Raw genomic sequence first — 57,671 nt, forward strand, 5'->3', positions numbered from 1 at the left:
GTTCCCACTGCGTGGCCTAACCTCCCCGGGTTTTGACGAGATGACATTATGGGAACAGGTTAAGGACTACTTCTGGCATATCTCCCTGCCGGTATTTGCATCAGTGATCGGCAGCTTTGCCACACTCACCATGCTGACCAAAAACAGCTTCCTGGACGAGATCAACAAGCAATACGTCCTCACCGCCCGCTCCAAAGGCTTGACCGAGAACCGCGTGCTTTACGGGCACGTATTCCGCAACGCAATGCTGCTGATTATCGCGGGTATGCCTGCGGCCCTGATTGGTATCTTCTTTACCGGATCGATGCTGATCGAGGTGATCTTCTCCCTCGACGGTCTGGGCCTGCTGGGTTACGAATCAGTAATCAACCGTGACTACCCGGTGATCTTCGGCACCCTCTATATCTTTACGCTGCTGGGCCTGATCCTGAAACTGATCAGCGACATCACCTATGTGGTGGTCGATCCACGTATCGATTTTGAAAGTCGGGAGCACTGACCATGAGCCCGATTAATCAACGTCGCCTTGAGAACTTCCGCGCCAACAAGCGGGGTTACTGGTCCCTCTGGATCTTCCTGGCGCTGTTTATCGGTAGCCTGTTTGCAGAGCTGATCGCCAACGACCAGCCGTTGCTCGTCAAATACAACGGCGAGCTTTACTATCCGATCGTGACCCAGTACCCGGAAACCGTCTACGGTGGCGAATTTGAAAGCCCCACCGATTACAAAGACCCCTACGTACAGGAACTGATAGAGCAGGACGGAGCTGGCTGGATTCTCTGGGCTCCCATCCGCTATAGCTACGACACCATCAACTACGAACTGCCGCAACCGGCGCCCTCGCCGCCCACAGCCGAAAACCTGCTGGGCACCGATGACCAGGCCCGTGACGTGCTGGCCCGTGTGATTTACGGTTTCCGTATCTCGGTAGTCTTTGCTGTGGTACTGACGCTGCTAAGCTCCATCGTGGGAGTCATTGCCGGTGCCGTACAGGGATTTTATGGCGGCAAGGTGGACCTGTTCTTCCAACGCTTTATCGAGATCTGGTCCGGGCTGCCGGTCCTATTCCTCCTGATCATCCTGGCCAGTATCGTCGAACCCAACTTCTGGTGGCTGCTGGGCATCATGCTCCTGTTCTCCTGGATGAGCTTGGTGGATGTGGTACGTGCCGAGTTCCTGCGGGGCCGCAACCTGGAGTACGTGCGTGCGGCCCGTGCGTTGGGTCTCGACAACCGGCTGATCATGTTCCGCCATATTCTGCCCAATGCGATGGTGGCCACCCTGACCTTTATGCCCTTTATCTTCAATGGCTCCCTGGTCACCCTGACTGCATTGGATTTCCTCGGTTTTGGTCTGCCTCCGGGCTCCCCGTCACTGGGTGAGCTGGTTGCCCAGGGCAAAGGTAACCTGCACGCCCCATGGCTGGGGATCACCGCCTTTATTGTACTTTCAACCATGTTGACCCTGCTGATCTTTATCGGCGAAGCGGTCCGCGATGCCTTTGATCCAAGGAAAGTGTAAGTCCATGAGCGAAAAACTGATCAGCGTAAGAAACCTGTCGGTGAACTTCGGCCAGAACGGCGACGAGGTGGAAGCGGTCAAGGGCGTGACTTTTGATATTCCCAAAGGCAAAACCTTAGCCCTGGTGGGCGAGTCAGGTTCAGGTAAGTCCGTCAGCGCACTCTCCATTCTGCGCCTGCTGCCTTATCCCAAAGCCAGCCACCCAAGCGGTGAGATCCATTACGACGGGCAGGACCTGATGCAACTGGATGAAAGCGCTATGCGCCATCTGCGGGGTAACCGGATCGGCATCATCTTCCAGGAACCGATGACCTCCTTAAACCCGCTGCATACGGTAGAGAAGCAGATCGGCGAGGTCCTGCTTCTGCATAAAACCAACGGCGGCAAGCAAGTACGCGAGCGCATCATCGAACTGCTGGAGCTGGTGGGCATCCCGAACCCGGAGAGCCGCCTTGGCGCATACCCACATGAACTATCCGGCGGACAACGCCAGCGTGTAATGATTGCCATGGCACTGGCGAACGACCCCGAACTCCTGATCGCAGACGAGCCAACTACCGCACTGGATGTCACCATCCAGGAGCAGATCTTGCAGCTGCTGCAGGAGCTGCAACAAAAGCTGGGTATGGCAATACTGCTGATCACCCACGACCTGAATATCGTGAAGCGATATGCCCACGAGGTGTGCGTGATGTATCGCGGCGAACCGGTGGAAACCAACGATTGCCACTCGCTGTTCGCCGCGCCGAAACATGAGTACACCCGCTCCCTGTTGGCGGCAGAGCCAAGTGGAGATCCGGCTCCTCTGCCTGCCCAACCCGATGTGCTGATCAGCACCGATAAGCTTAGGGTCTGGTTCCCGATCAAGAAGGGCTTTTTCAAGCGCACCGTTGACCACGTCAAAGCGGTGAATGAGATCTCAATCGAAGTTAAACAGGGTGAAACCTTAGGCATCGTAGGCGAGTCCGGCTCCGGTAAAACCACCCTTGGACTTGCTTTACTGAGGCTTATCGGTTGTGAAGGTGGCATTCATTTTGACGGTATCAATATCGCCGGGATGAACCAGAAACAGGTGAAACCGCTACGACGTCGTATGCAAGTAGTCTTCCAGGATCCGTTTGGCAGCCTGAGTCCGCGCATGTCTGTATCGGAGTGTATTGCCGAGGGACTCGGAGTGCACAATATCGGCGACAAGGAGGCACGCGACCAGATGATTGTGGACGTGATGCGCGAAGTTGGACTTGATCCCGATACCCGTCATCGCTACCCCCATGAGTTCTCCGGTGGTCAGCGCCAGCGTATCTGTATCGCCCGTGCCCTGATACTCAAGCCGGAACTGATCATTCTCGACGAGCCAACCTCCGCACTGGACCGTACGGTACAGAAACAAATTGTCGAATTGCTACGTGAGCTGCAAGCCAAACACAACCTCAGTTACATCTTTATCAGCCATGACCTGGCCGTCGTAAAGGCGCTAAGCCACAAGCTTTTGGTGATGCAGCACGGCGACGTGATGGAGAGCGGTGATGCGGCAGAGATATTCGCTCAACCGAAACACGTGTACACCCGCTCCTTGCTGGACGCAGCGTTCCGGACGTAAGCAAACCTTTATGTGACGCGCGGCTTTTTTGATAGCCCGCGTCCATTCAGGATCACAAACCACCAACGTTTTTCCCGTCTTTCAGATCAGCCTTCCTCCGTCCTCTCAGCCTAATTCTCCGCTTTGAGTAATACCCTGATGGAAACCGTAACAAGGACCCTGCAGCACCTTGACGCAATCCTGCCCCCTCTTGGGCCACCCCGTACAACAGGCACCATTCAGGTGCAAGCCAGGCTGCGACCAAAGCACCAAATAAACGCATAACCCACTAATTCAAAAGATCTTTTCACCAAAACAGGGCACAAATATCTGGCCCTACCGAGCCGAGCAAACTGGCCCTAAAAATCAATCCCAACAGCAGTGAGTATGTAAATCGTCGACCGGTAAGAAACGGGCGTGAGTGACCGGGCCACGGCAACAACAAAAATAAAAAGGCGTTTGATCTTATGGACGGACATAAGACAAATCAGGCCAACGAACGGGAGTTCAAAATGACTAACAGCTCGAAATTTAAATCGGTTCTTTCTATCACTGCTGGCTTGATGTTCTCAGCAAGCGCGATGGCTGCAAACTGGAACATCGCTGTAGGCGACGGTGGCGGCAGCGCTCAGGAAGCCCTGGGTCTGAAATTCATCGAAGCACTGAAAGAGAAAACCGGTGGCAAACACTCCGCAAAACTGTTCTTGAACGGCCAGCTGGGTTCCGAGCAGGACACCGTAAATGACGCAGCACTGGGTACCCTGGATTTCTCCATCCTGGCAAGCAACAACCTGGCACCATTCTCTCCAACACTGGGCATTCTCTCCCTGCCATACATCTTCGAAAATCTGGATCAGGCACAGAAAACTGTTGAAGGTCCTGTAGGCGAAGAACTGATTAAGAACACTGTACGTGACTCCGGTGTACGTATCGTAGGCTGGACCTACTCTGGTTTCCGCGTACTGAGTAACTCCAAGAAGCCAATCCAGAAATTGGCAGACCTGGACGGCGTAGTGGTTCGTGTACCCAAGAACGAAATCATGATCGACACTTACAAGTCTTGGGGCAATAACCCGACTCCAATGGCTTGGTCCGAAACCTTCACCGCGCTACAGCAGGGTGTTGTAGACGGCCAGGACACTCCATACACCACGATCTATGCAATGAAATTCGGTGAAGTACAGAAATACATCACCGACCTGCACTACCTGTTCCTGCTGGAGCCGCTGATCATTTCTGAGTCCCTGTTCCAGGATCAGGATGCAGCAACCCAGAAAGCGATCCTGGCAGCGGGTAACGAAGCGACTGCTTACAGCCTGCAGTGGCTGAAAGACCAGGAAGCATCTATCAAGAAAGAACTGGTTAGCAAATACGGCATGCAGATCGATACTCTGCAGGACGAATCTGAGTGGGCTAAACGCGCTCAGGAAGCTGTATGGCCGAAGTTCTACGAGTCTGTAGGTGGCAAAGGCAAAGTAAACGAACTGCTGCGTTCCCTGGGCCGCGACGAAGTTTAATCTGAACTCCACTTGAGTCCTCTCAAACATGCACCTTTCGGGGTGCATGTTTTTTTATTCATCCCTCTACCCTTCCCTTCGAATTCTCCCTCAGAACGTCATCAGCACTGATCTAAAAAAACTGAAAACATTGATCCTGCGCAATAAACACGTATGCGCATTGTTCTCATTAGGCGAATGGGAAATATTCTCAGTAGCATTCGCAAAAATCTTATGCTAGTTTTACCATCAAATTTTGTAGCGCCACCCGCACAAGGGGTTGCAGGCGGCACCCGTCCACTTTCTCAAGCAGGGCTTTAAAACGTGAAACTGAAAAAAATCGTATCTGCAGTAGCGCTGGCTTCTCTGGCAACGTTTGGTATGACTGCACAGGCAGCTGACAAGGTTTACGCTGACTTTCCGGTAACTGTTAAGAATTACACAGGCAACACTGAGCACTCTGTGGCGTACACCGGCCAGATCGCGCGTCACGTTCTTCACACCTCCCTGAAAAAGCTGGCAGGCAAAGGCACCGGTGAAGCTAACGCGGAACTGAAAGCTCAGATGATGGCGTACTACGAAGGCAAAGACGCAGGCCGCGACATCCTCTCCCCTGCGTCCAAGGGCAAATTTGTTTTCGCTGAAAGCACAGTAGACGAGCTCTCCAAGAAGAAAAACCTGGCGGGTAAAGCATACAAAGGTGCGGTAACGTCCTGGCCCGGCAACATGACTGGCGCTGAAGTGCTGTCTTTCATGATCGATAAAGCAGCGACCGCTGAAAAAGGCTACGACAGCGTAAACGGCCTGGATTACGCGCAGCTGATCTCCAAGTTCACAATGGGTGCGGTATTCTACAACCAGGCAGTTGATAGCTACCTGGACGAAAAACTGGAAGCCGACACCAAACCAAACAACAAGGCGTACGAAGACGGTAAACCTTATACCGGTAAAGAGCACGTTTGGGACGAAGCGTTCGGTTACTTCGGTGCACCAGCTCACACCCTGACCCTGAGCGCTAAAGACGTATACAACATTGCTAAGGGCAACGAAGATGCACTGACCCTGGCGGATACCAACAAGGACGGCAAAGTAAGCCTGTACAACGAAATGGCATTTGCCCACGCGTACTACGCAGCTGGCTTCGACAAGGGTGGTAAAACCAACTACCTGCACACCATCACAGAAGCGTTCATCGACGGTCGTCAGCTGATCGCGGATGCTAACGGTGAAAAACTGACCGACGAACAGCGTACGAAACTGAAGGGTTATGCAGCGGTTATCGCTGAGAACTGGGAAAAAGTGATCGCAGAAGCGGTATTTAAATACGCAGGTTCCGCCTACAAGGATATCGAGAAGCTGAATGCAGCACTGGAATCCAAAGGTGACGTGAGCAAAGTACTGCGTGGCTACGGCAAGCACTGGGGAGAACTGAAAGGCTTCGCAATGGCACTGCAGGTTAGCGGTAAAGATCTGGGGGCAACCGGTGTTCAGTTGAATCGCCTGATCGGCTTCGGGCCGGTACTGCTGGGCAACACCCAGGTAACTGGTATCGACGCAGACGGCAACTTCGTTCAGAGCAGTACAATGTCGCTGGATGAGTACGCCCTGAACATGCTGAAAGTTCAGCAGCTGATGGTTGACGAATTTGGCGTCGAAGCACGTAACAAAGACGTGCTGGCAAGCATGGGCGACCTGATTAAGAAGCTGGGCGAACAAGCCGCTGAAGCTGAAAACGACTAAGACAGCCTGATCTGGCACCTGCGCCGCAGGTGTCTGTCATGGACGAAACCAGCTATACCGATACCTGTCTGGAGGTATAGCTGGTTTTTTTGTTTCTGGATCGGACAAATATCAAATCGCCGCCAACGCTTTCTGGTACTATCCCGCCGATGGACACACTGCTGACCGAATACGTTACCGACCTCTATACCAGCATCTACGAGACCGTGCTCAATCCCCGCAAACGGGTTTTCTACGGGTACGTACTGATGGCACTACTGATCGGTGCTGCGTGGTTTAAGTGGCGTTCAAATCGGTCTCTACGACAGATAAGCAAAGACCTGCTCTCCCCGAGCATCTGGTGGTCGGAATCCGCCAAAGCCGACTACACAGTTCTGCTGATCAACAAAGCGATCCTATTGGCGACCGTCCCATTATTGATCACTAAAATCGCGCTGGCCACACTGATATTTCAGCAACTCTATGCGCTTATCGGTTTTCCACCCGCGCCGGGCAGCCTTCTGCCAGACTGGGCAGTCCCGATCTGTTTTACCCTGTTTCTATTCCTGCTGGACGACTTTGCCCGTTATTTCCTGCATATGCTGATGCATCGCTGGCCGGTACTTTGGGCATTTCACAAGGTGCATCACAGCGCGCGAACCATGACGCCGTTTACCGTCCTGCGTACCCATCCGGTCGAAGGCCTGCTGTTTACCCTGCGCAGTATCCTGGTGCAGGCGATCAGCATCGGTACTTTCCTCTACCTGTTTGGTGATCGGGTAGACTTGGTTACCGTACTGGGCGTAAACGTCGCGGTATTTGTCTTTAATGTGACCGGTGCCAACCTGCGTCACTCTCATGTGCCGATCTTCTACTGGAGATGGCTGGAGCGCATCCTGATCTCGCCAGCGCAACACCAGATCCACCACTCCATCCTGCCTCGCCATTTCGATAAGAACTTTGGCGCTGTGCTGGCGATCTGGGACTGGATAGGCGGCAGTCTGCATCTGTCGGAGCCGGAGACAGACTTGAAGTTTGGTGTTTCCAAAAAGGTAGAACCGAATGAGCAGAGCTTAAAAACGCTTTATCTGCAGCCGTTCAGAGAATCATGGCGGGCGGCTAAAGGCAGTATTCGTCGCTGCTAGCGTTTATGTAGGGCAGCCTTTAGGCTGCCGGCACCCTGAAGGGTGCCCTACAAACGATCTCCAATCTATAGCGATGCCCCACCCACTCCTCTAAAAGGGTACAAAAAAAGCGCCGGACTCTCTCGAATCGGGCGCTTTTTCTTAACAGTGCGTATTACGCAATCAGACCGTACTGGTCACGCAGGATCTCGATAATCTCAGTCTTTGGATTATCAGACTGCGGCAGTTTCTCACCGATGATCTTCTCGGCAATACCTACGTAGGTGTCGGACACCTTCTGGATCAGCGCAGCTGGCAGTTCGTTGTCACGCGCCAGTGCGTAACGCTCTTCCATGCGGTCCTTGTTGACCAGAATGTCGGAATCCGGGAAGTAGCTCAGGAGCTCCTGACGGAAAACCTCTTTCGAGTTCTCGATCACTTTGCCTTCACGGTATGACGGACCATCCCAGATTCGAGAGGAGTCAGGGGTACCCACTTCGTCCATGTAGATTAGCTTTTCGTTACCTTCAGCGTCGGTCACGTAGCCGAACTCAAACTTGGTATCTACAAACACCTGATCGATCTTCTCCAACTCTGCACTGATTACTTCAAAGCCCTCTTTCAGCAGCTTCTCGTACAGCGCGACGTCATCTGGAGATTTGAAGCGGAACGCTTCGTGGTTGTTGATGATGTCATCACGGGTGATGTTCACATCATCCACTTCTGGCACACCCGGCACACCTTTCAGAATCCCCTTGGTGGACGGCGTGATTAGCAACTCGGGCAGTTTCTGATCCTTCTGCAGATCGTCCGCGATTTCGATGCCACAGAATGTACGCTCGCCTTTCGCGTACGCACGCCACATGGAGCCGGTAATGTACTGACGGCAGATTGCTTCGATCATCACAGGCTGAGCTTTCTGTACGATCCATACCAGCGGGTGCGGTATATCCAGGATATGGCTGTCGGCCAAGCCCTTTTCACGGAACAGTTTGAACCAATGGTTGGAGATCGCATTCAGTGCCGCGCCTTTACCCGGAACCCCCTGCATGCCGCCTTCACCGGTCCAGATGCATTCAAACGCAGAGATACGGTCACTGATCACCATCACGGCCAGTTCGGTATCTTCGTGAACGTTGTAGCCCTTCTCTTTAATCAGGCGACGGCTGTCCTCTTGTGTCAGCCAGTAAACGGAACGTACTTTTCCACTGTGTACCGGCAGATCGGTGCGGATTGGCAGATCGTTATTTACTGCCAGTACTTTATCGGCAAGGCTCATGTTCAAACTGTCCTGTGTTCTGTGGGTCAGGAAGACCGCCCTTTTCACTTACGGACAGTCTGGAAATTCGAGACGCGCGATTTTATCAGATGGCAGAAACGCTGACACGTTTTTTACTTGCCTTCAGATACGAGCAATATAAAGGGATACGTCTGATTACAAAGAGTTTGCGGCCCCTGCCTACGCTTGGTCAACGCAAGCAGCGGCGCGTTTCTATTGTCTCGCGACGACGATATCGGCTTTCGTAGTGGAGACAATGTTCAGCAGTTCATCCTGCTCTTTCTGCGGTACGTTAAATTTCGCCAAAGACTTCTTGAACTCCGCCACCATCACATCCCATTCAGCATCCGAGATGTTCAGGTGGGCATGGGCATCTTTCATGCTGCGTCCGGTGTACCTTTCCGGTCCGCCAGTTACCTCACTGACCATAAGGGTCACCATAAACTTGAGTCCCGCTTTGGGCACCCGCTCGCGAGACGCCTTAACTGCCGGATTGGCGTTGAGCTCATCGTTCACCAGCAGGCGTTCGATAAAGTCATCAACAACCATGGCGATAGCATAAGAGCCGCCTAAACGTTCGTACAAAGAAGGTTGGGAGTGGCTGTCAGCCTGCGATGCTGGTGTCCACAGCATGAGCGCCAATGCCAGCATCAGAGAGGTGGTTTTGGTGTGGTAATTGTGCATAACATCTGTCCTCTATTGTCGACCTGTAAAAGCTCGGTCAGTTGATATGCGTGGATTTTTTGATTCCATGGGGATTCAACCAGCCCGGTAGCGTCCGGGGCATCGACCAGACGCTTTCGATTACTGAAACTATAGGAATTTTGCCTTTCCTAATGGTCGGATGTACGTACGATCTCTTCCAGACCGATTCCCGGACAGATATGGTCATTGATGTAGTCGATCAGGTTGGTCGCCACATGGCGGATCCGCTTGTCGATCATCTCGTCGGTACAGTGACCCTGCTCATCGAATACCCGCTGCACCCCCGCCACGGAAACCGGAGCAGGCAACACAATCGCTCCAACATGGGAGCAGACTCCTCGCAATTGTTCGAGTGATTTGATCGCACCAATCGCACCGGCCGCCACCCCCAAAAGCGCTACGGGCTTCCCCGCCAGGACAGATGGGAACCCCAGGTTTTCAATCGCCAGCTTGGTCAGGGCACTGAATGAACCATGGTATTCTGGAGTTGCGAAGATCACACCGGTCGCGGAAGATACCGTATCGCGAAAATGCTTCAGCGTTGCCAGATCCCCTTCCCTGCCAGGCAGTGGCAACTCCAGCATCTGCATATCGATCACTTCTAACTCCACATCGCCGTATCTGGATATCTCATCCGCGACCAGGGCGACGGCTTTATCGGTGAAATTTCCGTCCCGCACACTCCCCGGAATAATTACGATCCGGATTCGACCACCTGTTGCAGTTGCCATGATCGGTTACCTCCTCTGCTGATGTCCTCAATAGCTACTCCAAAGCATAGTCGATCCTTACTAACGGACTGTGAATGCAGAGGCCTGATGTACTAGCATGGAGACAGCTCTGTTGAGGAAGAATGCAATGAACACCCAAGGCCGACTGATCGCTCGATTTACCCAACACCTCCCTGCTGGCAGGCTGGAGTGGATTGGCTTACGCCCAGCCAGGAAAGAGCCGATGAAGACAGTTGATCAGGTTATGGCGTTGGAAGGCCTGGGGCTGGAAGGAGACCGCCGCTGTCTGGGTACACCGGGCTCAGGCCGCCAGGTCACGTTGATCTGCCAGGAACACCTGCCGGTCATTGCGCAGTTTCTGGGCAAATCAGAGGTTCCTGTAGAGCTATTGCGCCGTAACCTGCTGGTGTCGGGTATTAACCTCTACGCCCTGCGCCACCAGCGGTTCCGTATTGGTGAAGCGGAGTTTATTACCACCGCCCACTGCCATCCCTGTTCACGCATGGAAACCGCGCTCGGCGAGGGAGCTGTAGCAGCAATGCTGGGCTACGGCGGTTTCTGTGCTCGCATAACAAAATCTGGCCTGATTCGAGTGGGCGATCTGATCGAGAAACTTTAGGAAACCTGTCTGGCTCTTCCCCTGATTCTCTCCAATACTACAAGGGAGATCATCCCAGATTTTCCGTCTGCGCTACCGGCCCAAGCGCAGCTTCAGGAAGAAACTGCGCCGCCTCCGTCATCGGCAGACGATGTAATCTGACCGGCTTAATGGAGGTTTCCCATGCCCAGATTCAGCACAGAGAACATCCGCAACGTGGCGATTGTCGGCCACGCCGGAAGCGGTAAAACCACACTGATCGAAAGTCTGCTTTACCACTCCGGCGCCATCAACGTCCCCGGCAATATTGAATGCGGTACCACCCTCTCCGACTACACCCCTCAAGAAAAATCCCTGCAACACAGTATCGACGTCAGTCTCTGCAGCTTCGACCACGACAACCACCATGTAAATTTGCTCGACACCCCAGGGTACCCGGAGCTGATGGGGCGCACCCTGAGTATTCTGCCTGCCGCAGACAGTGTAGCCATCGTGGTAAACGCCCATACCGGCATCGAACAGGTCACCCAGTTGATGGTTGAAAAGAGCAAGGAGGCGGAACGCCCCTGCATGATCATCGTCAACAAAACTGACGGCCCCGCCGTACAGTGCGCCGACCTGCTGACCGAGATGCAGGAACGCTTTGGCGCCGAATGCCTGCCGCTGAACCTGCCCGCAGCTGACGGCCAGTCTGTGGTTGATTGCTTCTTCCAGCACGGCGATGCTGCAACGGCCTTTTCCGACGTGCAGGAAGTACACAACACTATCGTCGACCAGGTAGTCGAGATGGACGAAGCGCTGATGCAGCTGTACCTGGAACAGGGAGAAGAGCTATCGCCTGAGCAGTTACATGAACCGTTCGAGCAAGCCTTGCGCGAAGGCCATCTAATCCCTGTGTGTTTTGTATCCGCCCAATCCGGTGCAGGTGTTCCACAACTGCTTGAGGTACTCACCCAACTGATGCCAAACCCACTGGAAACCAATCCACCGCAGTTTTTAAAGGGTGAGGGCCCTGACGCAGAACCGGTCAGGGTCGAACCCGATCCCGACGCCCATGTGGTTGCCCACGTGTTTAAGGTCGCTGTAGACCCGTATATGGGCCGCATCGGCTTGTTTCGTATCTATCAGGGCACCGTGAAAACCGGTAGCCAGCTGTTTATTGGTGACAGCCGCAAGCCGTTTAAGGTTACCCATCTGATCAAGCTGCAAGGTAAAGAGCACACCGAGATCAGCGCCGCCACACCGGGTGATCTCTGCGCAATTGCTAAGATCGACGAACTGGAGTTTGATGCCGTGCTGCACGACAATCACGACGAGGACGATTATCACCTGCGTATGGTTGAACGTCCGTTGCCGATGTGTGGGCTCGCTATCAGACCTACCCGTCGCGGCGACGAACAGAAACTCTCGGACGCTCTGCACAAATTAGCATCTGAAGATCCGGGCATCCTGATTGAGCACCGTGCCTCACAGAACGAAACCGTGCTTTACGGCTCAGGCGAACTTCACCTGAAGATCATCCTCGATAGGATGCAGGATCAGTACAACCTTCAGGTCGATACTCATCCACCCAGCATCGCCTATCGAGAGACCATCACCACGCCGGCCGAAGGCCATTGTCGACACAAAAAACAGACCGGTGGTGCAGGCCAGTTTGGCGAGGTCTTTCTTCGCATCACCCCGTTGGAACGCGGCGCTGGCTTCCGTTTTGTCAATAAAGTGGTGGGCGGAGCCATACCGAGCCAGTTCATTCCGGCGGTCGAAAAAGGGATTCATCAAGTGCTGGAAAGCGGCGCACTGGCGGGGTTCCCGCTACAGGACATTGAAGTGACGGTTTATGACGGCAAACATCACTCGGTCGATTCCAAGGAGATCGCCTTTGTTGCCGCGGGCAAGAAGGCGTTTCTGGATGCAATTGAGCACGCCCACCCGATTCTGTTGGAACCCATCGTAGATGTCAGCATCATTACCCCAAGTGACAACGTGGGTGATATTACCGGCGATATCTCTTCTAAACGAGGCATGATCAACGGCACCGCCGTACGCCCACAGCAGGAGGTGGAGATCAGCGCCCAACTGCCATTGGCCGAGATGGATGGCTACCAATCCCGACTGAAAGCGCTCACTGGCGGTGAGGGCCAGTTCAGCATGGTATTCAGCCACTATGCCCCCCTGCCTCAACGTCAGCAGGACGAATTGGTGGCCTCCCATCAGCCTGCTCACGATAGTTAAACCACCCGTCCACACCTGTCACTCATGATGAGTGACAGGTGTATCCATCGCTTGAGATGAAAAACCACCCCCTGACTAAATTTCCATCAGCAGTGGCCGATAGCCTAAGGACGAAATTCAGGGAGCATTGGGATGATCATCGCCAACAGCAATTTGAGCTTTAGCACTAGCCATGCCAAAGAACAAACGCATAGGGAACATGAAAGCCTGGTCGTACAACGTTTTTTACCCGACGGATCCGCCCACTCGCAGGCAGTAGACGCCGGCGAGAAAACCAGTCTGTCCGAAGAAGCGGTCAAGCTTGCCAAAAATCTCGGCAATATACGGTTGCGCACCGCTGAAGCGGAAACCGGCATCAATCAGACCAGCTTTAACGGACAAACTCTGCAGCAACCGCTCAGCGCACTCGGACAGGCCGGTCCGGTAGCCGATCTCTCGGGTACCGCGTTAGCGGATACGATTTCCGTAAACGCCCCAACCACCTCGGCGGAGGTCACCCAATACCACACGGCCATCAGCTCTCGCCTGTCACTGATGAGCGCCATCCTCGCCAGCCTGACCGGTAAACCGGTGGAGCTGTTTGACGGCCGATCGCTCAATGATAGCGTGAACAATGCCAAGCAGGTGCCGGTTGGTGGTGCTCAGAACCTGAGTTTCAATATCAACCTCGAAAGCTTTCAGGCCAATGTGACCCATCAGCCTATGGGCATGCGTTACGAACACGTCACTAGCTACAGCGAATTCGAACGCACCACCTTCAGTGCACGCGGAGAGATCCAGACCGCCGACGGGAAAAGCCTGCAGATTGATCTGATGATGGAGATGCAGCACAGCTACAGCACCTACGAATCAACCGTCCTGACCGCGGGCGTTCAATTGACCGATCCACTGATCATTAATTTTGACGCCCCTGCCGCCCACCTTACCAATGAGAAGTACGGCTTTGATATCAACAGTGACGGCAGCACCGAGCAGATCAGCTTTGCCGGACAGGGTAGCGGTTTTTTGATGCTGGATAAGAACGGTGACGGCCGCGCCAACAACGGCAACGAGCTGTTCGGTACAAAAAGTGGCGATGGCTTTGCTGACCTGTCGGCCTACGACGAGGACGGCAACGGCTTTATCGACGAAGGTGACAGCGCTTATACCGAATTGAAGATCTGGGTTAAGAGCGGCAACGGCAGCGACCAGTATTTCTCACTTGCGGATAAAGGCATTGGCGCCATCTACCTGGGCGCAGTACATACACCGTTTGAGATCAAGAACGAGCAGAACGAGCAGCAGGGTGTCGTGCGTGGTTCCAGCTTTTTCCTGAGGGAGGACGGCAGCAGCGGTACCGTACAGCAGGTCGATCTGGTTATTTAATACCAGAAGTAACGTTCAACCCCTGCCCGGTCGGTGTCACGGATGACTTCGGCCGGGCACCCTTTTCTAGCTTTTTGCTTTAACCTACACTGCGCCATACCGGTACACCTAACGCCAACCAAGACACACCGTAGTGCATGACTATTGGCTTACCCGCCCATCGCTGCACAGCAAGTCCTTTTAAAACAACGCATTAAAGAAGATGCTTCTACTGGCCTGATAATTGCTCATTCATTTCCAAAGCTAAAGGTCAGCGAGGCAGATCAATGGACATGAAAGTCGGCGTACATAGAGACTCACCACTCTACCAACTTTGGAATACGTTGTTCTACAACTGCGAGGCAGGAAACACCGGCACCCTGTTTATCGCCACGGATCAGAACCGATCCGGTCAGATTGTACTTCACAAGGGGCGCTTGATTGGTGCGGCGTACAACGGGGAATACAACCTGTCGGCTCTGATGGCGCTGTCCTATCTTCGGGACGCCCGCTTCTCCTACTCACCCGACCTGATCTTTCCAGTACCGGAAACCCTGCTACCGGAAGAATCCGCGTTGCTGCTTGAGCAACTGGGATTTCAGGATTACCTTGATGAGCCGGTCAGTAAACCGGAGCCGGTTGAAGTTCCGGACATTCCGTCACATGACGAACACCCGCATGCTTCTATATCCACGCCTGACGCCACTCAAACAGACGAACATACCGTGGACGCTTCAAACACAGCACAGACCATTACCTGTATCTACCGCGGTCAGACGGTCGTTAAAACCGTCGCACAGGCGGCACAGGCAACAAGCCCCTCCAAAGGCAGCGTAAAGATCTACCGCGGCCAGGTCGTTCAGGGTTAACGCTGGTTCTTGGCAGAATTGGCGATACGCGTATGGATCTCAATCCGCCCCAACTGCCAGAGCATCAGCGCAGCACCCATTCCGCTGACTCCCAAAGCCATGGTCATAATCATGATCTGGTAACGCACAGCGATCAGGGGGGAAACACCGGACAGGATCTGACCGGTCATCATGCCCGGTAGTGCAACCAATCCTACCGCCAGCAAGCTGTTCACCTGGGGGATCATTGCAGCATGGAAGGCAGCAAGACGTGCGGCTTTCTCTTGTTTCCCTTCCACCAGCTCAGAACGGTATCGCTCTGCCGCAAGACTGATCGCATTCATACTGTTGGAAAAAAACATCCCCGCAAGCGGGATCATTACACTGGGTTCGTACCAGGTCTCAACGCCCAATACGAGCTTCAGGGCAATCGCCAGATGAAACCCGACGGCCAGCAAAAGCGCGGTAAAAGCCGGGCGTAGAAACCCTGGGTGTTGCCTTACTGGCCTGATCGCAATCCAGGACGCGGCGCAGATCATCACACTCAGCACCAGCCCGGTAATCCAAGGCGACGGTTCGGCAAATAACACCACCAACACGTACCCCACCGCAACAAGCTGCAACGCCATACGCGCGCTGGATAACAGGACTTCGGACGGTTTTCCGTTCCAGTAATAGTAGATTGCGCTAATCAGCAGGACTGGGATCAGACACCAACTGAGGGACAACCAGGAGATAGAATGCATACAGAATCAAGAATTATCTGGCTAATAAATGGAGGCTGATTATTACACGCTACCGCAGCCATTTAGTTACAAACACGTCATAATCCACGGGTTCAAAACCGGTCTTATGAGGCTGACCGGACTTGGTTGTTGGGCAAGCCCGGCCCTCCGCACGCCTAGGCTCTTTAGCTTGGCGCTATGTTCTGATTGATACGGAAAAAGTTGTCAGGATCGTAAGTCGATTTTACCTGGGCCAGCTTCGCGTAGTTAGACCCGTAGGCACCGTCGACACGTTCCTCATCCTCACTGATAAAGTTCACGTATACGCCGCCGGTGGCGTACGCCTTGGTCGCATCAAAGAACTCCCGTGCCCAGCCAATGCATTCCCTATCGTCAGCATGTTCATCCCACCGGGTATGTACATTCATGACGTACTCCACATCCCGATGCGGATACGCAGTTGCGTCCGAGGCAACGCGGTTAATGGCACCGCCGAGCTGCGCCACAAAGATCTCAGACTGCGGACTTGGCAAGCGACCGCCGTATTCCACCAGCGTATCGATCAGACCATCACTCAACTCAGCAAAGTTATGGGACTTCCAGTAGTTACGGCTCCCCGGTGTTAGCAGCGGATCAAAAGCCTGTTGGAAAGCAACAAACGGATGAGGGGCAAAACCATCTGCGATTGGCTGGCCAAGTTCCCGGATGGGCGCAATCGCCCGCTCACCCTCGTCCATAGGCCCGTTGTACAGCGCCACAATAATCACAGCAAGCTGACCATGATACTGTGGATCCAGAAACGGTAATGGCGGTGCGGTGCGGATGACCGCCCAGGTTGTAAGTTGTTCAGGGCTGCTAGCACAGAATTTCCGGTATGCCTGCAGTAACGAACGGGCCTGATCAAAAGGAAAAACGGCAGGCCCGGACATCACCAATGGCCCCACCGGATGCGCGTTGAATTCAAAAGACGTGACAATCCCAAAGTTACCGCCGCCTCCGCGGATCGCCCAGAACAAATCTGAATGATTTTCCGCATCACATCGTAAGCGTTCACCCTGCGCGGTCACCACTTCTGCCGCAACCAGATTATCAACAGACAACCCGAGAGAACGACTCAACCAGCCAAAGCCCCCACCTAGGGTTAAACCACCCACACCCGTTGTTGAGTTGATCCCAACAGGAACAGCCAAGCCATAGCGCTGCGCTTCGTGATCCAGATCCCCGAGTGTCGCCCCAGGCCCCGCCACGGCGCGACGTCGATCAGGGTCTACATGCACATAGTTGATGCCACTCAGATCAATCAGCATCGCTTCGTCGCAAAGCGACTTACCGGCAATGTTGTGACCCGCCCCTCTCACCGACACCAGTAGATTCATCTGACGGGCAAAAGAAACCGCCTGCATTACATCAGCCGTACCGGTACAACGCACAATCAGCGCCGGCTCCCGGTCAATCATTGCATTCCAGATTTGGCGAGACGCTTCATAACGCGCGTCATCGGGGCAGATAACCTCACCACGCAACGTGGTGTTTAGCTCTTCCAGTGTTTCGCTGCTCAAGCGGACCAATTCTCCGCTGAGGGAACGAACATTTAGTTCTTTCATATAAACCTCCTTCAGCCCCGACACAATGTCTTTAGCTGAAAGGAAAGCAGTTGGAATGGATACTGCCATGTACAGCATCGTGCTACCCGGCAACAGCTACACCCTGTTACCGCGAATTAGGATGATCTGGCGGCATCACTCCATCTACATCGGTTCATCGACACACGCGGCGGCACAACGCAACTAAATTCTAGTTTAGAGCAAATCTGATCATGGATAGGTGCTGCCGCTAACCTCCCGCAAAGGTAACGCCAATCACATGCTTTGGATGAGTGCCATGGGGTTTGGAAATGTCCGAAAGCAAATTGTCACCATAAGGGACAACTTGATCCACCTTCATGTACCGTCTGTAAAAAGCATGACACTTTACGTAAATACGTGTCTTATAAAGGGTTATTGATCTTTTGATTTCTGCAACGTTTGGGTAACAGCGGCGTCATCTATGGGCATTAGCGTTAGGGCCCCCTTCAATCACATATGGAAATTACGGAGTTCAAGCGATGCTAAATCGTACATTCCGCCGCAGCGCCCTGGCAGTAATGATCGCAGCTGCTGCGACCAGTGCTCAGGCCGAGTCATTCAACCGAGTTGCCAGCTTCTCCACTGTCAAAAACCTGCCAGCTGGCAGCGACCTCCGTGAAGAAACGTCCGCTGAGATCGTCGATGTTTCAGAAGATGGCAACACCCTGGTTTACTCTGACAGCCCACTGGAAGCGCTGGGCATTATCGATATCAGCGATGCCGATGAGCCAGAAGCTGGCGGCTTCATAAAACTTGAAGGCGAACCGACTTCTGTCGCGTTTGCCGGTGAGTACGTGCTGGCAGGGGTGAACACCTCCGCAAGCTACACCCAACCAAGCGGGTTCCTGGCAGTGATCGATCTGGACGACAAGAAGATCGAGAAGCGCTGCGACCTGGGGGGCCAGCCGGACTCCGTTGCCGTGTCCAAAGACGGTAATTACGTTGCCGTAGCAATTGAGAACGAACGCGACGAAGACCTGAACGACGGCGCACTGCCTCAGTTGCCCGCAGGTTTCCTGGTAATCGCACCGCTGGAAGACGGCACGCCGGATTGCAGCGATATGCGCCGTGTGGAACTGACCGGCCTGGCCGCAATCGGCGGCAGTGATCCTGAGCCGGAGTTCGTGGACTTCAACGGCAACAACGAAATTGTTGTTACCCTGCAGGAAAACAATCACCTAGTGATTGTTGACGCCCAAACAGGCAAGGTGGTTAACCACTTCTCCGCCGGTGCCGTTGACCTGAAGATGGTTGACCTGAAAAAAGATCGCGCCCTTACCTTCGACAAGACTCAGGAAAACCGTCTGCGCGAACCCGATGCCGTAAAGTGGCTGGATAACGATCGTTTTGTGACCGCCAACGAAGGCGACATGAACGGCGGCGCACGCGGTTTCACCATCTTTCACAAGGATGGCCGTGTCCTGTTCGAATCCGGTGCGAGCTTCGAACACGAAGTGATCATGGCGGGTCACTACCCGGAAAAACGCTCGGGTAAAAAAGGTAACGAGCCGGAAGGCTTGGCAGTTGGCAAATTCGGCAAAGACACCTATATCTTCGTACTGTCTGAGCGTGGTGGTGCCATCGGCGTCTACCGCGACACCGGTGCAGCCCCCGAGTTCATGCAGCTATTGCCATCCGGCATCGGCCCGGAATCAGCGGTAGCGATTCCATCCCGCAACCTGCTGGTCAGTGCCAACGAAAAAGACCTGATTGAAGACAACGGCCCACGCTCTCACGTGATGGTGTATGAGCTGAACGGTAAGGAAGCAACCTACCCCCAGATCGTATCCGGGCGCAATGCAGCCGGTGAACCGATTGGCTGGGGTGCGCTTTCCGGTCTGGCCGCTGACGCCAAAGAAGCAGGCAAGCTGTACGCTGTAAACGACAGCTTCTACTCAAGCCAGCCGACTATCTTCTCCATCGATGCAACCCAAACGCCAGCAAAAATCACCAGCGCCCTGCCTGTGACACGCGATGGTAAACCTGCAGAGAAACTGGATCTGGAAGGTATCGCCCTGGATGGCAACGGTGGTTTCTGGTTGGCCTCTGAAGGCAAGACCAAGAAGAAGGTGCCTCACGCGATCTACCACGTCAATGCGAAGGGTGAGATCGACCGCACCCTGAACTTCCCGCAAGCCCTGCTGAAACACGAAAAGCGTTTCGGTGCTGAAGGGATCACGCTGGTTGGCGATAACCTGTGGATCGCCATCCAGCGTCAGTGGGCAGACGACCCGGAGAACACCGTAAAGCTGGTGTCCTACAACCTGAAGACCAACACCTGGGGCGCTGTCCGTTACCCAACCGAAGCGGCTGCAAAGGGCTGGGTTGGCCTGTCCGAAATCACTGCGCATGAAGATGACCTCTACATCATCGAACGCGACAACCAGATCGGGGAAGACGCAAAGATCAAACGCCTGTACAAGGTGGAGCAAAGCGACCTGAAACCCGCACCACTGGGCGGCGAACTGCCACTGGTGAAAAAAGAGCTGGTACGCGACTTCATCCCGGATCTGAAAGCAGCCAACGGTTACGTGACCGACAAGATCGAAGGGTTCACCGTTGATGCTTCCGGTCAGGGTTACGCCGTAACCGATAACGACGGCGTTGACGACAGCGCAGGCGAAACCTTCTTTTTCTCTATCGGTAAGATGTAATGCTTAGCTAGCTGATGAAAATGGCCGGTTTATCCGGCCATTTTTATACCCGTGTCAACACGGCTATGCGTGCTTTAAGCACACCATAAGTGCATCCAGCGAAGGATGCATTGCCCTATCATACGGTGTCTCTACGGCACCGCTTAGAATTTATTCTGGCACCAACCAATCCAATGTATATCCGGCCCCGTCCTCCTGCGCCAGCGTTTCGGTTAGCCAGGGCAGCAACTCGCGCATTTGTTGCTCCAGCTTCCAGGGAGGATTTATCACAATCATCCCTGAACCGGTCATACCTCTGGCACCGGTATCCGCTTTGACACACAGCTCGATTTTCAGGATTTTGCGAATGCCACTGGCTTTCAGTTCCTGTTCGATAAAGCGTACATCCTTTCTGAATACCACCGGATACCAAATTGCGTACACACCGGTTGCCCAGCGTTTTACAGCATCCCGGACACCTTTGATCAGCTGCGCATACTCGGCCTTCAGTTCGTAGGGGGGATCGATCAATACGAGTCCGCGTCGCTCTTTCGGTGGCAAACTGGCTTTTAGCTGTTTATATCCCTCCTCTTGCAACACCCGGGCTCGCCTATCACCTCGAAACACCTGTTGTAAGCGTGGGAAGTCGCTGGAATGAAGCTCAGTCATTAACAGGCGATCCTGTTCACGACACAAATGCTGGGCCAATGCAGGACTACCGGGGTAGTACTGTAGCGTGTTTCCGGGGTTCATTTCCCTTACGGCCGCCAAGTACGGCGTGAGCAGTTCAGCACAATCCTGCTGCCAGATTCGCCCTATACCCTCTTCAAACTCACCTGTTTTCTCGGCATGCGCAGAGTGAAGGTCATAACGCCCGCCACCGGAGTGTGTGTCATGATAGACAAAAGGTTTTTCTTTCTCTTTAAGCGCTTCCAGTATCAAAGTTTGAACAGTATGTTTTAGAACATCGGCATGATTGCCAGCGTGAAAGCTGTGACGGTAGGAAAGCATATTCAGTTCGCGGCCAAGTAATGGATGGGCCATATTGCCCTATCTTCGAAGAAGCGCCAAACATTAGTTCGACGACTTACACTCACTACCTGCTAGTCAAAGCGGTACTTAACTCCTATCCCCAGCGAATTTGAGGCACCTTGAACGCCATTAAAAAGCCCAAACGCCCCTGATCGATGATGGCTTCGCAATACTACGCTCCAGTTGTCCCAACGACGTGGTCTAAATTCGAGCTCAAGCAGAATATAGGCGAGAAACTGCTCGGCATCATCATGATTAGCCACCTCAAACTCGGGTAACGCAGTCGCATAGGACACCCCCGCACCGGCGGCGAAGTCAGTGTTCAGATAGCTGTCCCAGGGAAACGGATACCAGCGCACGCCTAACAGCGCATTAAGCTCTTCATGGTCCTGCCCTTGGGTGTGCTTGACAGCCTGGAGCTCCCACTCGAAGTCGTAACGCGGATCTGAACTTGGGATTTTATGACTGAGTGCCAGTGCCGTCAGTTGGAAGTCCTCGTCGTAATCTGCGCCGCCAGTGATCACGTCCTCAATGGGATCGGCGGTCAGTACAGTCTGGTATACGGTGACGGCCCAGGGACTATCGTTTTTTTCTGCTGCTGCCGATGCACTGAGCAGCCAAACGATTATTGCAACCAAATAGCGGGGACCTGTATTGGAACTCAGCATCTTATTTCTCCGGAGTAGATATTCCGACTGCGTCCTGTGCGGGAACAAGGCCCGCATTCGTCTACCACATACACTCAAAGATAGATCATTCTGTGTCACTGCATGGTGATTCCCATGAGTAGGCAGGCCTGAGTCAAAGCCTCAGACAACACTCGCCCTCCAAACCACATAAACATTTCAAAATTAATTCATTCAGGTTACGTCTATACTGAAAAGCATTACTTTCGGAATTCTTTTTGAATTGGGGAGTAGCTATGCTATTGAAACAACTCGTTTTATACACGGTTGGCACAGCTACGCTGATGATCTCTGCTCCCTTTAGTAACGCGGAAGAGCTTCTGGTTGGTAAGACCTGTCCGGTCAGCTATCAGAACGAGACTATCGGTATGCTGGTATTTTCCAAAGAGTGGTACCACAGCAGCCGGGATAACGCATCATACATCCCCGGTGACAACGCCACCGGTATTGGACTTGAGATCCACGTGTTCGCCAATGACAAGGGACATCTAACCGGCCCTAATTTGGCTAGTTGCACCCGCTACCGGCTCCTGCAGGTACGCAGTACCACTGCCCGACTCTTCGATGGCGAGCAGGCGGTGCAGATTGATATTCCGGACGGTTTCAGCGATCCATTCTACGACAACTCCCCGCTTGAACACGGTTATGGTAGCCACCTGACACCGACGGATGATCGGGATAAACCCTGGCAGGGGCAACATTCCAGAACCTCAACCGTGGCCATCTACGACACCCCATACGTATCTGACGCATACGGCATTGAAGGCGAAAATATCGATGTGACCTTTGAGACTTGCGTCGTGTGTGAGCGCGAGTCACGCTATGACACGATTCTGGCGTGCGGGACCTGGGGGTACACCCGTGAATATATGGGCGGCCTGACCGGGTGGTCCGAGCCGGAGTTCGTTGGCGTTCAGTGCAATCGGGAACCGAGCCTGTCGTTTCAGCAGGTGCTCGATCAGTCAAACCGAGTGGATTACAGCTATTGGCTCAACTGGCGCGTATCTTCCCAGAACCTGACCAACTAAAAGGTGCGCCCGCTCCGACTGAAGAGCCAGGCGCCCGCTGGTTGGTAATCTACCGGATCAGACTACCATATCCACCTGCTGCAGGGTGCCTACGTCACCCGCTTCGCTTAGGTAGAAGCCACTCGCACGTACCCGCCCATTGTGCTGATTGTCTTCGCCCTTAATGTCAAAAGGGGTTTCGGTTGATCCCAGATAGATAGCACCGATATCACGGTCGGCGAGGGACTCCAGGATGTCCTCTTCTTCAGTTTTAGTCCAGATTTTAAGGTCATTGAAGATGCTGTCGGCTTCATCGATATAGTTGTTTCCATCTTCATCGTACTGCGCCAAGTCTGCAAAACCGTTGCCGCTCAGCGCCCCAAACAGCTCAGTGCCATCGTTGATCACACCATCCTCATTTCGATCCAGCGCCAGCATACCACTGTTGGTGAAATAGCTGATCAACTCATCTTCACCGTCTGCATTGAGATCAAAGCTGAATTTCTCATCGCTCAGGTCTGCAGCGTTGCCCTCAAAGTTGATTACCAAAGGATCGGTAAAAGTGACCTGCTGCGAAACTTCAACAGTGCGCGTTGCCGAATAACTGCGTTCCATGGTCAGCTCAAGACCGAACTCCATTTCACGACCGTCTGCCGTTGTTACCGTACCGCAACTGTTGAAGTTGGTGCACTCATACTCCTCCACCGATTCAGTAACGTTGAAGGTCATTGTCATCATGGTCATGGGGCGGTCAGGGAGTTGCGGCTCTCCAGTCGCTTCTTGCAGTCCCTTCAGCTTCTCCGTAAGACCGGTCAGCTCGTCATCACCGATGGACGCCATCAACACCTTGCGGCCACTAATCGCCTCAAGCAAACCTTTAAACAACCGATCGCGCGTAATCTCCCGCTGCTCATCCAAGTCACTCTGCACCGATTCTTCGGTATTAAACTGCCAACCGTTGTCGGTCATCACCAGGATAGACGCCGGCGGCGCAGCGTCCTCCTCAGACTCGGTATTGGCGGTTTCAGTTGTACTTACCGGCGTTTGAAATCCCGTAAAGACGCCACCGCGTGCAAACGAAAGCCCGGCCTCCTTAACCAACGCGCTGAAATCCAGCTTGGCGACATTGGCATCAAAGGTGGTGTTGCGCGTAACCGACTCAAACTTTTCATGCTCCGCACTCATCTGCACGTTGCTGCTCTGAATAATCATACTGTGCTCCAGACATTCCCTTCTTAGATTTCGGCTGTATTTCAGACACACTTACCCCTGCTGCCTTTTTGAAAAACAACCACTTGATATCCGTTTCAGCTTTTTGGGGACGAGTTAACCCCTGCGTATAAATACACAAAAACAAAATTTGAAACGGCAATGCGAAAACGGAACCCTTTTGCCCTCGGTCAGCGGGCGACCGGCAAGAGATACCCTCTGCCGCTAGCAGCGCGCTGAAACCGAATCGACAGGATTCATTCTTTTCTGATGGACGAAATGACTAATACTATTTGTGCGTGATCCACACCTCCCTAAAAAGCATCTACAAAGCAATGGGTTATCACTGATAGCCCAAAGCAGCAGGCAAATGCACTGCGGCAATGTTCATTTCAGCAACAAAATTAAAACCATAGCGATGCCGTGATAAGACAAACTACAGAGGGAGAATTTGCAAAATGCAGACCGATAAACGCGGGGAAACATTAAGCTTTATTAAACTGCTATAATGGCGCCCCAGCCACATGCTGAGAGGAAACCCATGGAGTGTCGAATGGGATGCGGTGCCTGCTGTATCGCACCAAGTATTAAAGCATTGAATAAACCCGCCGGGGTCCGTTGTCAGCATCTGACTGACGAGCTTCTATGTGGTATTTTTGGACAACCTGAGCGTCCTCAGGCCTGTGGCGATTTTCAACCGGAGATGTCCATATGCGGTACGTCTCAGGCCGAGGCCCTGCACCTGATCACCGAGCTGGAAACCCTCACCACCCCTTGATGTACAGCGTTTAAACACGCTGCTATGATCCCCACGCTTCCTATAACTGCGTTGAGAATCTGTAACGTGAACAAAAGCCTGATTACCAATAGTTTTGCGATTATCGCTACCCTGGCAGGTTTACTGCAGGACAACGATATCCTTTTCTCCGTCGGCCTATTCGCCACCTCTGGCGCACTGACCAACTGGCTGGCTGTCCACATGCTATTTGAGAAAGTACCCGGCCTGTATGGCTCCGGTGTTATCCCGGCCCGCTTTGAAGATTTTAAGCTGGGCATCAAAACGCTGATGATGGAGCAGTTCTTTACCGAGGAGAACATCGAGCGTTTTCTAGGAGCCGATAACGGCACTCAACCCAACCTTCATCTCGCCCCCGTCATCCAACAAGTGGATTTTAACCCGGTATATGATGGCCTGATTGAGGTGATAGAGACCTCTTCTTTGGGCTCCATGCTCAGCATGGTAGGCGGTGCAGCCGTCCTGGAACCGATGCGCGAACCATTCGTTGCGAAGGTAAAAAGCTCCATGGAAGAAATTACTCAGAAGGAGGAGTTTGTCGCCCTGCTCAAAGCTGAGCTGGAACAGCCTTCAGTGATGGCCGAAATGAGCCAGAAGGTTGAACAGGTTGTTGAACAGCGCCTCGACGAACTGACACCGGAGTTGGTGAAAGAGATTATCCAGCGCATGATCCGTGAACATCTCGGCTGGCTGGTTGTTTGGGGCGGCGTATTTGGTGGATTGATCGGCCTGATTGTGGCCGTACTGCAAGGCTGATATCGCGCTTTAATTGCAGGGAGGTGCGGATTACTCGTCGACCCACACCTTTCGCAGCGGCTCACCAAAGTCATCATAGATCACTTTCTGGCGAGGCTGCGTACGCACCTTCTTCATCGAAGCGTCAGGCTTAGGACTTTTCCGGCGGGAATCAATCGTCGCCAGCAGCCCATTTAGCGGGGTGCGTGACTGCACGGAGGACTCGAAGCCAAAGCGACGAGGGTCATACTTCCCATCTTCCAGTCCACTCTCACCCATCTCGACCTGCTGGATCTCTCCACCTTTGTCGATAAATGACTGGACCTGCCTTTCAAGTTCAGCGCGGATCTCCGCTTTTGTTTGACGACGTTTCATTCGGCCATTATGCATAAATGTGAATAAAAAGCGAACAGCGGAGAGCTCACTCTCTGGTATGGTATCAGCCCTTCAGACTCTGCCGACGGATGTATGCTTTCTGACACTGCATTACAAAACGTGAAAGAATAATGTGCTGACGATCCGACATCGCAGTGAATTCGCAGCAGTGAATACCGTCAAGTGTTCTCACCCGCTGCAGGTTACAGCAAATGCTCATCGCCACACCATCCAACTCAAATTCCAGCATGGCGGGTTGCAGCTCTTCCTGCAACTCCCCTTGTACCCGATAAGCAACGCCATTCTCAGACAGGTTGACCGCATCACAAACCTGACCAGATACGGTTAAACGAAAACCATCCGCCTCTGTAATCTCATGTCGATAGGCACGTCTGCCGCTATCTCTGCTGTACTCGAGTTCAATCATCTCCCTGCTTCTCCAACACAAATTCAATGCGGCGATTCCGCGCACGGTTAACGTAATTCGTATTCGGCGCCAGGGGTACCGAATCACCGTAACCTGTTGCCGAGAGGCGCTCAGGCTGAACACCACCCCGAACCAGGTAACGCAACACCGTTGTCGCCCTAACAGCGGATAGCTCCCAGTTCGAAGGGAACTGCTCCGTATCTATTGGTGTATCGTCCGTATGCCCCTGAATGTTCATTTTATAGCCCTGATGGGCATACATGGTATCGAGCAGCACATTCACAAACGGATTAATCCGGCTATTGAGACGCGCCGAGCCCACTTCAAAGAACACAGCACCATCAACAACTATCTTCACCATGCCATCTTTGGGCATCGTCACTGTTGCATGCTCGCTTAGCTGTTGCGAATCAACGGCGCTTTGAAGATCCCTCACCATCATTTCCCAATCCTGCAGGTCGGTCTGCGCAACGGGTGAAGAGGTGAGCTTTTCGGATGCTTTGTCGCCAGCGTTTTCCCCATCCGCCGCATCAGAGGTTTTAATTGAAGTTTGGGTAACATCAATTTCAAGAGGCTGTGGAACATCTGTGGTTACTGGCGCAATAACATTTAAATCAATAAGACTGTTTGCGGACAGAGCCCCTTGAAACTCAATCTGAAGCGCATTGACGAACACTTCAAATCGATCTTTCTCGACACTCGAAATAGAAAACAGCAGAACAAAAAACACCAGCAAGAGGGTCATCAGATCGGCATAAGTGACCAACCACCCCATCTCATTCTCTTCGTCAGGAAACCGGTGCTTGGTTTTCACTTGGCTTTTCCTTTCGCCTCAGCAGCCGTGGGCGCGGCCTTACCCGAGTCCGCCGCCTTGCGTGCAGTACCCACTTTAACTGGCTTACGTTCTGCCTCGGGTAGATAGGATGCGAGCTGCTCATAAACATGCATGTAGTGGTCGTTGGTCAGGATACCAATACACCCTTCACGAATGATTTCCAGGTTAGCGACCTCCGACATGGTTCGGGCGCGCAACTTGCCTGCGATCGGCAAGAACACCATGGTAGAAAGAAGAGAACCGTAAAAGGTGGTCAGCAACGCGACTGCCATCGACGGGCCGATGGTTTCGGGGGTGTCCAGTTCACTCAGCATCTGAATAAGACCGATCAACGTCCCCAACATGCCAAATGCTGGCGCATAAGCGGCCATCTTCTTAAAAACGTCCTGAACGGTGTGATGACGCATGATCAACGAATCGATCTCATTCTGTAGCGTATTACGGATCACTTGCTCGGACGCCGCTTCAGCCAGGAGATTACAGGCACGCTTTAAAACATTGGAGCTTGTTTTTACATCACCCAGCTTGATCAGACCGTGTCGGTGGCTGATACGGCTCAACTCCAGCATCGTCTGGATCATCTTCTGGGCATTGGTTTTATCGCGGGAGAAGACGATGTAAGCCGCTTTAAAGGCTTTAAGTACATCTTTAAAGGATACGGTAAGAAAGGTCGCAGCTATTGTGCCGCCAGCTACGATCATTAACCCCGGCACGTTTATGAAAACATCTGCGCTGCCGCCCAGCACGATGGCAGAAATAATAAGAGCCAGACCGGAGATAATCCCGATCAGTGATGCAAAATCCATAACTTACACATCCTGAAGTAAACAACCGAAATATAGTAGCAGACAGTTCCTTGTGCTGCGTACCGAGTCATACAAAAATAGGTTAACGGCGATTACTCTCAGAAGTTGAGGGGTATTACCCGTGGATAAACGTAAATCCTCCGGCATGTTCCGGACCGCAGGCTCGATCCTGAATAATCACCTTGATTCGATTACGCGGCACGATTACGGTTCGACTGATAAGCTCTATCATCTCCTGACCCAGGCGCTCCTTCTGTTCCTGGGAACAGCTTTCAAGTAGATCTATTTTCGCAACAGGCATGGGACACACTCCACAAAACTAATGGTTAGGCATCTGAGTTGGCTAACTTAAGCTTCGTCCTGTTACGACCTTTTCGCCTTTATCCCTCTGCATGCTTTTTCTACTACTTTCGCACCAATCCCAAAGAGCGCCCCAAACAGAGACTGCTCCAGACATAAAAAAACCGGCATCCCAAAAAGAGAGGCCGGTTTTTATTATGCAGCTTAGCGTTACAAACGCTCAATCTCCGCACTTGCGTTCAGTTCGACCACCAGATCCTGGTAGTCATACTGCCCTTTACGGGATCCCAGAACAGACTGCATCGCTTTACGTTCATCGTCACTCAACGATTCAACACCGCCCTGCTCCACACCGGAAATCGCGATGATCGCACGGCCACCGTCCCCCAGTGTCGTAGAAGCATAGCTAACGTCGCCGTCTGCCGGGTGAGGCACTTTAAACGCCTGCTGCAGTACCTCAGGAGGTAGATCACGCTGACCACGGCCAACCGCTTCCAGTGAACTCACCTCTGCTCCGTCAGCCAAGGATGCCAACGTCTCACCAGCGTTCAACGCCGCCAGAATATCCTCCACTTTTTCATCCAGCGCTTTAGCAATACGATCGTTCAGCAGCTGAGATTTAACCTCTTCTGCAACCTCGTCGTAGCTTTGCTCACGTGGCAGCTTATGCTCTTTCACCCGAACCACAACGGAGCGCGAAGCGTCCAGTTCGATGGGCGTACTGTTGACCCCCTCTTTAAGCAGCTCCTCGGTAAACGCCGCTGCAACAACACGGTTATTACCGGTCACGTCATCGTCACCACCCAGGCGACTGAACGGTTCACTGGTAATGATCTCCATACCCAGGGTTTCGGATGGCTCGACCAAATCACCAGAAGAGAAACTCAGGTCAGCCAGACGCTCCAGACGCTCGACGTAAACCCCTTCCGCCTTTTCGCGCAGCAGATCGTATTTGATGTCGTTCTGTGCCTCTTCGAAGCTTGGCGGTTCGGTCGTCTGGATATCAACCAGCTTGATGATGTGGTAACCGAAGTCCGTGAGTACAGGCTCGGACACCTGTCCTTTCTCCATTGCAAACAGGGCGTCTTCGAATTCAGGTACAAACAACCCTTTGGCGTTGTAGCCCAGATCACCGCCGCTTTCAGCAGAACCCAGATCGTCAGATTCAGTCTTCGCCAGCTCGGCAAAGTCTTCACCTGCTGCGATACGCTGTGCAATCGCCGCCGCTTTGGCTTCGGCATCATCTGCACTACGTTCGTCCGAGATTTCGATCAGGATATGGGATGCCTTGCGCTCTTCCTGACCTTCAAAGTTCTCAGCCAAGGCCTGATATTGCTGCTGTACCTCGTCGTCAGAAACCTCAACCTCATCAAGCATCTTAACCTTGTCCAGCAGCAAGTACTCAATAACAACCTGCTCTTCGGTCTTGTAGTTACCACGATTGGCATCGTAGAAACCACGCGCTTCGTCATCAGAGATTTCAATCTCCGCTGCGACCTTGTCAGCGTTTAACGTGAAGTAGCTCAAATCACGTTTCTGCTGATCCAGCGCCACAACACTATCCAGTTCAGAATCCAGCGCAAATGCAGAGAGCAGGTAACCGGTACGCATCTGCTCAACCAGCTTCTCTTTGCGCACCAAGTCACGATACATCATCGGAGTCAGGCCTGCGTTTCGCAGTACTGCCTCAAACTGCGCACGATCAAACGCACCATCAATCTGGAAGCTTGGTGTATTTACCAATAGCTGATCGATCATGCGATCAGAGAATATTAGCCCCTGACTGTCGGCTGCCTGCGTGAGCACGGCCTGCTCAATCAGTCCATCCAGCACCATTTTGCTGATTACGTTATCGTCTAGCAGCGTTGGATCCGCATTTTCGCCCATTTGATTCAGCAACTGACGACGTTGTAACTCAACGCCCTGCAGCAACTGACGCTCGCTGATCTCTTCCCCGTTCACAGTTGCAGGGGCATTACTACCACTTGTGAGACTTACAAGTGATTCAACACCGAAGAGCGCAAAGGTGACGACGATTAGGCCCACAATCACTTTTGCGATGATGCTCTGAGAGTTATTCCGAATCGTTTGCAGCATGGTGCTTCAATAATCCTGGCAATCATCTAACAACAAAAAGGCGCAGCCCTGTGAAGGATTGCGCCTTTTTTCAAATTTTTAACCGGCGAATGTCAAAAGATACTGGCCGGTTTGTGGAGAGAGTGAGACACCTAACAACTTAAAACACCTCACTTTCTCTTTAGATCCCCTTCCACGAGGAACTTGGGTGGAACGGCTGGACAAGCTCGAGTCCTATTCAAACCGTTCCGGAGTAAAACCCCGACGCTACCGGGTCTTACTTGTTAACTGCGTCTTTCAGTGCCTTACCTGGTTTGAAGGTAGGCAGAGTAGCAGCAGCAATTTCGATCGGCTTACCAGTCTGTGGGTTACGACCAGTACGAGCAGCACGCTCTTTTACAGCAAAAGTACCGAAACCTACCAGTGCGACAGAATCACCGTTCTGCAGAGCACCAGTTACAGCCTCCAGAGTCGCGTCCAGCGCGCGACCAGCTGCAGCTTTAGAGATGTCAGCAGAAGCTGCAATAGCGTCGATCAGTTCAGACTTATTCACATTGTTCCCCTTTATCGAAAAGATCTAGTTGTTATATCTAAAAATCCAGTCCAGCAAGATGGTCTTGGCAATTTATACCAACAGGCAGAAAGGGGTGTCAACACGCTTCAACGCCTTTCTACCCCTTGATTTGCCTAATGTGCCTTAATTTGCCCGTGCGCATTTTTTGCTGATTTTTCCTTGCCAGAGACGCCCTCTTCTGATTCACCCTTCAACGGCTCAGGCTGGTACTTGAGTGCGATCTCCAGCACCTCATCAATCCAACGCACCGGCTTAATATCGAGATCTGCTTTAATATTGGCGGGAATTTCTTTCAAATCGCGCTCATTTTCTTCAGGAATGATGACAGTTTTAATACCGCCACGGTGCGCAGCAAGCAGCTTTTCCTTCAGCCCACCGATCGGTAAAACCTGCCCGCGCAAGGTGATTTCACCGGTCATAGCCACGTCAGAACGTACCGGAATGTTGGTCAATACAGAAACCAGTGCCGTGCACATCCCGATACCAGCGCTTGGACCATCTTTAGGTGTTGCACCTTCCGGAACATGGATGTGTATGTCATTCTTCTCGTGGAAGTCAGACTTAATACCCAGGCTGTGACAGCGATTACGCACCACTGTCAGCGCGGCCTGGATAGATTCTTTCATCACATCACCCAGACTACCGGTTGTTACCTGACGCCCCTTACCCGGCACCACTGCGCCCTCTATGCTGAGGATATCGCCGCCCACCTGAGTCCAGGCCAGACCGGTTACGTGACCTACCAGATCCTGCTCTTCTGCCATGCCAAACTTGTGTTTCTTGACGCCGGAGTATTTCTCCAACTGCTCATCCGTGATCACCACCGGCAACTCGGCTTTATCCGCCAGTGCCAGCTCTTTCACCACCTTTCGGCACAACTTGGCGATTTCACGCTCTAGACCACGTACGCCCGCTTCGCGGGTGTAGTATCGGATCAACCCCGTTACTGCAGAATCCTCAATCTGAACCTCTTTTTCCTTCAACCCATTGTTCTTCAGCTGTTTAGGAATCAGATACTTACGCGCGATATTCAGTTTTTCATCTTCGGTGTAACCCGGAATACGGATCAGCTCCATACGGTCCAGCAACGGACCTGGGATGTTCATGGAGTTGGAGGTACACACAAACATCACGTCAGACAGATCGTAGTCCACTTCCAGATAATGGTCGTTGAAGGTGCTGTTCTGTTCAGGGTCCAGAACCTCAAGCAGCGCAGATGCCGGATCACCGCGGTGATCCATACCCATCTTGTCGATCTCATCCAACAGGAACAGTGGGTTTTTCACACCGACCTTGGACATCTTCTGCACCAGTTTACCCGGCATAGATCCGATGTAGGTCCGACGGTGACCACGAATCTCTGCTTCGTCACGCACACCACCCAGCGCCATACGTACGTACTTACGGTTGGTTGCACGGGCGATAGAGCGACCCAGGGAGGTTTTACCCACACCCGGAGGACCTACCAGACACAGGATCGGGCCTTTCAGCTTCTTAACACGACGCTGCACTGCCAGATATTCCAGAATACGATCCTTAACCTCTTCCAGACCGTAGTGGTCTTCGTTCAGGATCTTTTCGGCACGCTTCATGTCGTGACGAACCTTAGAGCGCTTGGTCCATGGTATCTGCAGCATCCAGTCGATATAACCACGCACCACTGTTGCTTCTGCAGACATCGGAGACATCATCTTCAGCTTGGTGTATTCGCTCATGGTCTTATCCAGCGCTTCCTGCGGCATACCCGCCTCTTCGATGCGCTGCTTGAGCTGCTCCATATCATTGGAGCCGGTTTCGTCCAGATCACCCAGTTCTTTCTGAATCGCCTTCATCTGCTCATTCAGATAGTACTCGCGCTGGCTTTTCTCCATCTGCTTTTTAACGCGACCACGAATGCGTTTCTCGACCTCTACCAGATCGATTTCGCCTTCCATCAGCGCCATAAGGTGTTCGAGACGTTCGCGGTTACTCAGCATCTCGAGTATTTTCTGCTTCTCTTCCAGCTTAAGCGACATGTGCGCAGCAATGGTATCTGCCAGGCGACCTGCATCATCAATGTTCTGAAGTGAGGACAAGACCTCTGAAGGTATTTTCTTGTTCACCTGAACAAAGCGCTCAAACTGCTCCAGCATGGTGCGCTTGTACAGCTCAGCCTCGGTATCACTAACATCGTCGATCGCCAGCGCTTCCACTTCTGCAGAGAAGTATTCGTGGTCATCGTGCAAAGCCTTGATAGACGCACGGAAATCACCTTCCACCAGCACTTTTACAGTGCCATCCGGTAATTTCAACATCTGCAAAACGCTGGCTACGGTACCTACGTTAAACAGTTCGTCTGCCGCAGGATCATCATCCGACGCATTTTTCTGAGCGACCAGCAGGATCTCTTTTTCCTGACTCATCGCCACTTCCAAAGCCTGAATCGACTTTTCGCGGCCCACGAAAAGCGGAATCACCATGTGCGGGTATACCACTACATCGCGCAGCGGAAGAACCGGGAGCTCGGTGGTTACCTGTACGTTGTTTTCGTCTGTTTGCGCCATGATGACCCTACCTTATCAGATACAGGCACCTGCAGAGGCAGGTGCTATAAACACGAACTAAAAACCTATTATTGGCTAGATGGGGATGCCAACAGCCAATTACAACCAATAGATATAAAAAAATCAGGTTCTTAGATAAATGGAGCTGCCTTCAATATATAGCATCAACCATCACTGGGCGAAGTCAAAAAAGGGGCTGAATCGCCCCCTTTTTGATGTTTATTTGTAGTATGCGTTTTCTCGCACGCTGTGGTCTGTCACATCCCGCACCCCGGCGAGGCCTGCAACACGCTCGACCAGCGTTTTCTCAACACCGTCTTTCAAGGTCATATCAACCGCACTGCACCCCTGACAACCACCGCCAAACTGAAGAATTGCGATATGTCCGTTCTCTTCTTCCACCAACTCAATCAGTTTTACTTCACCACCGTGCGAAGCCAGACCTGGGTTGATGTCAGCGTACAGGATGTAATTGATCTGCTCATCCATCGGGCTATCAGGAGAGACCTTAGGCACCTTGGAGTTTGGTGCTTTGATCGTCAACTGGCCACCCATCCGGTCTTCTGCGAAGTCCACCATCGCTTCTTCGAGGTATGGAACGCTGTTCTGTTCGATGTAGACGCGGAACTTGCTCAGCTCCATCACCTCATCATCTTCAATCACTTCGTCCGGGCGGCAATATGCAAGACAAGATTCTGCGTAAGGCGTGCCCGGCTGAGTAACAAACATGCGGACAGCAATCCCTTCAACGTCCTGCTTAGCTAACAGTTCTGCCAGATAGTTTTCGGCGCTTTCGGTTACCGTAATGGTCATACAAAATCCTGTCTTAACTTTTACTTGCTCTATCTGGCTGAAGCATACACCGATTCTATTTCTGAGTAAATTGCTCAGTTATTAACCAGAGGGCATGCAGGGATATTTCTGTTAAACTTGCGCCTTTTCTTTTGCCGCCAATCCACGATGTCTGCAACTCAACGCTATAAAACGATTCTGCTGCTCGGCCTGCCAATCATTGGCGGCATGCTGTCTCAGAGCATCCTGAATCTGGTAGACGCTGTGATGGTGGGTAGTTTGGGTGATCGTGCTCTGGCAGGTGTGGGCGCTGGCAGTTACGCCAACTTTGTTGCCGTAAGCCTGATCCTTGGATTGTCATCCGGTGTGCAGGCGATGGTCGCGCGACGCCGGGGGCAGGGTCGGGTCGATGAAATGGCCCGCCCTGTTAACTGGGGCTTGGCGATCTCACTGTTTTTTGCCCTACCGCTCAGCCTGCTCTATCTGTCGTTTTCAGATCAGATCATTGCGTTGGTGACCGACGATCTTGCCACACAGGAGATCGGACAACGTTATTTCGATTACCGTACCATGGCAATGCTGGCGGTTGGGATCAACCTCTCCTTTCGCGGATGGTGGAACGGCACCAAACGACCGGGCACCTACCTGGCAACTCTGATTGCCATCCACCTGCTCAACGTTATCATTAGCTACGCGTTGATCTTTGGCCATTTTGGCTTGCCCGCCATGGGAGCTCCCGGTGCTGGTTTGGGCACCGCCATTGCGCTATACCTGGGCGGCACACTGAATGCAGTTCTGGTGTGGCGGGACGCACGCCCCCACGGTTTCCTACGCTATCAGCGCGGCCCGGCATCCATCGGTCGCCTGCTCGGACTCTGTATTCCCCACTCACTGCAGCAATTCTTTTTTGCGGGCGGCATCTGCACCCTGTTCTGGATTATCGGCCAACTTGGCACCCAGCAGCAGGCCATCGCCCATGTGCTGATCAACCTGGCCCTGTTCCTGATCCTGCCGGGCGTCGGATTCGGCATCGCCTCAACCTCGCTGGTCAGTCATTCACTGGGAGAACGTAAAACAGAGGAAGCCTGTCAGTGGGGCTGGGATACGATCAAAACGGCCTTGGGCACCATCATACTGCTTAGCCTGCCTATGTGGCTGGCGCCAGACCTTGTGCTCGGCTTATTTATCCACCAGCCGGACGTACTGGCTGAGGCGAGACTACCACTCCAGATCACGGCACTGGCGATCTGCGTCGACACGGCCGCCATCGTGCTGACCCAATCCTTACTGGGGGCTGGCGCCAACCGCTCCGTGCTCTACATCAGCACAGCCAGCCAATGGGCATTCTATCTGCCACTGGCTTGGCTGATGGGCCCTCACCTGGGATTCGGCTTGCTGGGTATCTGGCTGGTACAACTGATACACCGCGCCCTTTCGTCTGTCATATTCTCTTATGTTTGGTCCAAGCGCCGCTGGGCAGAGATAGCGGTATAAAGCCCCCCCTCGCATCTGATAAACTGAGGCGAGTTCACACCGATCAAGGACCGTAGAGTAGATGGAAGGGCATAACCTCGTATTTTCGTTTTTTTTGATCTTTACCGGCGCTGCAATTCTGGCGTCCGCCGCCCTTTATACCCGTCAACCCCTACTGGTTGCTTACATCGTATTGGGCGCCATCCTTGGTCCTTACGGCATGGGGTATGTCAGTGATACCCAGATGATGTCGGAGATCTCCCATATCGGCATTATTTTCCTGCTGTTCCTGCTGGGCCTGGATATGCAACCCAGCCATCTGATCCATATGCTGAAAAAGGCGACGCTGGTGGCTATCGGCAGCTCAGTCATCTTTTTCGCAACGGGTTACGGTATCGGCGTCGCCTTCGGCTATACACAAACGGAAGCAGCCATCATCGGTACCGCGCTGATGTTTTCCAGCACTATTATCGGGATCAAGCTGCTGCCAACCACTGTGCTGCACCATCGTCATACCGGTGAGCTGGTTGTGGGTCTGCTTCTGTTACAGGATGTCATTGCGATCATGGTCTTGCTGTTCCTGTACAGCGGAGAGGCAGAAAGCAACGGCATGGGCACCTATTTAAAAACCCTGGTGGCACTGCCTATTCTGATCGTTGCAGCGTTTGTGTTTGTGAAGTATGTCTTACTGAAACTGATTCAACGCTTTGACCGCTTTCATGAGTACATCTTCCTGCTGGCCATCGGCTGGTGCCTGGGATTGGCAGAAATCGCCCAAATGTCCGGACTCTCCGCGGAGATTGGTGCATTTGTTGCCGGGGTATCGATTGCCACCAGTCCAATCGCACAGTACATCGCCACCAGCCTGAAACCACTGCGTGATTTCTTCCTGATCCTGTTTTTCTTCTCGATCGGTGCGAGCTTCAACCTGACCCTGCTGGGCGATATCATCCTGCCGTCCATCATTCTGGCAGTGCTGGTTGTCGGTCTGAAACCGGTTGCATTCCGCTTCCTGCTGAGCAAAATCAGCGAAAGCAAAAGCCTGGCATGGGAGGTTGGATTCCGACTCGGGCAGATCAGCGAATTCTCTCTGTTGATCGCCTACATCGCCACAAGCGCGACCCTGATTGGCCAGGAAGCTTCACATGTTATCCAGGCAACTGCGATCCTGACGTTCCTGCTATCCACCTACGTGGTGATTTTCAACTTCCCATCACCGATTGCCGTTTCGGACAAACTGCGACGGGATTAGGCACGAATTTCCGGACACAAAAAACGGGGCATCAAGCCCCGTTTTTTTATATCTGTCAGCCCCAAGTGCGAACCGGCCCGACATCCACATGAATAAAATTACTGCGCTGGTAGTAGCCAACACCACCAACCTGCAGCGCACGGGCCTGACTGCCCAGCGCCTTAAGAGGCACTCCCGGCAACCGGATATCGATTGCTTTGCCCAGCATATGGTAACTGCGCTTAGCGACGTTCTTGCTCTGCTGACGCAACTTGGCATTGGTTTCCGGTGAACGATACCCAGATATAACATGGAACTGTTTGTTGACGCCGAGATCCTGCTGCAGGAGGTGCAGCATGTCGAACAGACGGGTGTCCATCACCGTACTGGTATCGCTGCGGTGGTCACGCAACAGGTGATTCACGTCAGCCAGCACCTCTGGGATATAGTGCCCATCAGCCCAGTAAGTCGCATCCATACTTTCACCGGTGTGCAGGTTATAAAAACTGAGCGTGCGTTCCTTGCTTGCCAGAAGAGGGACCTGTGTACCAAACGCAGAGGCGCTGGCCAGTCCAAATGCGGTTCCACTGAGGCCCTTAAGAAAACCCCGACGACTGATAGATTTCATAGACTCGACTAAAAAACAAACAATTAACAACTGGCTCGTTATTATGCATATAACGAACCAGAATGTACATTTATTAGCCTATTGAAAACTTTTCAACATCACGCTCAGCCCACAATTGCTCAGCACGTGACAACAACGCTTGCTGGTCACCGACCTCACCCAACAGCTTCAGCACCAGGGCAATCGTTGATTTAACCGCAAGCAATCCATACTCATGTTCTGATTCACCCCGCCAGACTCGACCGATCTCTTCCGGATCAAGCGCGCCCTCTTTTACAAACCGGCGCGGCACGATACGCGGCCATTCGTTTTCTTCCAGTTTGCCGTCGACCACCCACTGCAGGGTATTTTCACCATCGGGCTTCGCTTCTGCTTCACCGCCATCCCCCTTCAGCGTGAGATTTCGCTCAAAGCCGAGGAGCTGAGCCGTCAACTGATGCATCGGACCGTACGGCGGGTGAAAAACACCGTCAATACTGCACTTGGCATGCAGCGGATTAAGCATACGAGATAACGTGTGTACCGGTGAGCGCAGCCCCAAAACGGAACGCAGCTGAATAATCTCGCCCAACGGCGGACATACATGATTGATTGACATAAAGGCAAAATTCACGCGGGATAACTCTGACTCTACATCCGACCAGCTCTCACATGCCGTTAGACCAAACTGCGCTAACATATCTTCGGTGTAGATACGCTCCGGCGTATGTCCTTTGGCGCCGTGCATAAAAATACGATAGCCATGAGCGGCAAGACAGAGCGCCGCCAATAGGAACCAGGGATGACGGCGTTTTTTTCCAGCATAGCTGGACCAATCCAGATCAACCTGAAGCTGATTTGGCGCGGCATAGCGCTGCCGTGTCGCATCGGCAAAGCCCGCCAACTCCTCCGGAGCCTCCTCTTTAACACGCAGCAACATCAGGAATGCCCCCAACTGCTCCGGCTCAACCTGCCCGTCCAGTATCATCCCCATCGCCGCGGCGGCTTCTTCGCGGGTAAGTGACCGGGTGCCCGTTTTACCCTTGCCGAGTATCCGGACGTACTGCGCAAACGGATGTTCCTGCTTCATAGACCTGCCCTGTGTATTGCACTAAAGTTATCGCCCTAAACTATACACCCAAGCGATAGTGCGAATGAATCTCAGGCACCGTGAAGTCCATCTGTTTTTTAATGCCCTGACTTTTTTCACCCGAGTTCCAGCTCCCGACTGGGTGGAGTTCTCAAGCGAACACCTGAATCGCGCCAGCCGCTACTTCTCCTGGATTGGCCTTCTGGTTGGTGCTGCTGCGGCGTTGATTTACCTCCTGGCCGCGGAGTTTTTCCCCGCCCCTATCGCCATATTGCTGTCGATGCTTGCTTCGATATGGCTGACGGGTGGTTTCCATGAAGATGGACTGGCCGATGTTTGTGATGGTTTTGGTGGAGGCTGGGAGAAAAAACAGATCCTCACCATCATGAAGGATTCCAGACTTGGCACTTATGGCGCACTGGGCCTGTGCTTTGCCTTGTTTATCAAGTTTCAGACGCTTTCCTTTACCGAACAGATCGTCCCTGCCCTCCTCCTTGCCCATACACTCAGCCGGTTTGCGGCGCTTACACTCATCTATAGCGACGACTATGTGCGTGAAGATATAGACAGCAAGGCCAAACCACTGGCCAACCGTATGTCACGCAAAGAACTTATGATCGCAGGGATACCGGTGCTTATCTGCCTGATTCCACTGGGCCCCAAAGTATGGCTGGTAATTGTTCCCGTCTGGCTCATGCGCAACTGGCTGTCCCAGTTCTTCCGGCGCTGGATCGGCGGCTATACCGGTGACTGCTTGGGCGCGACGCAGCAACTATGCGAGCTCGTGGTGTATCTCTATTTCTGTCTGCCTTTTGTGCTGCTGGCCTGATAGAATCCGCGCATTCTGTTCACGGGTACTCTCATGCGAAAACGATCCACATCACACCGCCACGCAGCTCGCCGCAATAAAGCTGCGCAGCCTGCCAACACAACACCACTGGAGCTGACCATCGAAGGCTTAAGCCACGAAGGTCGCGGCATTGCACGCCATGAAGGTAAAACCATCTTCGTATCCGGTGCACTGTCAGGCGAAACAGTGGAAGCCCGTATCACCAAACACCACAAGCGCTTCGCGGAGGCCGAATGTACCCAGGTAAAGCAGGCGTCACCATTTCGCAGTGAACCGGTATGCCCTCATTACGGCGTTTGTGGCGGTTGTGACCTGCAGCACCTTGAGCACGCACAGCAGATCGAAGAGAAACAAGTGATCGTGCTGGACCAGTTGCAACGCCTGGGGAAAGTCCAGCCGGAACAGATCGAATCGCCGCTGCGCTCACAGCCCGAGAATTACCGACGTGCGGCACGCCTGGGGGTCAATCAGCTGCAACGGGACGGTTCCGTGGTTATCGGTTTTCGCCGCCGTGGCAGCAACAAGCTAACTTCGATTGATCACTGCCCGGTACTGAATGAAAAACTGAACCAGGTTATCAACCTGCTACACGAGAACCTGCAGGACGTTGAGAATGTGCGCAACATCACCCATGCCGAAGTCGTGATGGGTGATCGAGAGGGTGCACTGACCCTGCGCACTAAAAAACGCCTGCCGGATGAACTGATCTCCACGCTCACTAATGCCGTCGAAGCTGCACAGCTGAAACTCTACTTTGATGACGGCGAACAGGTACACCCCGCGTCTGCGCCGGCACAACTGACCTACGCGCTGCCTGACCACAACATCAGCCTCAACTTCGAACCCGGTGATTTCCTACAGGTAAACGCTGCGGTTAACGCACAGATGATCCAGCGTGCGATCGACTGGCTTGCGCCGCAAAAGGATGACCGTGTCCTGGACCTCTTCTCCGGCATCGGCAACTTTACCCTTCCCCTGGCCCGTTACGCCGGTGAAGTGGTGGGTGTCGAGGGCAGCGACACCATGGTCAAGCGAGCAACGGAAAATGCCAGCCGCAATCAGCTCGACAACACAGCCTTCTATAAAGGTGATCTGAGTGGCGACCTGCGACACCACCATTGGTACAACCAGGGATTCAACAAGGTCCTGCTTGATCCACCCCGCACAGGCGCTCTGGAAGCGATTAAACAGCTGAAACACTATGATGCTGACCGGATTCTCTATGTATCCTGCAATCCGGCCGCACTGGCACGTGATGCCGCCGAGCTCGTATTACAGGGCTATCACTTTACCCGCTTTTGCGTGATGGATATGTTTCCTCATACCTCTCATGTGGAGTCCCTGGCCCTGTTCGAAAAACCGGCTAAGTAAGATTCGCTATGCCTGAAATACTCTATGCAGATGACCAGCTTGTGGTGGTCAATAAACCCGCGGACCTGCTCTCCGTACCCGGACGTGGTGAAGACAAGCAGGATTGTGTTTGGCGGCGCGTCCAGCAAACATACCCAACAGCCAGAATCGTGCACCGCCTGGATTACGCAACATCCGGTTTGATGGTGCTGGCGCTTAACGCCGACAGCCACCGCTATCTGAGCAACGAGTTTCAGCAGCGTCGCACCGAAAAATCGTATCAGGCCGTAGTGTTTGGCGATCTAGAAGGTGAGACCGGGGAGGTAAAAGAGCCGCTACGCTGTGACTGGGAAAACCGTCCGCTTCAGATTGTCGATTACGAACACGGCAAACAGGCCCACACAACCTGGAAAAAGCTGCAGAAGGAGGCAAAAGGTACCCGGGTGCAGCTGCATCCCGTCACCGGTCGCTCCCATCAACTCAGGGTTCATATGCAGTTCTTAGGACACCCGATTGTTGGCGACCGGTTTTATGCCCCTGAAGCAGCTCAGGCATTGAGCCCGCGCTTACTGCTCCATGCAGAAAATTTGGGATTCAGTCACCCGCAAACAGGTGACTGGATGGAATTCCACGCGCCGGTTCCTTTTTGACGGAATCGAGCGCGTCGATCAGTTGACCGTCCGCACCGGACTGCCCGCTTTAAAGCCTTGAATATTTTCCAGCGTCTGGTCCAGGATACGCTGACGCGCTTCACGGCTTCCCCAGGCGGAATGCGGCGTGATGATCAGGTTTGGGATATCTTGCGACAAGAGCACATTGCCGTTAACCGGAGGCTCCTCGGTCAATACGTCGGTCGCCGCCCCTGCCAGCTGGCCTGAACGCAACGCATCAGCCAATGCGTCTTCGTTTACCACACCGCCACGTGCCGCGTTGATCAGCATACTACCCGGCTTCATCTTCGCCAGCGCCTCAGCATCGACCAGATCCTTTGTCTCTTCAGTCAAAGGACAGTGCAAACTCAGTACATCCGCTTGTGCCAGTAGTTCATCCATCGACAGGCGCCCTTCGCGCTTTTCAGCTCCTGGGCGTTGTGCGATCACAACCTTCATACCAAACGCTTCGGCCAGATGGGCAACGGCACTGCCAAGGTTACCGTATCCATAAATACCCAGTGTACGACCCGCCAGCTCACGGATCGGAAAGCTCAGCATACAGAACTGAGAGGCCTTACCCCACTCGCCCGATTTAACCGCACGATCGTACTGCACAATGTTAGTGTGCAACGCCAGGATCATCGACATCACATGCTGTGCAACAGAGTCCACACCATAGGCAACACAGTTACTCACGCGTACGTTGTGCTCACTGGCCGCGTCCAGATCGATATTATTGGTACCGGTGGCAACCACGCAGATCAGCTTAAGATTAGTTGCACCTGACATCAGGTCGCGACCGACTTTAACCTTATTGGTAATGACGACATCGCAGCCATCAATGCGCTCGGCAACCTGTTCAGGAGCAGTTGCCATATACACATCCAGTTGATCGAATTCAGCTTCGATCGGGGAAAGGTCCAGATCTTCCAGACTCTCCAGATCCAGAATTACCGCTTTCATATGGAGTCCTTTTTGTTATTTGTTTCAGAGACAAATAAGGGGCCAGCAGGCCCCTTATGTTTAAGTCTTGATCGAAGAATCAGCTTGCAGGCAAGTTTTTCTTCACTTCCCACAAGATCTCTTCGGCAACCTCGGCTGGCGCAGACAATCCCTGATCGGTCAGAACAGAGAGATACACACCTGTACGAGAGCGATTCAGCTTCAGCTGGTAACGGCCGGTGTATTCAAACGCATCAGACTCTTTGTTGTAGACGCCCTCTTCACCCTCTTCGCTGAAGACATAAATAACCTTGCCTGCAAACCAGATCTTGAAGCCGTCTTTCTTCTGCAGGCGCTCCTGCTCGATCTGCTCCTGGCTCATGCTTGCCAGACGATCTTTCTCTTCCGCACTCACCTCCTTGGAGGTATAACGGATCTTTGCAGCATTCTCGTCCTTCTCAACACCCAGCGCTTCTGCCAGAGCGGTCGTTTCGAACTTGATATCGCCACGGTCGGAGTGAAGCCATTCGAAGAAGCCCATTTTCTCAGCTTCATCAGCCGGTGTACTGGTGGTGTAGGAGAAGTAGAACATGCCGGACTGCTTGTCGACAGTACCCACATCAAAACGCCCCGCATCCATCGCAGTAGAAACGGAAGCCCAGGCTTTATCCACGGAGGACTCAACCTTCAGGACAGGATTACCGCGGGAGTCACGCCCCAGCTCTGTGCGCCCGTCTTTAGGTGCCTGCAGCTTAGTCAGTGTCGGTGCGTCTTCTTTATCGGCCGCTTTACTCAGGTAACGCAGCATTTCGAACATCATGTCCGACTTGTAACCTACGTCACGACCGCTCTTATCCCAGTCGATCTCAGCAACGTCTGCATCCTGTGCAAAACGCACGTGCTTCATGCTGATTGAGGTACGCTGTGAGTCCCCCTCGTCTGGACGCAGCTCCAGTTTCAGCTTGTCCTTAGCCGGACCTTCGATCTCCTGGAACGTCAGACGCTTGATCCAGCTATCCACGAAGCTCAGATCTTCACCGTTGTTCTCAATCCATGCGGTTTCCATGGTGGCACTGCGCGGATCGTCTTTTGCTAGCTCGATACCGTTGTAACGCCAGAAATCTTTCAGCTTCGGCCAGACTTCGTTGATCGGAGATTCAACAACGATCAGCTTTTCACCCGCCTCACGCTTAAGACTCACCTTATCGCTGGTCGCTTCCGTGTAGAAGAACTCCGGACGCGGCACAACATATTCGGTTGTTTTCTGCGTGGCGGCCTGCCCGATCTCCGGAATCACCATGCCGCGCTCAGTTTCTCGGACTCGCAGGTGAGGCGGCACCTCCAACGCTTTTCCTTCACTGGCTTTTTCGTAATCCTGGCTGCGGTCACGGATAATACCGTTCTCACCGTAGATCGGATTGTTTTCCACAACACTACACCCTGCTTGCAGGGCGCAGGCCAAAATCGTTAGAGATACTGCCTTTTTCATAGTCTCGGGCCGTTTAGATAATACCGGTAGTACGAAGTGCTTCGCGCACCTCCTCATGGTACTGCTCACTCAGCACAGTCAATGGCAGACGGATACCGTCAGCCATCAGACCCATCTCAGTCATCGCCCACTTCACAGGAATTGGGTTAGCTTCAACAAACAGCGCGTTATGGAGCGGCATCAGTTTATTCTGAAGTTCGCGGGTTTCTTCTGCCTGACCGGCAATAGCCAGCTTACACAGTTCTGCCATCTCTGCAGGTGCTACGTTTGCAGTCACGGAGATGTTTCCGACACCGCCCAACAGCATCAGTTCCGGTGCAGTACCGTCATCGCCGGAATAAACTGCAAAGTCAGCCGGCACACTGTCGATTACCTGCTTAGCACGCTCCAGATCACCCGTCGCTTCTTTAATACCAACAATGTTCGGGATAACCGCCAGACGAGCTACGGTTTCCGGCAGCATGTCACACGCGGTACGACCCGGTACGTTGTAAAGAATCTGCGGGATATCTACAGCTTCAGCAATCGCTTTAAAGTGCTGATACAGACCTTCCTGAGTCGGCTTGTTGTAGTAAGGCGTTACCAGCAAGCACGCGTCTGCACCCGCTTCTTTTGCTTCACGGGTCAGCTCGATCGCTTCTTTGGTCGCGTTGGCACCAGTACCGGCAATAACTGGGATCTTGCCACCTACTCGTTTGATCACGCGTTTGATTACCTGGCAGTGCTCGTCACAATCAAGCGTTGCAGATTCACCGGTGGTACCCACCGCAACGATCGCGTCAGTACCCTTATCCAGATGGAGATCAACGACCTTATCCAGGGCGTCCCAATCAATATCTCCATTGGAAGTCATCGGGGTAACAAGCGCAACTAAGCTGCCAGTAATCATGTTTATCTCCATAGATGTAAGAGAGTGTATCGTAACGACCATGCAGAACCGTTACTACTCTTGTGCGGCCTTCGCTCTGTATTAAAATCCAGGCCGTACTTGTTATCGTATAAGGGTTGGATATTCTATACGATTTTCTACACTCTTGAGTAGCCATCCAACCGATTGAAAATATAGGGAAAGCCGATGAGCACCGTAGCAATTGATCAACCTGTAGCCGATTTCACTGCAAAAGCGACCAGCGAGCAAACTGTAACCCTGTCAGAACTGCGCAGCAAAAACGTGGTTATCTATTTCTACCCGAAAGACAGCACCCCGGGCTGCACTACCGAAGGCCAGAATTTTCGCGACCTGATTGATGAATTTACCGCGCTGGACACTGTTATCTTTGGTGTATCCCGGGACGGCATGCGCGCACATGAAAACTTCAAAGCCAAACAGTCGTTTCCATTTGAGCTGATCAGTGACCCGGACGAAGAACTGTGCAAGCAGTTCGACGTAATCAAACTGAAGAAAAACTACGGCCGTGAGTATATGGGCGTGGATCGCTCGACGTTTCTGATCGACAAGGAAGGCGTTCTACGTAAAGAATGGCGTAGTGTAAAAGTAAAAGGTCACGTTGATGAAGTACTGGAAGCGGTGAAGGGACTGTAAACACCCCTTCATCCCCACAAAAAGAAACAAGCTGGGCCGGATTAGCTCTCCGGCCCTTCAAGAACTTGTTGCGGTGCTTTCGGCCAGGCATTCACTATCGCCTTAACCAAGGTCGCCAGCGGGATCGCAAAGAAGACCCCCCAGAACCCCCAAAGACCACCAAACAGCAACACCGAAACAATGATGGACACAGGGTGCAGATTTACCGCCTCGGAAAAGAGCAACGGCACCAATACATTGCCGTCTAATGCCTGAATAATGGCGTAGGCGATCATCAGGTACATAAACTCATTGGTCCAGCCCCACTGAAAGAAGCCGATCAACGCGACCGGCAGAGTCACCAGCGCCGCGCCGATGTATGGGATCAGTACCGACAGACCTACCATTATCCCCAGCAACGCTGCATAGTTGATACCCAGAATCGCAAACACGATATAGGTGGTAGCGCCTACGATTACAATTTCAATCACTTTACCGCGTACGTAGTTGGCAATCTGGTCGTCCATCTCGCGCCAGACCTTAGTCATCATCTCGCGTTTCGCGGGTAGCAGTGAAGCCCACCAACTGGTAAGTGCACGGCCATCCTTCAGAAAAAAGAACACCAAAATCGGCACCAGCACCAGATAGATCAGCAAAGCAACAACGCTACCAATCGAGTTGATTGAGAAAGTCACCACCCACTGCCCAACCTTTGATAACTCGCTGGCAGCCTGGTTGATCAGATCATTTACCTGCTCAGCCGAGATCACATCCGGATATTTTTCCGGCAACAGCAAAGCCAATGCCTGAACCTCACTCAATATTCGAGGAAGTTCGTTAAACAGATTACCCGCCTGTTTCCACACCAACGGCAAAATAAACAGCAGCGTTGCCAGAAAGACCCCAACAAACAGCAGAAACACCAATAGAACCGACCAAATATGCGAAAAATTGCGCGATTCCAGCCAGTTGACCGCCCCCTGCATCAGGAATGCCAGGATCAGTCCCGCAAATACAGGTGTCAGCATCTGCCCCAGGGTAAGGATAACCAGCAACGCGCCACCCAACAGCACGAACAGCAGCACCGCCTCCTCGTCCGAGAAGTAACGGTCTATCCATTTGCTGAATATTCTATGCATTATCGATTCTCAACTCTCAGGCCGCAGAACTAACCACGTTGAATAATATAGACGTACGGCTCTTCATCGGTGAACGAATCCAGCATCACGTGGTCGGATTGTTCTGTGTACGCCTTGAAATCGCGGATCGAACCGGCGTCCGTCGCAATAACCTTTAATACCTGACCAACCTCCAGTCGGTTAAGTGCTTGTTTTGCCTTCAATAGAGGCAATGGGCAGTTCAGTCCAGAGGCGTCCAGGATTTCATCAATTGCAGGTTCAGTCATTAACGTATCTTTACAACGTACCGGGTTGAGTAAAATTCATCAGCCCAGCACTATATAACAATTTTTTGAGTATTAGCAGCGCGTTTTCGGACGGATTCTAAACCATGCCTATTTATCGCTTTTTTCTACCGCTGATAACATCCTTATTGTTGGTTTTTCAGACTAATTCACTACACGCCGCCAACAGCGGCCTGCCTTCGCTCAGCGACAGCGGCTTCTCTACCACTCCTCAGGAAGAGTATCTGCTTGGCCGCACCTGGGTACGCATGCTGCGCGGATCAGCACGCTTGTACGAAGACCCAATCGTCGTTGCCTACCTTGAAGACTTGCTCTGGAATGTTGCTCAATACAGTCAGCTGACCGACCACCGCCTGGAACTTGTAGTGCTCGACAACCCCACCCTGAACGCCTTTGCCGTTCCCGGCGGCATTGTTGGCGTGCACTCAGGGCTGGTTGAAGCCGCCCAGAGCGAAGACGAATTGGCGTCAGTCATCGCCCACGAATTGGCACACTTGAGCCAACGCCACTACGCAGCCCAAATCGACCAGCAGCGTCGCAATCAGCCATTCTTTCTGGCGGCAATGCTGGGCAGCCTGCTTATCGCTGCCGCAGACGGCCAGGGGGGTACCGCCGCACTGTCTTCAACCCTCGCCGCAAACCAAGCTTCTATGCTGGCCTTCAGCCGCCAGAACGAACGCGAAGCGGATTATATCGGCATGCAAACCCTGACCGTCGCCGGCTTTGATCCAGCCGCTATGCCGAAGATGTTTTCTCGCCTGCAGGCCAATGCACGCTATGGCAGCAAGCCACCCGAGTTTCTGCTGACACACCCGGTAACAGAATCCCGAATTGCCGACTCCCTCAACCGGGCCGCGAACTTGCCGACGCCGGAGCCTCGCCCGGATGCCATCGACTTCGATCTGGTGCAAGCCCGCATCGTTGCGAACTACGCACAAGATGCAGACAAACTGCTCACCAGCCTGACAAGCAAGCGCAACCAGCAGGACAACGATACCCTGCGCTACGCCACAGTGATGGCAGCGATCAAAGCAAATAAGTACGAGCTGGCGGCGGAAGCTGTTAACGAAATGAGCACAGACTTTAAACGAAAACTCCCGGTCCGCTTGGCACTGGCGGAACTAAACATTGCGCGCAAGCAATACAGCGAAGCCAAAAAAGAGCTTCGCGCGGTCCTAAAACTGTTCCCGGATAATTATCCGGCCAATGCGATCTATGCTGAGCTGCTACTGCATCAGGGCCAGAATAGCCATGCAATTGCGGTTTACAAAAAGCTGGCGGAGCAACGCCCTAATGATCCGAATATCCGCTACAACCTGGCAGAAGTTCACGGATTAGCAGGCAACACATTAGATGTACACATTGCACGCGTTGAGTATTTCATGTTGACCGGCAACCTTGATCTCGCATTGCGACAGCTTAAATTTGCGCAACGCACCCCTCAACTGACCGAGGAAGAGCGCTCACAGCTGGAAGCCCTGGAGCAGGAAGCAAAACAGATAAGGGAACAGATGAAAAAGGTGATGTGATCCAATACCAAACACGCAGACACGAAAAAGCCGCACATTAGTGCGGCTTTTTATTTTCAGAATACGAAAACAATTTACTTATTCATGTCCGCTGAGAAGTCGAGCATACGCTGCAATGGACGGCGCGCGTCTTCAACCAGTTCCGGTGACACAACCACCTCGTCCTTACCTTCCTGCAGACACTGCATGATGTTTTGCAGATCGTTCATTGCCATCCAAGGGCAGTGCGCACAGCTGCGGCATGTTGCACCGGAGCCTGCGGTTGGCGCTTCCAGGAACTCTTTGCCTGGCGCCGCCTGCTGCATCTTGTAGAAAATCGCACGATCGGTAGCCACGATGAAATGCTTGTTTGGCAGGTCGTGGGCAGCCTTGATCAACTGCGACGTAGAACCTACGGCATCTGCGATCTCAACCACAGAATCAGGCGACTCCGGGTGTACCAGTATCGCTGCATCCGGATACACCTGTTTCAGTTCCAGAATACCTTTCGCTTTGAACTCTTCGTGCACGATGCAGGCACCATCCCACATCAGCATTTCGATTCCGGTCTGCTTCTGAACGTAAGCACCCAAGTGCTTATCAGGCGCCCAGATGATCTTCTTGCCTTCATCTGCCAGGTGCTCAACCACCTGCAGTGCAATGCTGGACGTTACTACCCAGTCTGCACGTGCCTTAACCGCAGCAGAGGTATTGGCATAAACAACCACTTCATGGTCAGGATGCGCATCACAGAACGCACTGAATTCATCGATCGGGCAACCGATGTCCAGGGAACAGGTTGCTTCCAGTGTTGGCATCAGAATGCGCTTTTCAGGACTCAGGATCTTCGCCGTCTCACCCATGAAGCGCACCCCCGCTACAACCAGCGTACTTGCTTCATGAGCACTACCAAAGCGCGCCATCTCCAGAGAGTCTGACACACAGCCACCCGTTTCATCAGCCAATTCCTGAATCAGGGGATCAGTGTAGTAGTGCGCTACAAGACACGCATCCTTCTCTTTTAACAGTTTTTTAATCTGGTCCTTGTACTCTTCGACCTCTTGTCGAGAGTGACCGGAAGGAAGGTGTTCTTTTGCAAAGTGCTCCTGGACCAGGATGCGGTCGGAGATTTCCTGCTTGCTCAACATGTAAGTAACTGTTTCTTAATTATAAAGGCTGAATTGAAACGCCAGACGGTAAACCCTCTGGCCGCAGTCCGATTATACCATAGTCACACCACAGCTGGATTACCGTGCGGTGATAATAAAGCAACAGAATCTGTAATAAACAGCGGAAACGAAAAAGGAGCACCAATGCGCTCCTTTTTCTGAATCTGGTGGGTCGTATAGGATTCGAACCTATGACCAATTGGTTAAAAGCCAACTGCTCTACCAACTGAGCTAACGACCCGGTAGAGATCATTGAGTGGTGGGTCGTATAGGATTCGAACCTATGACCAATTGGTTAAAAGCCAACTGCTCTACCAACTGAGCTAACGACCCGCTCAATGGAGTGCGTATATTACGCTCTCATTTTTAAAGTGCAAGCACTAATTGTGAAAAATCTTACTTAAACAATAATTTTTTCAACAAGTTAAACGTAGCGGGTTGGATCCGGTACACCAGCATCCACAAACCCCTTGGCACGCAGGCGACAGCTATCACACTGCCCACAGGCACGACCATCGTCGTCTGCCTGGTAACAGGATACAGTCAAACCGTAATCCACTCCCAAAGCTGTACCCTGCTGGATAATCTCTGCCTTGGTCAAATCGATCAACGGTGTTTCCAGCATTAGCTTGGTACCGGTTACACCCGCCTTAGTGGCAAGGTTAGCCATTGCCTCAAATGCGGCAATATACTCCGGACGGCAGTCCGGGTAGCCGGAATAGTCCACTGCATTCACACCGATAAAGATGTGGTGTGCATCCAGCACCTCAGCCCAGCCTAACGCGAGTGACAGAAATACCGTATTACGGGCCGGAACGTAGGTTACGGGAATCCCCTCTTCCTCCTGCTCCGGTACATCAATACTGTGATCGGTTAACGCAGAGCCGCCGAAATCCTCGAGATGCAAACGCACAACCCGGTGCTCCTTGACATCCATCTGCGCTGCAACCTTGCGCGCCGCATTCAGCTCTGTCACCGAACGCTGGCCATAATCAAAGCTCAGCACATAACATTCGAATCCCTGGTCTTTAGCCATCGCCAACGCGGTAGCAGAATCCAGGCCACCAGACAGCAGCACGACTGCCTTTTTAACAGCACTAGTCATAAAGAAACTTCCAGGAAAACGATTACTGGCGCTTAAACTCTTCGACGAGTGGCGCCACATTGGACTTCGGATGGTTCTTTAACACGTAATCCAGATATTCATCAGAACGTGCTTTATCACCCAACTCACTATAGATCACACCCAACTTATACGCGGCATGCGGCGCTTTGGGATGATCAGGAAACTGGCCGAGTACAAGCGCAAAGGACTCACGCGCCAACTCGAGCTCCTGCTCAGCGTGGTGAATCTCACCCATCCAGTAGTGTGCGTTTGCTACACGAGGACTGTTAGGATAATCACGCACGAAGGCATTAAACGCGACAACGGCACCGGCAAAGTCACGCGCCCGCACCAATGCAAATGCATCACGGTACGCTTTCGAATCGGACACACCGTTTTTTACACTGGACGCCGGCTGCGCTGGCTTAACCTGAGACTGTACTGCTGAAACAGCACCGGCAGAATCCGTCGTGGTCTGCGGCTCAGGCTGTGGTGCAGTTGATTCAAACCCTGAAGGCGTCACACCACCAGACTGCTCGGACAAAGCAGCTACTGGCGGCTTACTGGAAGCAGCACTTGCCCCCGAATTGCTCATCAGAGCACTGATTCGACGATCCAGATCGCGGTATCGGTCCAGCTGTTGACCTTCCATCTTCTTAATACGGAAAGCCTGTTGCTCAAGCTCACCGCGCAAAGAACGGACTTCGTCCTGCAGCTGTTGAATGATCATCAAGAGTTGCGCATTACCACTCGCAGCGGACGGCTGGGCAGCCAGATTACCCTGAGCCAGCACCGGCTCATCATCTGTGCGAATCTCGATAACGGGGGGGGATGCCGCCATGGCGCCAGCACTGAAAGACAGTGCCAGCGCGATGGTGGAGAATCGACGAACTGAAGACATTAGTTGCTAACGTATTTCAGCTCTACGCGACGGTTCTGAGCCCAAGACTCAGAAGTGTGGCCCAGCATTGCTGGCTTCTCTTCACCGTAGCTGATGGTTTCGATCTGGTTCGCGTTTACGCCGTTAACCTGCAGGATGCGAGCAACAGCCTGTGCACGACGCTCACCCAGAGCCATGTTGTATTCACGGGTACCACGCTCATCCGCGTGACCTTCCAGGCGTACGGAAGCGCTTGGAGTTGCTGCCAGATAAGCAGCGTGTTTTTCCAGAGCTGCCAGCCCGTCCTGTTTTACAACAGATCGGTCAAAGTCGAAGTAGAAAACAGACTGCAGGGCAGCTGCAGCTGCAGCATCATCAGCCGCTTTCTGTGCAGCCAGTTCAGCAGCAGAAACGCCACCGGAAACTTCAGCACCCTGAGTGCTTGCGGTATCAGTTGCAGTATCAGTACCTGCAGCACCAGTATCAGTACCACCAGTTGTACTACAACCCGCAGCCCATGCTACAGACAGGGTCAGCGCAACGGCCTTGGCTACATTGGAAGCTTTCATCGAATACTCCTGTAATATCCTTGATATGCTGGTCTCAACCAACATTAAAAATCGGTAAATTTAGATTATTCCCAACTGACGCATACGTTATAGGCTGGCCGCACTTATTGCAAGTATGGAGACCACGCCGGTTCACGCACATGTCCCTGCGAGTCTGGCAACAGAAAACGCACGTTGCCGTCCAGTGTTACGCCACCCAGAACCCCTCGAGTACCCTTCTGCGTAGCGTAAAGAATCATACTGCCGTTTGGTGCGATCGTTGGCGACTCATCCAGGAAGGTTTCAGTCAGCACATCAAGGCGCGACGTCTTCAAATCCTGTACGGCAATTCGGAAAATATTGTCATCCCCACGATGCACCATCGCCAGGAAACGACCATCCTGAGTCAATGAACCACGGCCGTTGTAGTTACCTTCATAGGTCAAACGGTCAATAGTCCTGCTCTTCAGATGCATCTGATAGATCTGTGGCAACCCGCCGCGATCGGAGGTAAAGATAATGGAACGACCGTCTGGCGCCCAGCTTGGCTCTGTATCGATACCGTAGTGGTGGGTCATACGGGTCAGTTTACGCTTAAGCAGATCCAGGATGTACACTTCAGGGTTGCCGTCTTTGGACAGAACCAGCGCCATCTTACTGCCATCCGGTGACCAGGCTGGCGCGCCGTTCAGCCCTTTGAAAGACTGCACTTTCTGGCGCTGACCGGTACGCAGATCCTGGATGTAGATCGCTGGACGTGTGCTTTCAAACGACACATAGGCCACGCGACGTGCATCCCGGGACCAGCTAGGCGACATAATCGGCTCTTTAGACTCCAGAATCGTACGTGGACGCGCACCGTCGGAATCAGCCATTCGCAACTGGTAACGGTAGTTATCCGGTCCCAGCTGTTGCGCCGTTACATACAGAATACGGGTATAGAACGCACCTTTAACGCCAGTCAAGTATTCATAGATGTTGTCGGCAATAACGTGGGCGATATCCCGCAGACCATTGCGACTGCCCACACGCGCATCGCGCAGGATCAACTCCTCTTTGATCACGTCGTACACTTCGTACTCGACACGCACAGAATCACCCTGTGCCGCACTCATACGGCCAATGACCAAGAATTCCTGCCCGAGAGAGCGCCAATCACGGAACGCGACCTCGTTCTGACGGGTTGGATTACTGAGCATGTTGTTGCGCTCCATCACGCGGAACAGACCACTGCGCGCGAAGTCGTTGGCGATCACACCCGCGACATCTTCAGCCAAACCGTAACTTCCGCTCCAGGAGAACGGCACCACCGCCAGCGGCGTTGGCTTATCCACACCCTGTGTTACCTCAATACGTAACTCCGCCTTGAGCGGCAGCGAAACCAATAACACAGACAACACAGCAACGATGTATTTATAAAGTCTCACTGTAAGATTCTCCGATCTTTATAATGACCTGTTTACGCTTGCACATTAGCGAGTACGACACGCACACAATATCAGTAGTTCCAATAAACTGATGTTACTTACTGTCTAACGGCGCAAATCCTCTGGGCGGAAGATCATCGTAAACTTACGGTAATACCGATCAAACACCGCTGGATCAAGGTTCTGCAACTCCGGAAAACGCTCCGCTTTCATCACCGCACGTACCGCATCACGATCAAACCGGTCATCACCGCTCGACTTACTCACATATGCATCATCCACCTCCCCTGAAGGAAGCAGATGAATGGAAAGCTCAACGATCATTCCGTTGCGGGCGCTGGCGGATCGACGCCAATTGCTAGAGATCAGCTCACGCACATAAGACTCGTAACTCTGCGCAGACTGACGCCCCTCCTCTTCTGCCAGCAACGCTTCCTCTTCAGCCATTGCCGCAGCCAGAGCGCTCTGACGCGCTTTTTCAGCGGCCGCTTTACGACGCGCTTCTTCCTCAGCCTTACGTTTCTTCTCGGCTGCTATACGCTCCTGCTCTTGGCGCTTTCGCTCAGCGTCCGCTTTCTTACGCGCGTCTTCAGCTGCTTTTTTCTCAGCGGCTTTTTTCGCTGCCAACTCTTTCTGACGTTTGGCTTCAGCCTTGCGCTTAGCTTCGTCCGCTTTGCGCTTCTTCTCGGCTTCCTTCTTACGTGCTATTTCCTGCTTGCGCTTCTTCTCGGCCGCAGCTTTCCTGGCCACTTCCTCTTTGCGCTTTTGCTCAGCGGCTTTTTTCTTCGCAATCTCTTGCTTGCGTTTTTTCTCGGCCGTAGCCTTCTTACGTTTTTCTTCCGCTATTTTCTTCTGCCGGGCCTGCTCTGCTGCCTTTTTCTTGGCAGCTTCTGCCTGACGCTTTTTATCGGCCTGCGTGGTCACCGTTTTCAGATCAACAATCTGGGCGCTAACGTGCCTCGGCACACGACGCACCTCTTTTTCCTGGTCAAACCAGATATCCGCCAGAACAAAGAACACCGCACCGTGCAATAACAGCGCCAGCAAGGCAGGGACAAAATAACTGTTTAGTCTCACCAGATTGGCCCTACTCGGTTACCAGTCCGACTGTGCCGGCACCCGCCTGCTGCAGAAGCACCATCAGCTGAACCACTGCGTTGTAATCAACATTTTTATCACCACGTACCAGCAACATTTTGTCCTGATTGGCCGCCAGGATTTTCCGCACACGCTCGGATACCGTTTCAGCATCCAACGGTTCCTCGGGATCGCCGCCAACATCAATAAAATACTGCTGCTCAGCATTAACGGTGATAATGACCGGCTCTTTATCCTTGTCATCTACCGGTTCTGCTGCCGCTTTCGGCAACTCCACCTGAACTCCCTGCGTTAGCATCGGCGCAGTGATCATAAAAATCACCAGCAACACCATCATCACGTCGATATAAGGTACGACGTTGATCTCGGCGTTGAGCTTTCTGGCTTTTCGATGGCGTCTAATCATATCCGCACCTTAAGACGCTGCGTAAACACGGCGGTGCAGCACTGCCGAAAACTCGTCTGCGAAGGTCTCGTAGCTACCCAACAGGTTTTCCGCTTTAGATGAGAATCGGTTGTAAGCGATAACGGCCGGAATTGCAGCAAACAAACCGATAGCTGTTGCAACCAATGCTTCGGAGATGCCTGGCGCCACAGATGCGAGAGTTGCCTGGTGCACATTAGCCAGGCCACGGAAGGAGTTCATGATGCCCCATACGGTACCAAACAAACCGATATACGGGCTTACCGAACCGACAGATGCGAGAAACGGAAGATGCTGCTCCAGTTTATCCTCTTCGCGGGACATCGCCACACGCATGCCCCGCTGCACACCTTCCATTACCGCATCCGGATCGGACGTACGCTGCTGGGTCAAACGGGTATATTCCTTCAGGCCTGCGCGAAAAATATTCTCTGCGCCACAGTCCGGATTTGGATGCTCGGTTACTTCCCGATACAGGGCACTCAGGTCTACGCCTGACCAGAATCGCTCTTCAAACTTCAACAGCGCTTTTTTTGTACGGCGCAGGAAGAAGTGTCGCTGGAAAATCATCACCCAGGAGAGCAATGACGCCGCAACAAGCATTAGCATCACAAGCTGAACAACAACACTGGCGTTAACCACCAGGCTCCAGATAGACATCTTCTCAACCACTTCGGCTGCCCTCTATAACTTTACGAGTAAGCTCAGGCGGACGGGTCGCCTGTTCAGGAAAATTGGGTTTCAAATTATACCGGCGGGATATATCAGAGATCACGTCCTGTGCCTTGACGATTAACCGCGCTAACCGAAAAAACCGACACTAAACCGCATACCACCACCTCGCGAGAGCCCCTTACGGGTGACAGCTTGAGATGGGACGACAATCCCTGCCAAAAGTTCACACTCTCGACCTGTTTATTTAGACCCACCAATACCGGCCCGAATAACAGGAATGAACGGGAAACAATAACAGCTGCGGATTACATTAAAAAGGAGAGAAACTTACAGGAGGTACTTAAGAGTGAAAGGCGATGCTGCGCATCGCCTAACTTACAGCCTTGAGGGATTCCCCTTCAATCTGGCAACTTACACAACGAAGCGTCACTGGGTTGGCACACAACCGGTTTAACTCGATATCTTCTCCGCAATCGATACAGATACCGTAATCACCTTCCTCAATGCGGTGCAGCGCTTCAATACAGGCCCGGATCTCTTCGGTATGACGAGAGAGATTCAGCAGATTTACAGCAACTGTTGCAGCCTGCTCCGCCTCTTCAGCACGATCATGGCTTTCGCCAGCGAACGCAACCTCCCCCATCTTCTGAGTATCACGAAACTCTTCACGCGCCTCTTCGCGCAGTCGCTTGAGGTCTTTCTCAATCTCAGCTTTTAACGCAAGTATCTTAGATGCCGTGATAATGGTGCCCATTTGCAGACCTTTTTTATCGTTATATGATGATGACTTACATCTTAGACAAAGGTCTGGGATACAGGCGTTGACAGATGTCAGCCAGGGCTGCATCGCGTGATTAAGTTGAGATCTATTGATCCATGTCCGGTTTGTCGATACCGAAGTGGCGATAGGCGTGATCTGTTGCTACACGGCCACGCGGGGTACGCATGATAAAACCCTGCTGAATCAGGTACGGCTCCAGCACATCCTCTATGGTATCGCGCTCTTCACTGATGGCAGCAGCAAGACTTTCGACCCCCACCGGACCGCCACCAAATTTCTCGATCATGGTCAGCAGCATACGGCGGTCCATATGATCGAAACCGCTGTTGTCCACATTCAGCATATTCAAAGCACGATCCGCCAACTCAGCGGTGATATGCCCATCCCCTTTGACCTCGGCATAGTCGCGTGCACGTCGTAACAAGCGGTTGGCAATACGTGGCGTGCCCCTGGAACGGCAGGCAATCTCGCGTGCACCATGATCATCAATACCGGTACCCGACAATGCAGCCGAACGACTCACGATACTCGATAGATCATCGACATTGTAGAACTCCAGGCGCTGCACGATTCCGAAACGATCACGCAGCGGCGACGTCAGCAAACCCGCGCGGGTTGTTGCCCCAACCAAGGTAAAGGGCGGCAGCTCCAGCTTGATCGAACGGGCTGCAGGTCCCTCGCCGATCATGATATCCAGCTGATAATCCTCCATTGCCGGATAGAGCACCTCCTCCACATTAGGGCTGAGGCGGTGTATCTCATCGATAAAGAGCACATCACCCGGCTCAAGATTGGTCAGCAAAGCCGCCAGGTCGCCGGCTTTTTCCAACACCGGACCGGAGGTGGTTTTGATCTCCGACCCCATCTCATTGGCGATAATATTGGCCAGCGTGGTTTTACCCAGCCCTGGCGGACCAAAGATCAGCGTATGATCCAGCGCTTCTCCACGCCCTTTCGCGGCATGGATAAAGATCTCCATCTGTTCGCGCACCACCGGCTGCCCAACATAATCCTCCAAGGTTTTGGGACGGATCGCCCGATCCTGGGCTTCTTCAACCGGGTTACTGGTTGGCG

At 52.8% G+C, this 57,671-nt stretch carries 56 protein-coding genes and 2 tRNA genes (1 of these 58 running past the window's edge); 22 read left to right on the forward strand and 36 right to left on the reverse strand.

What is annotated here, in order from left to right; translation table 11 throughout:
• The 6 genes from QKW35_RS16540 to QKW35_RS16565 form a co-directional block, all read left to right on the forward strand.
• Window positions 1-499, forward strand: a 499-nt coding sequence (locus tag QKW35_RS16540) for an ABC transporter permease subunit (protein WP_282354903.1), incomplete at its 5' end; no start/stop codon positions are given.
• 2 nt (window positions 500-501) lie between these two features.
• A complete protein-coding gene (locus QKW35_RS16545) occupies window positions 502-1,521 on the forward strand; it encodes an ABC transporter permease (RefSeq protein WP_282354905.1) in 1,020 nt (339 codons plus the stop codon).
• Between the two features lie 4 nt (window positions 1,522-1,525).
• Window positions 1,526-3,121, forward strand: coding sequence for an ABC transporter ATP-binding protein (locus QKW35_RS16550; RefSeq protein WP_282354907.1), 1,596 nt, complete (start codon window positions 1,526-1,528; stop codon window positions 3,119-3,121).
• A 491-nt stretch (window positions 3,122-3,612) separates the two neighbouring features.
• Window positions 3,613-4,617 (forward strand): TRAP transporter substrate-binding protein, encoded by a 1,005-nt coding sequence (locus QKW35_RS16555; protein ID WP_282354908.1) that lies wholly within the window; start codon window positions 3,613-3,615, stop codon window positions 4,615-4,617.
• Between the two features lie 303 nt (window positions 4,618-4,920).
• Window positions 4,921-6,336: a DUF4856 domain-containing protein gene (locus QKW35_RS16560; RefSeq protein ID WP_282354909.1), complete on the forward strand. Its 1,416-nt coding sequence runs from the start codon at window positions 4,921-4,923 to the stop codon at window positions 6,334-6,336.
• A gap of 149 nt (window positions 6,337-6,485) precedes the next feature.
• Window positions 6,486-7,460 carry a sterol desaturase family protein gene (locus QKW35_RS16565; RefSeq protein WP_282354911.1) on the forward strand — a complete coding sequence of 325 codons (975 nt, stop codon included), beginning with the start codon at window positions 6,486-6,488 and terminating at the stop codon, window positions 7,458-7,460.
• 154 nt (window positions 7,461-7,614) lie between these two features.
• Here QKW35_RS16565 and QKW35_RS16570 read toward each other — a convergent pair whose 3' ends face one another.
• The 3 genes from QKW35_RS16570 to QKW35_RS16580 all read right to left on the reverse strand — a co-directional run bounded on the left by QKW35_RS16570 (window position 7,615) and on the right by QKW35_RS16580 (window position 10,154).
• A complete protein-coding gene (locus QKW35_RS16570) occupies window positions 7,615-8,718 on the reverse strand; it encodes a phosphoribosylaminoimidazolesuccinocarboxamide synthase (RefSeq protein ID WP_282354913.1) in 1,104 nt (367 codons plus the stop codon).
• 213 nt (window positions 8,719-8,931) lie between these two features.
• Complete coding sequence (locus QKW35_RS16575; RefSeq protein ID WP_282354914.1) at window positions 8,932-9,402, reverse strand: group I truncated hemoglobin; 471 nt, start codon at window positions 9,400-9,402, stop codon at window positions 8,932-8,934.
• A 149-nt stretch (window positions 9,403-9,551) separates the two neighbouring features.
• Window positions 9,552-10,154: an NADPH-dependent FMN reductase gene (locus QKW35_RS16580; protein ID WP_282354915.1), complete on the reverse strand. Its 603-nt coding sequence runs from the start codon at window positions 10,152-10,154 to the stop codon at window positions 9,552-9,554.
• A 223-nt stretch (window positions 10,155-10,377) separates the two neighbouring features.
• Between QKW35_RS16580 and QKW35_RS16585 the strand changes: the two genes are divergently transcribed.
• The 4 genes from QKW35_RS16585 (at window position 10,378) to QKW35_RS16600 (ending at window position 15,197) form a co-directional block, all read left to right on the forward strand.
• Window positions 10,378-10,773, forward strand: a complete 396-nt coding sequence (locus tag QKW35_RS16585; RefSeq protein ID WP_282354916.1) for an MOSC domain-containing protein — start codon at window positions 10,378-10,380, stop codon at window positions 10,771-10,773.
• Between the two features lie 162 nt (window positions 10,774-10,935).
• Window positions 10,936-12,984, forward strand: a complete 2,049-nt coding sequence (gene fusA / locus QKW35_RS16590; protein WP_282354917.1) for an elongation factor G — start codon at window positions 10,936-10,938, stop codon at window positions 12,982-12,984.
• A 132-nt stretch (window positions 12,985-13,116) separates the two neighbouring features.
• Window positions 13,117-14,349, forward strand: a complete 1,233-nt coding sequence (locus QKW35_RS16595; RefSeq protein WP_282354918.1) for a hypothetical protein — start codon at window positions 13,117-13,119, stop codon at window positions 14,347-14,349.
• Window positions 14,350-14,615: 266 nt separating this feature from the next.
• Window positions 14,616-15,197 (forward strand): hypothetical protein, encoded by a 582-nt coding sequence (locus QKW35_RS16600; RefSeq protein ID WP_282354920.1) that lies wholly within the window; start codon window positions 14,616-14,618, stop codon window positions 15,195-15,197.
• On the opposite strand, the gene QKW35_RS16605 is transcribed toward QKW35_RS16600, so the two are convergent.
• Window positions 15,194-15,922, reverse strand: coding sequence for an ABC transporter permease (locus QKW35_RS16605; RefSeq protein ID WP_282354921.1), 729 nt, complete (start codon window positions 15,920-15,922; stop codon window positions 15,194-15,196). The genes QKW35_RS16600 and QKW35_RS16605 overlap by 4 nt on opposite strands.
• A 164-nt stretch (window positions 15,923-16,086) precedes the next feature.
• A complete protein-coding gene (locus QKW35_RS16610; RefSeq protein ID WP_282354922.1) occupies window positions 16,087-17,505 on the reverse strand; it encodes an FAD-binding oxidoreductase in 1,419 nt (472 codons plus the stop codon).
• 55 nt (window positions 17,506-17,560) lie between these two features.
• Between QKW35_RS16610 and QKW35_RS16615 the strand changes: the two genes are divergently transcribed.
• Together QKW35_RS16615 and QKW35_RS16620 are read left to right on the forward strand one after the other, a co-directional pair.
• On the forward strand, window positions 17,561-17,692 hold the full coding sequence (locus QKW35_RS16615; protein WP_282354923.1) for a hypothetical protein: 132 nt from the start codon (window positions 17,561-17,563) through the stop codon (window positions 17,690-17,692).
• Between the two features lie 313 nt (window positions 17,693-18,005).
• Window positions 18,006-20,180, forward strand: coding sequence for an esterase-like activity of phytase family protein (locus tag QKW35_RS16620; RefSeq protein ID WP_282354924.1), 2,175 nt, complete (start codon window positions 18,006-18,008; stop codon window positions 20,178-20,180).
• A gap of 150 nt (window positions 20,181-20,330) precedes the next feature.
• On the opposite strand, the gene QKW35_RS16625 is transcribed toward QKW35_RS16620, so the two are convergent.
• Together QKW35_RS16625 and QKW35_RS16630 are read right to left on the reverse strand one after the other, a co-directional pair.
• A complete protein-coding gene (locus tag QKW35_RS16625) occupies window positions 20,331-21,203 on the reverse strand; it encodes a 23S rRNA (adenine(2030)-N(6))-methyltransferase RlmJ (protein ID WP_282354925.1) in 873 nt (290 codons plus the stop codon).
• A gap of 59 nt (window positions 21,204-21,262) precedes the next feature.
• Window positions 21,263-21,859 carry a hypothetical protein gene (locus tag QKW35_RS16630; protein ID WP_282354926.1) on the reverse strand — a complete coding sequence of 199 codons (597 nt, stop codon included), beginning with the start codon at window positions 21,857-21,859 and terminating at the stop codon, window positions 21,263-21,265.
• A 254-nt stretch (window positions 21,860-22,113) separates the two neighbouring features.
• Here QKW35_RS16630 and QKW35_RS16635 point away from each other — a divergent pair, with 254 nt between their 5' ends.
• Complete coding sequence (locus QKW35_RS16635) at window positions 22,114-22,905, forward strand: hypothetical protein (protein WP_282354928.1); 792 nt, start codon at window positions 22,114-22,116, stop codon at window positions 22,903-22,905.
• Between the two features lie 57 nt (window positions 22,906-22,962).
• Here QKW35_RS16635 and QKW35_RS16640 read toward each other — a convergent pair whose 3' ends face one another.
• A complete protein-coding gene (locus QKW35_RS16640; protein WP_282354930.1) occupies window positions 22,963-24,096 on the reverse strand; it encodes a hypothetical protein in 1,134 nt (377 codons plus the stop codon).
• Between the two features lie 538 nt (window positions 24,097-24,634).
• On the opposite strand from QKW35_RS16640, the gene QKW35_RS16645 reads away from it, so the two are divergent.
• Together QKW35_RS16645 and QKW35_RS16650 are read left to right on the forward strand one after the other, a co-directional pair.
• A complete protein-coding gene (locus QKW35_RS16645) occupies window positions 24,635-24,871 on the forward strand; it encodes a YkgJ family cysteine cluster protein (protein WP_282354931.1) in 237 nt (78 codons plus the stop codon).
• A gap of 66 nt (window positions 24,872-24,937) precedes the next feature.
• On the forward strand, window positions 24,938-25,645 hold the full coding sequence (locus QKW35_RS16650; protein WP_282354932.1) for a DUF445 family protein: 708 nt from the start codon (window positions 24,938-24,940) through the stop codon (window positions 25,643-25,645).
• A gap of 30 nt (window positions 25,646-25,675) precedes the next feature.
• Here QKW35_RS16650 and QKW35_RS16655 read toward each other — a convergent pair whose 3' ends face one another.
• The 9 genes from QKW35_RS16655 to nfuA form a co-directional block, all read right to left on the reverse strand.
• Window positions 25,676-25,999, reverse strand: coding sequence for a hypothetical protein (locus QKW35_RS16655; protein ID WP_282354936.1), 324 nt, complete (start codon window positions 25,997-25,999; stop codon window positions 25,676-25,678).
• 64 nt (window positions 26,000-26,063) lie between these two features.
• Entirely contained in the window at window positions 26,064-26,426 is a 363-nt protein-coding gene (locus QKW35_RS16660) for a hypothetical protein (RefSeq protein ID WP_282354938.1), read from the reverse strand.
• Window positions 26,419-27,240, reverse strand: a complete 822-nt coding sequence (locus QKW35_RS16665) for a flagellar motor protein MotB (RefSeq protein ID WP_282354940.1) — start codon at window positions 27,238-27,240, stop codon at window positions 26,419-26,421. The genes QKW35_RS16660 and QKW35_RS16665 overlap by 8 nt, the downstream gene beginning before the upstream one ends.
• A complete protein-coding gene (locus QKW35_RS16670; RefSeq protein ID WP_282354942.1) occupies window positions 27,237-28,067 on the reverse strand; it encodes a motility protein A in 831 nt (276 codons plus the stop codon). Before QKW35_RS16670 ends, QKW35_RS16665 begins: the two co-directional genes overlap by 4 nt.
• Window positions 28,068-28,182: 115 nt before the next feature.
• A complete protein-coding gene (locus QKW35_RS16675) occupies window positions 28,183-28,368 on the reverse strand; it encodes a tautomerase family protein (RefSeq protein WP_282354944.1) in 186 nt (61 codons plus the stop codon).
• 209 nt (window positions 28,369-28,577) lie between these two features.
• Window positions 28,578-30,464 carry a SurA N-terminal domain-containing protein gene (locus QKW35_RS16680; protein WP_282354946.1) on the reverse strand — a complete coding sequence of 629 codons (1,887 nt, stop codon included), beginning with the start codon at window positions 30,462-30,464 and terminating at the stop codon, window positions 28,578-28,580.
• Window positions 30,465-30,720: 256 nt separating this feature from the next.
• Window positions 30,721-30,996: an HU family DNA-binding protein gene (locus QKW35_RS16685; protein ID WP_282354948.1), complete on the reverse strand. Its 276-nt coding sequence runs from the start codon at window positions 30,994-30,996 to the stop codon at window positions 30,721-30,723.
• A 134-nt stretch (window positions 30,997-31,130) separates the two neighbouring features.
• On the reverse strand, window positions 31,131-33,560 hold the full coding sequence (gene lon / locus QKW35_RS16690) for an endopeptidase La (RefSeq protein WP_282354950.1): 2,430 nt from the start codon (window positions 33,558-33,560) through the stop codon (window positions 31,131-31,133).
• 219 nt (window positions 33,561-33,779) lie between these two features.
• On the reverse strand, window positions 33,780-34,373 hold the full coding sequence (gene nfuA / locus QKW35_RS16695) for a Fe-S biogenesis protein NfuA (RefSeq protein WP_282354952.1): 594 nt from the start codon (window positions 34,371-34,373) through the stop codon (window positions 33,780-33,782).
• 147 nt (window positions 34,374-34,520) lie between these two features.
• On the opposite strand from nfuA, the gene QKW35_RS16700 reads away from it, so the two are divergent.
• Together QKW35_RS16700 and QKW35_RS16705 are read left to right on the forward strand one after the other, a co-directional pair.
• Window positions 34,521-35,846: an MATE family efflux transporter gene (locus tag QKW35_RS16700; RefSeq protein ID WP_282354953.1), complete on the forward strand. Its 1,326-nt coding sequence runs from the start codon at window positions 34,521-34,523 to the stop codon at window positions 35,844-35,846.
• 61 nt (window positions 35,847-35,907) lie between these two features.
• Window positions 35,908-37,077: a cation:proton antiporter domain-containing protein gene (locus tag QKW35_RS16705; RefSeq protein WP_282354954.1), complete on the forward strand. Its 1,170-nt coding sequence runs from the start codon at window positions 35,908-35,910 to the stop codon at window positions 37,075-37,077.
• 55 nt (window positions 37,078-37,132) lie between these two features.
• On the opposite strand, the gene mepK is transcribed toward QKW35_RS16705, so the two are convergent.
• Window positions 37,133-37,684 (reverse strand): peptidoglycan L,D-endopeptidase MepK, encoded by a 552-nt coding sequence (gene mepK / locus QKW35_RS16710; RefSeq protein WP_282354956.1) that lies wholly within the window; start codon window positions 37,682-37,684, stop codon window positions 37,133-37,135.
• Window positions 37,685-37,757: 73 nt separating this feature from the next.
• Entirely contained in the window at window positions 37,758-38,753 is a 996-nt protein-coding gene (locus QKW35_RS16715) for a glycosyl transferase family protein (protein WP_282354958.1), read from the reverse strand.
• Between the two features lie 64 nt (window positions 38,754-38,817).
• Here QKW35_RS16715 and QKW35_RS16720 point away from each other — a divergent pair, with 64 nt between their 5' ends.
• Genes QKW35_RS16720 through QKW35_RS16730 form a run of 3 tightly spaced genes read left to right on the forward strand, consistent with a single transcriptional unit; the run spans window position 38,818 to window position 41,603 of the window.
• Window positions 38,818-39,582: an adenosylcobinamide-GDP ribazoletransferase gene (locus QKW35_RS16720; protein ID WP_282354960.1), complete on the forward strand. Its 765-nt coding sequence runs from the start codon at window positions 38,818-38,820 to the stop codon at window positions 39,580-39,582.
• A 33-nt stretch (window positions 39,583-39,615) separates the two neighbouring features.
• Window positions 39,616-40,974 carry a 23S rRNA (uracil(1939)-C(5))-methyltransferase RlmD gene (gene rlmD / locus QKW35_RS16725; RefSeq protein WP_282354962.1) on the forward strand — a complete coding sequence of 453 codons (1,359 nt, stop codon included), beginning with the start codon at window positions 39,616-39,618 and terminating at the stop codon, window positions 40,972-40,974.
• Between the two features lie 8 nt (window positions 40,975-40,982).
• Window positions 40,983-41,603, forward strand: coding sequence for an RluA family pseudouridine synthase (locus tag QKW35_RS16730; protein WP_282354964.1), 621 nt, complete (start codon window positions 40,983-40,985; stop codon window positions 41,601-41,603).
• 18 nt (window positions 41,604-41,621) lie between these two features.
• Here QKW35_RS16730 and QKW35_RS16735 read toward each other — a convergent pair whose 3' ends face one another.
• From QKW35_RS16735 to dapA, 3 genes are all read right to left on the reverse strand, one after another.
• On the reverse strand, window positions 41,622-42,569 hold the full coding sequence (locus QKW35_RS16735; protein ID WP_282354966.1) for a 2-hydroxyacid dehydrogenase: 948 nt from the start codon (window positions 42,567-42,569) through the stop codon (window positions 41,622-41,624).
• A gap of 79 nt (window positions 42,570-42,648) precedes the next feature.
• The gene (gene bamC / locus QKW35_RS16740; RefSeq protein ID WP_282354968.1) at window positions 42,649-43,977 is read right to left on the reverse strand and encodes an NlpB/DapX family lipoprotein; all 1,329 of its coding nucleotides are present in this window, start codon (window positions 43,975-43,977) and stop codon (window positions 42,649-42,651) included.
• A 73-nt stretch (window positions 43,978-44,050) separates the two neighbouring features.
• Complete coding sequence (gene dapA / locus QKW35_RS16745; RefSeq protein ID WP_282354969.1) at window positions 44,051-44,926, reverse strand: 4-hydroxy-tetrahydrodipicolinate synthase; 876 nt, start codon at window positions 44,924-44,926, stop codon at window positions 44,051-44,053.
• Between the two features lie 186 nt (window positions 44,927-45,112).
• On the opposite strand from dapA, the gene QKW35_RS16750 reads away from it, so the two are divergent.
• Window positions 45,113-45,580: a peroxiredoxin gene (locus tag QKW35_RS16750; protein ID WP_282354972.1), complete on the forward strand. Its 468-nt coding sequence runs from the start codon at window positions 45,113-45,115 to the stop codon at window positions 45,578-45,580.
• A gap of 41 nt (window positions 45,581-45,621) precedes the next feature.
• Here the strand turns inward: QKW35_RS16750 and QKW35_RS16755 are convergent, their stop codons facing one another.
• Window positions 45,622-46,698: an AI-2E family transporter gene (locus QKW35_RS16755; RefSeq protein WP_282354975.1), complete on the reverse strand. Its 1,077-nt coding sequence runs from the start codon at window positions 46,696-46,698 to the stop codon at window positions 45,622-45,624.
• 29 nt (window positions 46,699-46,727) lie between these two features.
• Window positions 46,728-46,964, reverse strand: coding sequence for a sulfurtransferase TusA family protein (locus tag QKW35_RS16760; RefSeq protein ID WP_282354977.1), 237 nt, complete (start codon window positions 46,962-46,964; stop codon window positions 46,728-46,730).
• 104 nt (window positions 46,965-47,068) lie between these two features.
• Between QKW35_RS16760 and QKW35_RS16765 the strand changes: the two genes are divergently transcribed.
• Complete coding sequence (locus QKW35_RS16765; RefSeq protein ID WP_282354979.1) at window positions 47,069-48,511, forward strand: M48 family metalloprotease; 1,443 nt, start codon at window positions 47,069-47,071, stop codon at window positions 48,509-48,511.
• Window positions 48,512-48,585: 74 nt separating this feature from the next.
• On the opposite strand, the gene nadA is transcribed toward QKW35_RS16765, so the two are convergent.
• The 12 genes from nadA to ruvB all read right to left on the reverse strand — a co-directional run.
• Window positions 48,586-49,638: a quinolinate synthase NadA gene (gene nadA / locus QKW35_RS16770; RefSeq protein WP_282354982.1), complete on the reverse strand. Its 1,053-nt coding sequence runs from the start codon at window positions 49,636-49,638 to the stop codon at window positions 48,586-48,588.
• 186 nt (window positions 49,639-49,824) lie between these two features.
• Window positions 49,825-49,900, reverse strand: a tRNA-Lys gene (locus QKW35_RS16775).
• 16 nt (window positions 49,901-49,916) lie between these two features.
• Window positions 49,917-49,992: transfer RNA gene (locus tag QKW35_RS16780), tRNA-Lys, on the reverse strand.
• A 91-nt stretch (window positions 49,993-50,083) separates the two neighbouring features.
• Entirely contained in the window at window positions 50,084-50,764 is a 681-nt protein-coding gene (gene queC, locus QKW35_RS16785) for a 7-cyano-7-deazaguanine synthase QueC (RefSeq protein ID WP_282354985.1), read from the reverse strand.
• Between the two features lie 22 nt (window positions 50,765-50,786).
• Window positions 50,787-51,665, reverse strand: coding sequence for a tol-pal system protein YbgF (ybgF, locus tag QKW35_RS16790; protein ID WP_282354987.1), 879 nt, complete (start codon window positions 51,663-51,665; stop codon window positions 50,787-50,789).
• Window positions 51,665-52,213: a peptidoglycan-associated lipoprotein Pal gene (gene pal, locus QKW35_RS16795; protein ID WP_282354989.1), complete on the reverse strand. Its 549-nt coding sequence runs from the start codon at window positions 52,211-52,213 to the stop codon at window positions 51,665-51,667. The genes ybgF and pal overlap by 1 nt, the downstream gene beginning before the upstream one ends.
• Window positions 52,214-52,317: 104 nt before the next feature.
• Window positions 52,318-53,619 (reverse strand): Tol-Pal system beta propeller repeat protein TolB, encoded by a 1,302-nt coding sequence (gene tolB, locus QKW35_RS16800; RefSeq protein WP_282355006.1) that lies wholly within the window; start codon window positions 53,617-53,619, stop codon window positions 52,318-52,320.
• 105 nt (window positions 53,620-53,724) lie between these two features.
• Entirely contained in the window at window positions 53,725-54,696 is a 972-nt protein-coding gene (gene tolA, locus QKW35_RS16805; RefSeq protein ID WP_282355008.1) for a cell envelope integrity protein TolA, read from the reverse strand.
• A 10-nt stretch (window positions 54,697-54,706) separates the two neighbouring features.
• On the reverse strand, window positions 54,707-55,123 hold the full coding sequence (gene tolR / locus QKW35_RS16810; protein WP_282355009.1) for a protein TolR: 417 nt from the start codon (window positions 55,121-55,123) through the stop codon (window positions 54,707-54,709).
• Between the two features lie 9 nt (window positions 55,124-55,132).
• Entirely contained in the window at window positions 55,133-55,801 is a 669-nt protein-coding gene (gene tolQ, locus QKW35_RS16815; protein ID WP_282355010.1) for a protein TolQ, read from the reverse strand.
• 385 nt (window positions 55,802-56,186) lie between these two features.
• The gene (locus QKW35_RS16820; protein ID WP_282355012.1) at window positions 56,187-56,570 is read right to left on the reverse strand and encodes a TraR/DksA family transcriptional regulator; all 384 of its coding nucleotides are present in this window, start codon (window positions 56,568-56,570) and stop codon (window positions 56,187-56,189) included.
• 112 nt (window positions 56,571-56,682) lie between these two features.
• Window positions 56,683-57,671, reverse strand: the 3' portion of a protein-coding gene (ruvB, locus tag QKW35_RS16825) for a Holliday junction branch migration DNA helicase RuvB (RefSeq protein WP_282355013.1). It continues 25 nt past the right edge of the window; 989 of the gene's 1,014 nt are visible here — the last part of the coding sequence; its start codon lies off the right edge, out of view; the stop codon is at window positions 56,683-56,685.

This window comes from Pontibacterium granulatum, assembly GCF_029961155.1.
Lineage (GTDB): Bacteria > Pseudomonadota > Gammaproteobacteria > Pseudomonadales > Balneatricaceae > Pontibacterium > Pontibacterium granulatum.

Bases quoted from the DNA above. Each gene is read 5' to 3' on its own strand.
- QKW35_RS16545 (WP_282354905.1), top strand. From the start codon at position 502: ATGAGCCCGATTAATCAACGTCGCCTTGAGAACTTCCGCGCCAACAAG.
- QKW35_RS16550 (WP_282354907.1), top strand. From the start codon at position 1,526: ATGAGCGAAAAACTGATCAGCGTAAGAAACCTGTCGGTGAACTTCGGC.
- QKW35_RS16555 (WP_282354908.1), top strand. From the start codon at position 3,613: ATGACTAACAGCTCGAAATTTAAATCGGTTCTTTCTATCACTGCTGGC.
- QKW35_RS16565 (WP_282354911.1), top strand. From the start codon at position 6,486: ATGGACACACTGCTGACCGAATACGTTACCGACCTCTATACCAGCATC.
- QKW35_RS16570 (WP_282354913.1), bottom strand. From the start codon at position 8,718: ATGAGCCTTGCCGATAAAGTACTGGCAGTAAATAACGATCTGCCAATC.
- QKW35_RS16575 (WP_282354914.1), bottom strand. From the start codon at position 9,402: ATGCACAATTACCACACCAAAACCACCTCTCTGATGCTGGCATTGGCG.
- QKW35_RS16580 (WP_282354915.1), bottom strand. From the start codon at position 10,154: ATGGCAACTGCAACAGGTGGTCGAATCCGGATCGTAATTATTCCGGGG.
- QKW35_RS16585 (WP_282354916.1), top strand. From the start codon at position 10,378: ATGAAGACAGTTGATCAGGTTATGGCGTTGGAAGGCCTGGGGCTGGAA.
- fusA (WP_282354917.1), top strand. From the start codon at position 10,936: ATGCCCAGATTCAGCACAGAGAACATCCGCAACGTGGCGATTGTCGGC.
- QKW35_RS16595 (WP_282354918.1), top strand. From the start codon at position 13,117: ATGATCATCGCCAACAGCAATTTGAGCTTTAGCACTAGCCATGCCAAA.
- QKW35_RS16600 (WP_282354920.1), top strand. From the start codon at position 14,616: ATGGACATGAAAGTCGGCGTACATAGAGACTCACCACTCTACCAACTT.
- QKW35_RS16605 (WP_282354921.1), bottom strand. From the start codon at position 15,922: ATGCATTCTATCTCCTGGTTGTCCCTCAGTTGGTGTCTGATCCCAGTC.
- QKW35_RS16610 (WP_282354922.1), bottom strand. From the start codon at position 17,505: ATGAAAGAACTAAATGTTCGTTCCCTCAGCGGAGAATTGGTCCGCTTG.
- QKW35_RS16615 (WP_282354923.1), top strand. From the start codon at position 17,561: ATGGATACTGCCATGTACAGCATCGTGCTACCCGGCAACAGCTACACC.
- QKW35_RS16620 (WP_282354924.1), top strand. From the start codon at position 18,006: ATGCTAAATCGTACATTCCGCCGCAGCGCCCTGGCAGTAATGATCGCA.
- QKW35_RS16625 (WP_282354925.1), bottom strand. From the start codon at position 21,203: ATGGCCCATCCATTACTTGGCCGCGAACTGAATATGCTTTCCTACCGT.
- QKW35_RS16630 (WP_282354926.1), bottom strand. From the start codon at position 21,859: ATGCTGAGTTCCAATACAGGTCCCCGCTATTTGGTTGCAATAATCGTT.
- QKW35_RS16635 (WP_282354928.1), top strand. From the start codon at position 22,114: ATGCTATTGAAACAACTCGTTTTATACACGGTTGGCACAGCTACGCTG.
- QKW35_RS16640 (WP_282354930.1), bottom strand. From the start codon at position 24,096: ATGATTATTCAGAGCAGCAACGTGCAGATGAGTGCGGAGCATGAAAAG.
- QKW35_RS16645 (WP_282354931.1), top strand. From the start codon at position 24,635: ATGGAGTGTCGAATGGGATGCGGTGCCTGCTGTATCGCACCAAGTATT.
- QKW35_RS16655 (WP_282354936.1), bottom strand. From the start codon at position 25,999: ATGAAACGTCGTCAAACAAAAGCGGAGATCCGCGCTGAACTTGAAAGG.
- QKW35_RS16660 (WP_282354938.1), bottom strand. From the start codon at position 26,426: ATGATTGAACTCGAGTACAGCAGAGATAGCGGCAGACGTGCCTATCGA.
- QKW35_RS16670 (WP_282354942.1), bottom strand. From the start codon at position 28,067: ATGGATTTTGCATCACTGATCGGGATTATCTCCGGTCTGGCTCTTATT.
- QKW35_RS16675 (WP_282354944.1), bottom strand. From the start codon at position 28,368: ATGCCTGTTGCGAAAATAGATCTACTTGAAAGCTGTTCCCAGGAACAG.
- QKW35_RS16680 (WP_282354946.1), bottom strand. From the start codon at position 30,464: ATGCTGCAAACGATTCGGAATAACTCTCAGAGCATCATCGCAAAAGTG.
- lon (WP_282354950.1), bottom strand. From the start codon at position 33,560: ATGGCGCAAACAGACGAAAACAACGTACAGGTAACCACCGAGCTCCCG.
- nfuA (WP_282354952.1), bottom strand. From the start codon at position 34,373: ATGACCATTACGGTAACCGAAAGCGCCGAAAACTATCTGGCAGAACTG.
- QKW35_RS16700 (WP_282354953.1), top strand. From the start codon at position 34,521: ATGTCTGCAACTCAACGCTATAAAACGATTCTGCTGCTCGGCCTGCCA.
- QKW35_RS16705 (WP_282354954.1), top strand. From the start codon at position 35,908: ATGGAAGGGCATAACCTCGTATTTTCGTTTTTTTTGATCTTTACCGGC.
- mepK (WP_282354956.1), bottom strand. From the start codon at position 37,684: ATGAAATCTATCAGTCGTCGGGGTTTTCTTAAGGGCCTCAGTGGAACC.
- QKW35_RS16715 (WP_282354958.1), bottom strand. From the start codon at position 38,753: ATGAAGCAGGAACATCCGTTTGCGCAGTACGTCCGGATACTCGGCAAG.
- QKW35_RS16720 (WP_282354960.1), top strand. From the start codon at position 38,818: ATGAATCTCAGGCACCGTGAAGTCCATCTGTTTTTTAATGCCCTGACT.
- rlmD (WP_282354962.1), top strand. From the start codon at position 39,616: ATGCGAAAACGATCCACATCACACCGCCACGCAGCTCGCCGCAATAAA.
- QKW35_RS16730 (WP_282354964.1), top strand. From the start codon at position 40,983: ATGCCTGAAATACTCTATGCAGATGACCAGCTTGTGGTGGTCAATAAA.
- QKW35_RS16735 (WP_282354966.1), bottom strand. From the start codon at position 42,569: ATGAAAGCGGTAATTCTGGATCTGGAGAGTCTGGAAGATCTGGACCTT.
- dapA (WP_282354969.1), bottom strand. From the start codon at position 44,926: ATGATTACTGGCAGCTTAGTTGCGCTTGTTACCCCGATGACTTCCAAT.
- QKW35_RS16750 (WP_282354972.1), top strand. From the start codon at position 45,113: ATGAGCACCGTAGCAATTGATCAACCTGTAGCCGATTTCACTGCAAAA.
- QKW35_RS16755 (WP_282354975.1), bottom strand. From the start codon at position 46,698: ATGCATAGAATATTCAGCAAATGGATAGACCGTTACTTCTCGGACGAG.
- QKW35_RS16760 (WP_282354977.1), bottom strand. From the start codon at position 46,964: ATGACTGAACCTGCAATTGATGAAATCCTGGACGCCTCTGGACTGAAC.
- QKW35_RS16765 (WP_282354979.1), top strand. From the start codon at position 47,069: ATGCCTATTTATCGCTTTTTTCTACCGCTGATAACATCCTTATTGTTG.
- nadA (WP_282354982.1), bottom strand. From the start codon at position 49,638: ATGTTGAGCAAGCAGGAAATCTCCGACCGCATCCTGGTCCAGGAGCAC.
- queC (WP_282354985.1), bottom strand. From the start codon at position 50,764: ATGACTAGTGCTGTTAAAAAGGCAGTCGTGCTGCTGTCTGGTGGCCTG.
- ybgF (WP_282354987.1), bottom strand. From the start codon at position 51,665: ATGTCTTCAGTTCGTCGATTCTCCACCATCGCGCTGGCACTGTCTTTC.
- pal (WP_282354989.1), bottom strand. From the start codon at position 52,213: ATGAAAGCTTCCAATGTAGCCAAGGCCGTTGCGCTGACCCTGTCTGTA.
- tolR (WP_282355009.1), bottom strand. From the start codon at position 55,123: ATGATTAGACGCCATCGAAAAGCCAGAAAGCTCAACGCCGAGATCAAC.
- tolQ (WP_282355010.1), bottom strand. From the start codon at position 55,801: ATGTCTATCTGGAGCCTGGTGGTTAACGCCAGTGTTGTTGTTCAGCTT.
- QKW35_RS16820 (WP_282355012.1), bottom strand. From the start codon at position 56,570: ATGGGCACCATTATCACGGCATCTAAGATACTTGCGTTAAAAGCTGAG.